Annotated in this window: 56 protein-coding genes and 1 tRNA gene (1 of these 57 running past the window's edge); 36 read left to right on the top strand and 21 right to left on the bottom strand. The window is 39.7% G+C overall.

The genetic code is table 11. The features are described 5' to 3' along the window. A protein-coding gene (gene dnaB, locus C7Y70_RS03155; RefSeq protein ID WP_099296201.1) for a replicative DNA helicase crosses the window boundary here: on the top strand, positions 1-389 show its final stretch. The gene continues 991 nt to the left of window position 1, outside the view; the window shows 389 of its 1,380 coding nt (coding positions 992-1,380); its start codon lies beyond the left edge, outside the window; it ends in the stop codon at positions 387-389. Then, positions 389-1,468: an alanine racemase gene (gene alr / locus C7Y70_RS03150; RefSeq protein ID WP_099296202.1), complete on the top strand. Its 1,080-nt coding sequence runs from the start codon at positions 389-391 to the stop codon at positions 1,466-1,468. Before dnaB ends, alr begins: the two co-directional genes overlap by 1 nt. Before the next feature lie 2 nt (positions 1,469-1,470). On the opposite strand, the gene C7Y70_RS03145 is transcribed toward alr, so the two are convergent. Continuing rightward, positions 1,471-1,710 (bottom strand): DUF2960 domain-containing protein, encoded by a 240-nt coding sequence (locus C7Y70_RS03145; RefSeq protein ID WP_099296203.1) that lies wholly within the window; start codon positions 1,708-1,710, stop codon positions 1,471-1,473. A gap of 129 nt (positions 1,711-1,839) precedes the next feature. Here C7Y70_RS03145 and C7Y70_RS03140 point away from each other — a divergent pair, with 129 nt between their 5' ends. Genes C7Y70_RS03140 through C7Y70_RS03130 form a run of 3 tightly spaced genes read left to right on the top strand, consistent with a single transcriptional unit; the run spans position 1,840 to position 3,527 of the window. Then, positions 1,840-2,091: a hypothetical protein gene (locus tag C7Y70_RS03140; protein WP_058560330.1), complete on the top strand. Its 252-nt coding sequence runs from the start codon at positions 1,840-1,842 to the stop codon at positions 2,089-2,091. A 12-nt stretch (positions 2,092-2,103) separates the two neighbouring features. Beyond that, positions 2,104-2,727, top strand: a complete 624-nt coding sequence (gene pnuC, locus C7Y70_RS03135) for a nicotinamide riboside transporter PnuC (protein ID WP_099296204.1) — start codon at positions 2,104-2,106, stop codon at positions 2,725-2,727. After that, positions 2,727-3,527 (top strand): phosphotransferase, encoded by an 801-nt coding sequence (locus C7Y70_RS03130; RefSeq protein ID WP_348631083.1) that lies wholly within the window; start codon positions 2,727-2,729, stop codon positions 3,525-3,527. Before pnuC ends, C7Y70_RS03130 begins: the two co-directional genes overlap by 1 nt. A gap of 19 nt (positions 3,528-3,546) precedes the next feature. On the opposite strand, the gene C7Y70_RS03125 is transcribed toward C7Y70_RS03130, so the two are convergent. After that, positions 3,547-3,729: a hypothetical protein gene (locus C7Y70_RS03125; RefSeq protein ID WP_058560327.1), complete on the bottom strand. Its 183-nt coding sequence runs from the start codon at positions 3,727-3,729 to the stop codon at positions 3,547-3,549. Positions 3,730-3,978: 249 nt separating this feature from the next. Here C7Y70_RS03125 and C7Y70_RS03120 point away from each other — a divergent pair. Together C7Y70_RS03120 and C7Y70_RS03115 are read left to right on the top strand one after the other, a co-directional pair. Then, positions 3,979-4,053 (top strand) — tRNA-Arg (locus tag C7Y70_RS03120). Positions 4,054-4,122: 69 nt separating this feature from the next. Next, positions 4,123-4,347 carry a Rho-binding antiterminator gene (locus tag C7Y70_RS03115; RefSeq protein ID WP_135473344.1) on the top strand — a complete coding sequence of 75 codons (225 nt, stop codon included), beginning with the start codon at positions 4,123-4,125 and terminating at the stop codon, positions 4,345-4,347. Here the strand turns inward: C7Y70_RS03115 and zntB are convergent. Continuing rightward, positions 4,325-5,296, bottom strand: a complete 972-nt coding sequence (gene zntB, locus C7Y70_RS03110) for a zinc transporter ZntB (RefSeq protein WP_099296206.1) — start codon at positions 5,294-5,296, stop codon at positions 4,325-4,327. The two genes, C7Y70_RS03115 and zntB, sit on opposite strands and share 23 nt — an antisense overlap. A gap of 149 nt (positions 5,297-5,445) precedes the next feature. Here zntB and C7Y70_RS03105 point away from each other — a divergent pair, with 149 nt between their 5' ends. Genes C7Y70_RS03105 through C7Y70_RS03095 form a run of 3 tightly spaced genes read left to right on the top strand, consistent with a single transcriptional unit; the run spans position 5,446 to position 7,835 of the window. Continuing rightward, entirely contained in the window at positions 5,446-5,874 is a 429-nt protein-coding gene (locus tag C7Y70_RS03105; protein WP_099296207.1) for an ATP-dependent zinc protease, read from the top strand. Between the two features lie 10 nt (positions 5,875-5,884). Next, on the top strand, positions 5,885-6,790 hold the full coding sequence (rimK, locus tag C7Y70_RS03100) for a 30S ribosomal protein S6--L-glutamate ligase (RefSeq protein ID WP_099296208.1): 906 nt from the start codon (positions 5,885-5,887) through the stop codon (positions 6,788-6,790). Next, complete coding sequence (locus C7Y70_RS03095; protein ID WP_099296209.1) at positions 6,777-7,835, top strand: succinylglutamate desuccinylase/aspartoacylase family protein; 1,059 nt, start codon at positions 6,777-6,779, stop codon at positions 7,833-7,835. The genes rimK and C7Y70_RS03095 overlap by 14 nt, the downstream gene beginning before the upstream one ends. A gap of 57 nt (positions 7,836-7,892) precedes the next feature. On the opposite strand, the gene C7Y70_RS03090 is transcribed toward C7Y70_RS03095, so the two are convergent. The 4 genes from C7Y70_RS03090 to recQ all read right to left on the bottom strand — a co-directional run bounded on the left by C7Y70_RS03090 (position 7,893) and on the right by recQ (position 12,407). Next, entirely contained in the window at positions 7,893-8,432 is a 540-nt protein-coding gene (locus C7Y70_RS03090) for a mechanosensitive ion channel domain-containing protein (protein WP_099296259.1), read from the bottom strand. 77 nt (positions 8,433-8,509) lie between these two features. After that, complete coding sequence (locus C7Y70_RS03085; RefSeq protein WP_135473343.1) at positions 8,510-10,213, bottom strand: BamA/TamA family outer membrane protein; 1,704 nt, start codon at positions 10,211-10,213, stop codon at positions 8,510-8,512. A gap of 59 nt (positions 10,214-10,272) precedes the next feature. Beyond that, positions 10,273-10,569 (bottom strand): DUF3630 family protein, encoded by a 297-nt coding sequence (locus C7Y70_RS03080; RefSeq protein ID WP_135473342.1) that lies wholly within the window; start codon positions 10,567-10,569, stop codon positions 10,273-10,275. Between the two features lie 14 nt (positions 10,570-10,583). Then, the gene (gene recQ, locus C7Y70_RS03075; protein ID WP_135473341.1) at positions 10,584-12,407 is read right to left on the bottom strand and encodes a DNA helicase RecQ; all 1,824 of its coding nucleotides are present in this window, start codon (positions 12,405-12,407) and stop codon (positions 10,584-10,586) included. Positions 12,408-12,517: 110 nt separating this feature from the next. On the opposite strand from recQ, the gene C7Y70_RS03070 reads away from it, so the two are divergent. Next, on the top strand, positions 12,518-12,973 hold the full coding sequence (locus C7Y70_RS03070; protein WP_210114653.1) for a thioesterase family protein: 456 nt from the start codon (positions 12,518-12,520) through the stop codon (positions 12,971-12,973). A gap of 52 nt (positions 12,974-13,025) precedes the next feature. Beyond that, entirely contained in the window at positions 13,026-13,949 is a 924-nt protein-coding gene (rarD, locus tag C7Y70_RS03065; RefSeq protein WP_099296213.1) for an EamA family transporter RarD, read from the top strand. Here rarD and C7Y70_RS03060 read toward each other — a convergent pair. Both C7Y70_RS03060 and C7Y70_RS03055 read right to left on the bottom strand, forming a co-directional pair. Continuing rightward, complete coding sequence (locus C7Y70_RS03060; protein ID WP_135473340.1) at positions 13,946-15,181, bottom strand: response regulator; 1,236 nt, start codon at positions 15,179-15,181, stop codon at positions 13,946-13,948. The genes rarD and C7Y70_RS03060 overlap by 4 nt on opposite strands. A gap of 112 nt (positions 15,182-15,293) precedes the next feature. After that, positions 15,294-15,668 carry a DUF413 domain-containing protein gene (locus C7Y70_RS03055; protein WP_099296215.1) on the bottom strand — a complete coding sequence of 125 codons (375 nt, stop codon included), beginning with the start codon at positions 15,666-15,668 and terminating at the stop codon, positions 15,294-15,296. Positions 15,669-15,759: 91 nt separating this feature from the next. Between C7Y70_RS03055 and C7Y70_RS03050 the strand changes: the two genes are divergently transcribed. Both C7Y70_RS03050 and C7Y70_RS03045 read left to right on the top strand, forming a co-directional pair. Beyond that, complete coding sequence (locus tag C7Y70_RS03050; RefSeq protein WP_135473339.1) at positions 15,760-16,620, top strand: LysR family transcriptional regulator; 861 nt, start codon at positions 15,760-15,762, stop codon at positions 16,618-16,620. A 156-nt stretch (positions 16,621-16,776) separates the two neighbouring features. After that, entirely contained in the window at positions 16,777-17,706 is a 930-nt protein-coding gene (locus tag C7Y70_RS03045) for a porin (RefSeq protein WP_099296217.1), read from the top strand. 71 nt (positions 17,707-17,777) lie between these two features. Here the strand turns inward: C7Y70_RS03045 and recG are convergent, their stop codons facing one another. The 3 genes from recG to asnC form a co-directional block, all read right to left on the bottom strand. Continuing rightward, the gene (gene recG, locus C7Y70_RS03040; RefSeq protein ID WP_135473338.1) at positions 17,778-19,859 is read right to left on the bottom strand and encodes an ATP-dependent DNA helicase RecG; all 2,082 of its coding nucleotides are present in this window, start codon (positions 19,857-19,859) and stop codon (positions 17,778-17,780) included. A 61-nt stretch (positions 19,860-19,920) separates the two neighbouring features. Beyond that, complete coding sequence (trmH, locus tag C7Y70_RS03035) at positions 19,921-20,607, bottom strand: tRNA (guanosine(18)-2'-O)-methyltransferase TrmH (RefSeq protein ID WP_135473384.1); 687 nt, start codon at positions 20,605-20,607, stop codon at positions 19,921-19,923. A gap of 54 nt (positions 20,608-20,661) precedes the next feature. Then, positions 20,662-21,120 carry a transcriptional regulator AsnC gene (asnC, locus tag C7Y70_RS03030; protein ID WP_099296220.1) on the bottom strand — a complete coding sequence of 153 codons (459 nt, stop codon included), beginning with the start codon at positions 21,118-21,120 and terminating at the stop codon, positions 20,662-20,664. Between the two features lie 188 nt (positions 21,121-21,308). Between asnC and asnA the strand changes: the two genes are divergently transcribed. Continuing rightward, positions 21,309-22,304, top strand: coding sequence for an aspartate--ammonia ligase (gene asnA / locus C7Y70_RS03025; protein WP_135473337.1), 996 nt, complete (start codon positions 21,309-21,311; stop codon positions 22,302-22,304). A 110-nt stretch (positions 22,305-22,414) separates the two neighbouring features. On the opposite strand, the gene C7Y70_RS03020 is transcribed toward asnA, so the two are convergent. The 5 genes from C7Y70_RS03020 to gmk all read right to left on the bottom strand — a co-directional run bounded on the left by C7Y70_RS03020 (position 22,415) and on the right by gmk (position 27,831). Next, positions 22,415-24,019, bottom strand: coding sequence for a FapA family protein (locus C7Y70_RS03020; protein WP_135473336.1), 1,605 nt, complete (start codon positions 24,017-24,019; stop codon positions 22,415-22,417). Between the two features lie 173 nt (positions 24,020-24,192). Then, positions 24,193-24,585: a RidA family protein gene (locus C7Y70_RS03015; RefSeq protein ID WP_099296223.1), complete on the bottom strand. Its 393-nt coding sequence runs from the start codon at positions 24,583-24,585 to the stop codon at positions 24,193-24,195. An 11-nt stretch (positions 24,586-24,596) separates the two neighbouring features. Further along, entirely contained in the window at positions 24,597-26,702 is a 2,106-nt protein-coding gene (spoT, locus tag C7Y70_RS03010) for a bifunctional GTP diphosphokinase/guanosine-3',5'-bis pyrophosphate 3'-pyrophosphohydrolase (RefSeq protein WP_099296224.1), read from the bottom strand. A 128-nt stretch (positions 26,703-26,830) separates the two neighbouring features. Continuing rightward, on the bottom strand, positions 26,831-27,106 hold the full coding sequence (rpoZ, locus tag C7Y70_RS03005) for a DNA-directed RNA polymerase subunit omega (RefSeq protein ID WP_058560306.1): 276 nt from the start codon (positions 27,104-27,106) through the stop codon (positions 26,831-26,833). Between the two features lie 104 nt (positions 27,107-27,210). Continuing rightward, positions 27,211-27,831 (bottom strand): guanylate kinase, encoded by a 621-nt coding sequence (gene gmk / locus C7Y70_RS03000; RefSeq protein ID WP_135473335.1) that lies wholly within the window; start codon positions 27,829-27,831, stop codon positions 27,211-27,213. Positions 27,832-28,100: 269 nt separating this feature from the next. On the opposite strand from gmk, the gene C7Y70_RS02995 reads away from it, so the two are divergent. The 3 genes from C7Y70_RS02995 (at position 28,101) to C7Y70_RS02985 (ending at position 31,826) form a co-directional block, all read left to right on the top strand. Beyond that, on the top strand, positions 28,101-30,293 hold the full coding sequence (locus C7Y70_RS02995; RefSeq protein WP_135473334.1) for an LruC domain-containing protein: 2,193 nt from the start codon (positions 28,101-28,103) through the stop codon (positions 30,291-30,293). After that, positions 30,293-30,787 (top strand): hypothetical protein, encoded by a 495-nt coding sequence (locus tag C7Y70_RS02990; RefSeq protein WP_135473333.1) that lies wholly within the window; start codon positions 30,293-30,295, stop codon positions 30,785-30,787. The genes C7Y70_RS02995 and C7Y70_RS02990 overlap by 1 nt, the downstream gene beginning before the upstream one ends. 76 nt (positions 30,788-30,863) lie before the next feature. Further along, on the top strand, positions 30,864-31,826 hold the full coding sequence (locus tag C7Y70_RS02985; RefSeq protein ID WP_135473332.1) for an endonuclease/exonuclease/phosphatase family protein: 963 nt from the start codon (positions 30,864-30,866) through the stop codon (positions 31,824-31,826). Between the two features lie 65 nt (positions 31,827-31,891). On the opposite strand, the gene C7Y70_RS02980 is transcribed toward C7Y70_RS02985, so the two are convergent. After that, the gene (locus tag C7Y70_RS02980) at positions 31,892-32,812 is read right to left on the bottom strand and encodes a glycosyltransferase (RefSeq protein ID WP_135473331.1); all 921 of its coding nucleotides are present in this window, start codon (positions 32,810-32,812) and stop codon (positions 31,892-31,894) included. Positions 32,813-33,025: 213 nt separating this feature from the next. Here C7Y70_RS02980 and C7Y70_RS02975 point away from each other — a divergent pair, with 213 nt between their 5' ends. From C7Y70_RS02975 to C7Y70_RS02910, 14 genes are all read left to right on the top strand, one after another. After that, on the top strand, positions 33,026-34,183 hold the full coding sequence (locus tag C7Y70_RS02975) for a glycosyltransferase (protein WP_135473330.1): 1,158 nt from the start codon (positions 33,026-33,028) through the stop codon (positions 34,181-34,183). 3 nt (positions 34,184-34,186) lie between these two features. Next, positions 34,187-35,599, top strand: coding sequence for an oligosaccharide flippase family protein (locus C7Y70_RS02970; protein ID WP_135473329.1), 1,413 nt, complete (start codon positions 34,187-34,189; stop codon positions 35,597-35,599). After that, a complete protein-coding gene (locus tag C7Y70_RS02965) occupies positions 35,592-36,944 on the top strand; it encodes an O-antigen ligase family protein (RefSeq protein WP_135473328.1) in 1,353 nt (450 codons plus the stop codon). The genes C7Y70_RS02970 and C7Y70_RS02965 overlap by 8 nt, the downstream gene beginning before the upstream one ends. A gap of 4 nt (positions 36,945-36,948) precedes the next feature. Beyond that, positions 36,949-37,659: an acyltransferase gene (locus tag C7Y70_RS02960; protein ID WP_135473327.1), complete on the top strand. Its 711-nt coding sequence runs from the start codon at positions 36,949-36,951 to the stop codon at positions 37,657-37,659. Beyond that, complete coding sequence (locus tag C7Y70_RS02955; protein ID WP_135473326.1) at positions 37,656-38,786, top strand: glycosyltransferase; 1,131 nt, start codon at positions 37,656-37,658, stop codon at positions 38,784-38,786. Before C7Y70_RS02960 ends, C7Y70_RS02955 begins: the two co-directional genes overlap by 4 nt. Before the next feature lie 137 nt (positions 38,787-38,923). Then, on the top strand, positions 38,924-40,417 hold the full coding sequence (locus C7Y70_RS02950) for a GNVR domain-containing protein (protein WP_135473325.1): 1,494 nt from the start codon (positions 38,924-38,926) through the stop codon (positions 40,415-40,417). 1 nt (position 40,418) lies between these two features. Next, a complete protein-coding gene (locus C7Y70_RS02945) occupies positions 40,419-41,495 on the top strand; it encodes a glycosyltransferase (RefSeq protein WP_135473324.1) in 1,077 nt (358 codons plus the stop codon). Between the two features lie 10 nt (positions 41,496-41,505). Next, entirely contained in the window at positions 41,506-43,305 is a 1,800-nt protein-coding gene (locus C7Y70_RS02940) for a sugar transferase (protein WP_135473323.1), read from the top strand. Positions 43,306-43,469: 164 nt separating this feature from the next. Beyond that, entirely contained in the window at positions 43,470-43,778 is a 309-nt protein-coding gene (locus tag C7Y70_RS02935) for an STAS domain-containing protein (protein WP_099296238.1), read from the top strand. Between the two features lie 19 nt (positions 43,779-43,797). Beyond that, positions 43,798-44,655, top strand: a complete 858-nt coding sequence (locus C7Y70_RS02930) for an OmpA family protein (protein WP_135473322.1) — start codon at positions 43,798-43,800, stop codon at positions 44,653-44,655. A 4-nt stretch (positions 44,656-44,659) separates the two neighbouring features. After that, positions 44,660-46,741 carry an SLBB domain-containing protein gene (locus tag C7Y70_RS02925; RefSeq protein WP_135473321.1) on the top strand — a complete coding sequence of 694 codons (2,082 nt, stop codon included), beginning with the start codon at positions 44,660-44,662 and terminating at the stop codon, positions 46,739-46,741. Beyond that, on the top strand, positions 46,738-47,442 hold the full coding sequence (locus tag C7Y70_RS02920; RefSeq protein WP_099296241.1) for an AAA family ATPase: 705 nt from the start codon (positions 46,738-46,740) through the stop codon (positions 47,440-47,442). The genes C7Y70_RS02925 and C7Y70_RS02920 overlap by 4 nt, the downstream gene beginning before the upstream one ends. A gap of 7 nt (positions 47,443-47,449) precedes the next feature. Continuing rightward, positions 47,450-48,910, top strand: coding sequence for a SpoIIE family protein phosphatase (locus C7Y70_RS02915; RefSeq protein WP_135473320.1), 1,461 nt, complete (start codon positions 47,450-47,452; stop codon positions 48,908-48,910). A gap of 93 nt (positions 48,911-49,003) precedes the next feature. After that, positions 49,004-50,410, top strand: a complete 1,407-nt coding sequence (locus C7Y70_RS02910; RefSeq protein WP_135473319.1) for a sigma-54 dependent transcriptional regulator — start codon at positions 49,004-49,006, stop codon at positions 50,408-50,410. On the opposite strand, the gene C7Y70_RS02905 is transcribed toward C7Y70_RS02910, so the two are convergent. Continuing rightward, positions 50,407-51,417 (bottom strand): glycosyltransferase family 4 protein, encoded by a 1,011-nt coding sequence (locus C7Y70_RS02905; RefSeq protein WP_135473318.1) that lies wholly within the window; start codon positions 51,415-51,417, stop codon positions 50,407-50,409. The genes C7Y70_RS02910 and C7Y70_RS02905 overlap by 4 nt on opposite strands. A 21-nt stretch (positions 51,418-51,438) precedes the next feature. On the opposite strand from C7Y70_RS02905, the gene C7Y70_RS02900 reads away from it, so the two are divergent. After that, the gene (locus tag C7Y70_RS02900; RefSeq protein ID WP_099296245.1) at positions 51,439-51,771 is read left to right on the top strand and encodes an Hpt domain-containing protein; all 333 of its coding nucleotides are present in this window, start codon (positions 51,439-51,441) and stop codon (positions 51,769-51,771) included. On the opposite strand, the gene yvcK is transcribed toward C7Y70_RS02900, so the two are convergent. Beyond that, on the bottom strand, positions 51,768-52,640 hold the full coding sequence (gene yvcK / locus C7Y70_RS02895; protein WP_135473317.1) for a uridine diphosphate-N-acetylglucosamine-binding protein YvcK: 873 nt from the start codon (positions 52,638-52,640) through the stop codon (positions 51,768-51,770). The genes C7Y70_RS02900 and yvcK overlap by 4 nt on opposite strands. Before the next feature lie 168 nt (positions 52,641-52,808). On the opposite strand from yvcK, the gene C7Y70_RS02890 reads away from it, so the two are divergent. Further along, the gene (locus C7Y70_RS02890; protein ID WP_135473316.1) at positions 52,809-54,806 is read left to right on the top strand and encodes a response regulator; all 1,998 of its coding nucleotides are present in this window, start codon (positions 52,809-52,811) and stop codon (positions 54,804-54,806) included. Between the two features lie 74 nt (positions 54,807-54,880). Here the strand turns inward: C7Y70_RS02890 and C7Y70_RS02885 are convergent, their stop codons facing one another. After that, a complete protein-coding gene (locus tag C7Y70_RS02885; protein ID WP_099296248.1) occupies positions 54,881-55,741 on the bottom strand; it encodes a YicC/YloC family endoribonuclease in 861 nt (286 codons plus the stop codon). Positions 55,742-55,906: 165 nt separating this feature from the next. Here C7Y70_RS02885 and rph point away from each other — a divergent pair, with 165 nt between their 5' ends. Together rph and pyrE are read left to right on the top strand one after the other, a co-directional pair. Beyond that, on the top strand, positions 55,907-56,620 hold the full coding sequence (gene rph / locus C7Y70_RS02880) for a ribonuclease PH (RefSeq protein WP_099296249.1): 714 nt from the start codon (positions 55,907-55,909) through the stop codon (positions 56,618-56,620). A gap of 22 nt (positions 56,621-56,642) precedes the next feature. Beyond that, positions 56,643-57,287, top strand: a complete 645-nt coding sequence (pyrE, locus tag C7Y70_RS02875; RefSeq protein WP_135473315.1) for an orotate phosphoribosyltransferase — start codon at positions 56,643-56,645, stop codon at positions 57,285-57,287. Positions 57,288-57,671: the final 384 nt, after the last annotated feature.

Here is a 57,671-nt window from a genome sequence, read left to right as displayed (position 1 = left end):
ACTTGCAGTTGATGCGAGTACCGAGCTTGTCAGATAATCGTACCCTAGAGATTGCAGAAATATCACGCTCACTTAAGTCATTGGCTAAAGAGCTAAAATGCCCCGTTGTAGCTCTTTCTCAGCTTAACCGTACTCTAGAGCAACGTGCTGATAAACGACCGATCAACTCGGATTTACGTGAATCAGGCTCTATCGAGCAGGATGCCGATTTAATCATGTTTATTTATCGTGATGAGGTCTACAACGAAGACAGTACAGAAAAAGGCATCGCTGAAATCATTATCGGTAAACAGCGTAACGGTCCTATCGGTAAAGTACGTTTGACCTTCCAAGGCCAGTTCTCGCGTTTTGATAATTACGCGGGTCCAGCAGTTGATGACGAGTATTAATGCGTTTAGCGGTAGCACAAATTAATTTATCGAACCTTGCGCACAATCTTGCGCAGGTAAAACGATTTGCCCCTAATAGCAAGGTGATGGCTGTTTTAAAAGCGAATGCTTATGGCCATGGCTTAGTTAAAATAGCGCAGCACTTAAATAATGCCGATGCATTTGCCGTAGCACGAATTGATGAGGCTCTTGCGCTTCGTGCAGGTGGGCTGACAAAACCTATTGTGCTTCTTGAAGGTGTTTTTCACCCCGAAGATTTAGCTATCCTGCTGGCGAACAATTTTCAAACCATCATCCATGATGAGAATCAATTAATTGCGCTTGAAGAGGCGCAATTAGAGGCGCCTATAAACTGTTGGCTGAAAATAAATACTGGTATGCACCGTTTAGGTATTGCGCCATCGCAATTAAATAATTTTTACCAGCGCTTAAGTGCGACTAAAAATGCTAACAGTACTATTAATTTAATGACGCACTTTTCGTGTGCAGATGATGTGAGCGATGCAAAAACAGCTGAGCAAATCGCGTTGTTCGACTCCCTCGTCGCAGGTAAGCAACAAGCGCATTGCCTAGCCAATTCTGCGGGGATTATTGCATGGCCTGCGGGGCATGGGGATTGGGTGCGACCAGGGCTTATGATGTATGGTGTATCGCCTATGTTGGGAGCTTTAGGCCATCAACATAATTTAAAACCAGTTATGCGCTTAACGACCCGAGTCATTGCTATTCGTGAGGTCGATGCAATGCAATGTGTTGGCTACGGTGGAAGTTGGCACTCTCAAAGCGCAACTAAGTTAGCAGTGGTTGCTATGGGCTATGGCGATGGTTATCCACGTCATGCGAAGCACGGTACGCCTGTTGTGATAGGTAATAAGCGCTATGGTATTGCCGGCAATGTTTCAATGGATATGATAAGCGTAGACATTGGTAACAACAGCGAAAACATTAAAGTGGGTGACGAGGTCGTAATGTGGGGCCCTGAATTACCAGTTGAAGAGATCGCGCAATGTGCAACTACGATCCCTTATGAATTACTATGTAATATTACCCCACGAGTGAGCTACGAGTATCTCGATTAAGGCTATTCTTTAATAAAGTAGATATCAGCGAAGCCCATTCGAGCAAACTCTTGATCGCGAAAATTACGTACCGCGGCAGATCCTTTCGATGTCATTTCAATTTGTCGTACCATATTTAAATAGTTGGTTAAATCGACACCTTCAGCCGCAGCTATCGCCTGATACATATCTTGGTATTTATCTTTAGCGAAGTTAATTTCACGAGGCTGATTTTTGAAGGTGTAGGTAATACGTCTGGCCATGGGATACTCATAATTAAAACTAATAATGCTAATTTTACACCTTCTTCGCCGTCGCCTCTACCATTGAATGACTTGTAAGCAATAGCGGGTTACAATAAGGTAATTATTTTAATAATGAGTGCGTTAGTAATGAAATTATCTGTTGAGATCAGTAAATACCCACTACACCAAGACTATATCCCATTTATTAAAGGATTTATTGATCGTTTAAATACCTACGATGATTTAAAAGTAATAACAAATACGCTGTCTACGCAAATATTTGGCGACTATGATTTGGTCATGTCTGTTCTTAATACTGAAATTAAGCGCTCGTATGAAGAGTTTGGTAAAGCCATTTTTGTGTGTAAGTTTCTATCTGGTGATCTTTCGCCTGAATAATGTGAGTCAATAATGGACTTTATTACGCAAACTCTTGCAGGGTTTACTGCAATGTCGCACTGGGAATATATTGCAGTCGCTTTGTCTATGGCCTATCTATTATTGGCTATAAAAGAAAACCTATGGTGCTGGCCGGCAGCATTCTTTAGCACGCTAATTTATACCATAATGTACTGGAATGGTGCTTTGTTAATGGAGTCATTACTGCATTTTTATTATATGTACATGGCTGTTTATGGTTGGATGGTATGGCGAAAGGGGGGGGCAAATAAACAAGAGCTGGCCATTACCTCATGGGGTATTAATCATCACATAGCTATCATTATAGGTACTTCGTTAGTTGCAACCGTATTAGGTTATATAATGACTAATTATACCCATGCAGATTTCGCGTATCTAGATAGTTTTACAACCTGTTTTGCTGTGGTAACCACGTATTTAGTGGCTAAAAAGGTACTTGAAAATTGGCTTTATTGGATAGTTATAGATGCCGCATCAATGTATTTATACTATGAAAAAGGCTATTACCCAACGCTCGCGTTATTTGTATTTTATACGCTGATGGCTGCATGGGGGTTTAAAACTTGGTACGAAGAGTACGAACAAGATCAAGCTAAACCTTTAGCACAATTGTAATGATGAGTTTTGATAAAATTAGTGCAATATTTAGTGCTTTTAATCCTCAGTTAGCAATTACTCATACTGAACGCTTACATAGTGGCTTAAGCAACGATAATTTTCTTGTTCGTACATCAAACCATGGTTATTTACTTAAGTGCTATCGTGAACACTGGCCTGTAGTGGGTTTAGCAGCTCAAAAAAAATTTGCTGCGCTGAGCGTATGTTCAACGCCTTTATGGACTGATCAGGCACAACAAATAGCGATATTCGAATACATAGAGGGTTCAACGGCGCAAAGTGAATTGAATCATCAGCTAATTAGTAAGCTAGTGCAGCTTCATCAGCACTCAGTGTTGACTGAACCCATGGATATTAAATACGAACTTGATTATTACCAAAGTACAACACTGTATGAATACTATCAGGGGGTAATCGAGCACGCATTAGCGAGAATATATACTTTTAAAAAGGATCTTGGTTTTTGCCATAATGACTTGGTCAAAGAAAATATTATAGAAAATGACACTGGTGTGTATTTAATTGATTTTGAATACGCCAAAAGTAATGACGTGTACTTTGATCTGGCAGCATTGGTTGTGAGCTTTAAATTAAATCAAAAACAAAAAATTGACTTACTCAATGTTTATCAAAAAAAACGCTCACATATCGTTGATTTTCATCCCTCTGTGGACAAGCTAATATGCTATGAAGTCGTTTTTTTAGTGTTGTGTATATGTTGGTACAGCGCACGCAATGTTGATGATAAAGTAACGACTTTACGTGCGCAATTGGATGACTTAATAAGTAAAATGTAAGTGCCGTCTTTGTTGTGAATTAAAGGCCACCAAATCGAGCAGCTAACTCTTTGTATTTGGCAACTTCTTCAGCATCAAACTGTGGCTCTCCATTGGCATCTTCAGACTTTGCGATTAATAGACTCTCTCTGGCTAAGCGTTTAACGCGCTCAACTTTAACCCCTAAAAACTCGGCGACTTGTTCTGTCGACATTAAACTCATAACTCTACTTCCTCGTGGTTAACTATTTCGAAAAGCGGTTTTGAACCGTACAGATGTTACAAAATAGTTATTAATTTTTATTAAGTATAATTTAATAGCTGTTTTTTGTCTTCTTGTGAAGTAAATTATTATAATTAGTGTATTAAATGAGCATATAAGCAACAGATGCTAGCATTTAGCCCAAGATGTCTTTATTATTGCCCGTGCTAAAGCATCGATATCGCGAGTTGGTGTGGCGGCAACAAATGTGCTCTCGTGGTGAAATGGATATCACGTGGCTCTCCGGAAGCTAAGTTGCAGGTTCGATTCCTGCCGAGAGCGCCATTTGCTTTTCTTATATACCAAATCCCGCTTACTTTGTTACACTTCAATTTTATCCTTTTGAGATCAGTTATGCATTATCGGCCTATTAAGTGTGGTGATTACGATCAACTTGAGCTGTTCTGTATGCAGCAAGCGAAGGTTACAATTATCACCACTGACGATGAAACTTTAATTGGTAAAGCGATTAACCTTGAAAACCATAAAGGTCAGGGGGAGTTTTTGCTGATTTGTTGTGAAGAACAAGGCGAGCATAAAGTCCGCCTTGATAAAATTAAAGCCATTTCTTACTTTTAAAATAAACGCCTATACCGCCTGTTAGCACAATTAAAAATAGCACAAATGCGCTAAACGCGTACGGGCTATCAGTGCCTGGGATCCCTCCAACGTTAACGCCGAGTAGGCCAGTTAAAAAGCCTAGCGGTAAGAATAATGCCGCAACAACAGACATTACATACATGCGTTGATTAAGCTGCTCAGACACATGGTTAGTGATTGTTTGCTGTATAACCTGGGCACGCTCAATCGCACTGTCTAATTCCTCAAGGTATCTTATCAGCAAGTTAGTCGTTTCATTTAGCTTGGCTTTATCCGTTTCTTCTAACCATGTGAAACGGTTACTAGCAAGTGAGCTTAAAGCTTCCTTTTGTGGCCGTAAATACCTTTTTAAAGCAATAGTTTGCCTGCGTAGCTGTGATAGGCCTTGATTATCAAAGCGCTTTGTCGGTTCGTCAATCTCGCCTTCAAAAATATCTAAAGTATCGTCGAGTTCATCAATCACAGCTTGCATTCGAGAGGTTAAATTTTGTGTTAAATGACACACTAGTTCAGAAATATTGCATGGGCCATCACTTTGCATCAATGAATCTAATACATTCTGTACTGATAGCAGGCGACGCCTACGAGTCGTAATCACAATATCGTCATTAATAAATAGGCGTAATGACACCATATCTTCAGGGCTTTGCGCCGGATTAAGGTTTACACCGCGTAAAAAGAGCATTGAGCCTTTGGCTGCTTTGCTTAGTCGGGGCCTAGTTTCATCAGCTATAAAAGACTCTAATTCATAGTCACTCAACAGCTCGCTGTTTTTTAGCCAGTTAACAGCTTGATCTTGTGAGTAATCTAAATGCAGCCATAGTTTTCCTTGTTTAGGTTGCCAATTAGCAAGAGTGCTACTAGTGTCTAGTGTGCACGCACCGCCTTTGCCATCGAGTAGCACCGCATGAAGTAAGCCATCGAACATAAGTTTGTCTCTACTTTTAATAAGGGCGCTATAGTTGTCTAATCTTTAATCTAGGTCAATTAAAGTTTCTTATCGATAAGAGTAATTTATTTCGTTGGTGTTTATTTGGTAATCGCGTATAAGTCATTTTTTTATTAAAGGGCGCATTTATGACGGCAAAAATTACAGTTGGTTGGCGTGAGTGGTTAAGCTTACCTGAGCTTGGCATAAATAAAATAAAAGCAAAGGTGGATACTGGCGCCCGTACGTCATGCATACATGCTATTAATATTGAAGAATTTAAACGTGATGAGCAGCAGTGGGTTCGTTTTATTGCTCAGCCTATACAGGGTAATGAACACACTCAAATAGAGTGTGAAGCAAAAGTAAAAAAGATGAAATACGTGACCAGCTCCAGTGGAGAGCGCCAGTTACGTTATTTTATTGAGACCATGCTCCACGCAGGAGGCGAGAGCTGGCCTATTGAAGTGACATTAACTCGTCGCTCAAGTATGAAGTTTAGAATGTTGTTAGGGCGTACCGCCATGGAAAATCGCATAGTCGTTGATCCGGCTTTATCTCATTTATTAGGTAGTTAAGGTTTTAACTATGAAAATTGGTATTTTATCTCGCAATAAAAATTTGTATTCAACACGTCGTTTAATTGAGGCCGCTACAGAGCGAGGCCATGAAGTTAAAGTGATTGATGCACTGCGCTGCTATATGAACATTAACTCAGAGCAACCTGAAATTCATTATCGCGGTGAAAACTTAAAAGACTTTGATGCGATTGTGCCGCGTATTGGTGCATCTGTTACGTTTTATGGTTGTGCTGTTTTACGTCAGTTTGAAATGATGAATGTATTCCCAGTTAATGAATCTGTGGCAATTTCTCGTTCACGTGACAAGTTACGTTCATTACAACTTTTATCTCGTAAAGGTGTAGGTATGCCTGTTACAGGCTTTGCGAGTAAGCCTGATGACGTAAAAGACTTATTAGAGATGGTTGGTGGCGCACCAGTTGTTATTAAGTTACTAGAAGGTACTCAGGGGATTGGTGTGGTTTTAGCTGAAACGCGTAAAGCGGCTGAAAGTGTTATTGAAGCATTTATGGGCTTAAAAGCGAATATTATGGTTCAAGAGTACATAAAAGAGGCGGGTGGTGCAGATATTCGTTGTTTTGTTTTAGGTGATAAAGTTATTGCTGCTATGAAGCGCCAAGCACAAGAGGGTGAGTTTAGATCAAACCTTCACCGCGGTGGTAGCGCAACATTAGTACGTATCACCCCTGAAGAACGTAAAACAGCGGTGGCTGCTGCTAAAGCAATGGGCTTGAATGTAGCCGGTGTTGACTTACTGCGCTCATCTCGCGGACCATTAGTGATGGAAGTGAATTCATCACCTGGTCTTGAAGGCATTGAAGTGGCAACGGGTAAAGATATTGCAGGTATGGTGATCGATTTTATTGAGAAAGCCGCTGCGACTAAAGGAACAGCAACACGTGGCAAAGGTTAAAATTAATAGCGCCTTTTCTTTATTAGGCGAAACGGTCGGAGTAGGAGAGCGCAAGACGCTGGCATTAGAGGCTGCGAAGCTTTATACCCACTCGCCGTTGAATATCCCAATCGAAGTGGTTAATGGGGTGCAAGAAGGCCCTGTGTTGATGGTCTGTGCTGCGATTCATGGTGATGAACTCAATGGTGTGGAAGTAGTGCGACAGCTACTTGCTAAAATTGATGCCAGTCAGTTGCGCGGAACACTTATTGCGGTGCCAATCGTGAATGTATTTGGCTTTATTCATAAGTCACGATATTTACCTGATCGACGAGACATGAACCGCAGCTTTCCGGGTTCTATTCGCGGCTCGTTAGCAGGGCGCATGGCACATATGTTCTTCTCACAGGTTGCTGTTCATTGCACGCATATTATTGATTTGCATACAGGGGCAATACATCGTACCAATTTGCCACAGATCAGGGCTAACCTTAGTGATGAGGCGACAGCTGAAATGGCCAAAGCATTTGGTACACCCGCTGTGATTGATGCATCGCTTCGTAATGGATCATTACGCAGTGAAGCGGCTAATTTAGGTATTCCGGTTATTACTTATGAGGCTGGTGAAGCGCTTAGGTTTGATCCCATTGCCATTGCAGCTGGTATGCAAGGGGTCGATTATGTAATGCGTCACTTGAAAATGATTCGGGGAAAACGCGCTAAAAAGTTACCAGAGCCTATTATCGCAAGTTCTACCAGTTGGGTGCGTGCTGAGGTTGACGGTATTGTACGTGCGCAAGTTTCACTGGGTGAGCGAGTTGTTAAAGGCCAGATTTTGGCCTATATCAGCAGCCCGCTAGGTGATTCTGAATTAGAGTTACTAGCACCTCGCAGTGGAATTATTATTGGTCAGCAAACAATGCCATTGGTAAATGAAGGGGATGCGGTGTTTCATATAGCTTATTTTGCCCATGCAAATAGTTTAGTTGAACAGCAGCTAGAGACCTTTATTGATGGTATTAATGATTTAGATGACGAATTAAAAACAGCCGATTTAAATAATTAATTTTTTAATTTGCTATAAAAAGGCGTTTGTTGGGTGACTGACAAGCGCCTTTTAAGTTTAGGGCTTTTTAGGGCCTAAGATTCTTTTTATTGCGGCGGGCTTCGTCGGTTTGGGCTCTTTGTTTAAAACCATGACAGGGCGCGTTACAAATAGGTTATTAGGATAAATAACACGATGGCCATCGATGTGTTCTAGCACAACATTCATTAGGCCCATTTCAATAATGCGGCCTTCTACAAAATTAGCGCCGTCAATCACTCTTATCCAGTAACCAACACGGCAGTCGTTTTGTATAAACATCAATAAAAACGAGGTTAAATTACTTAGCAATGACCAAGCTGCAAATAAAGCGACGCCAAGCATTGCAAACAATGAAGAACCTAGTACTAACAAGCCCCTTAGTTCAATGCCCCAAAATACCAATACTAAACAAATCATCACAATCGCTAAGATTATTTTCAGTAGTAGCTCTGCACGGTATTTACGGTGTACATCGACTTTACCTTTTATGGTTTTTTCGAGTAGTTTTTTGGTGAACTTTAATAGCAAAGGGAAGGCTAATAAGGCAACTAGGGTTACCACCCATTTATATTGCATGCTAAGAATATCAAGTAATTCCACGGCCAATCCATGTCTGCTTTATTTAAAGTGTATTTTAGCCATTTTAGCCGCCTTTAAAAGGTATTTTTAACAGTAACCAACCACTGAATTGAATCTACGTCATTACTTTTATCAAGAGGGGCGGCTATGTCTAAGTGGATCACTGTGCCTGCATTAGCTCGACTCGGTGCTAGCCTAAGACCCACGCCAGCATTTTTTAAAACCTGACCGTTGGCGCCGTTATTTTTATCGTCAAACCAAGCGCGGCCAATGTCAAAAAAGGCAGCACCCCCGACCTTAAATAATTGCAGTAAGTCGTATTCCCAGTAATAGCGCTTTTCAAGATTGATTAAAAAACTACGATCGCCTTGTTGATAGTTAAGTGGGTAACCACGAAGGCCATTATCTCCGCCTAAATTAAGCTGTTTATCGTGTGTCAGGTTTTTTGCGTAATCGAGACGTACTTTAGCGTACCAAGATTGTTCTAAACTAGTGTTTAAGTAATATTGTATTTGGCTGGTGGCAAACAAGTTTTCGACTTTGCTTTGTTGTTCGTTCCAGTAACCGTCTAGGCTAGCATAAAATCGCCATAAGGTATTGTCACCACTAAAGTGAGCCTTTTTAGCATTAAATGAATAAACGGCGCGGCTATCATCGTCACTTATTTCTTCGCTAGAGTAACCAATTAGGCCTTTCACATTCCAGCCCAGATTTAAATCTTCAGTACGATAAATACTGTCAAAATTGCGTACTTTAATGAAGTGATCTTCAAACCAGTGACCGCTGACATAGGGGTAGCTTAAGTCGCGATTTTGGGCAAGTGGTGTATGAGTAGCAGGTATATTGTTAAATGAGTGCTCTTCGAATATGTAGCCAACACTTAAACGTTGGGTCCAACTATTACCTAATTGCTTGGAATGACCAAAGTGCAATTGGTTGTAATCCGTTTTTTGTTCAAACTCACTGAATACTTCACCACGTTTATAGAGAGACTCAATACGTTGGTCTGAATAGCTGACAAGACCATAGCTATAAGGTGTATCAATTGAATAAAAGGGGTAGGTCAACTCTAATAGATGACGCTTGCCATCGTCGTTATCCGAATACTCTACACGACCGCGGTAGCGGCTAGAAAAAATATTAGGATCGTCATACACAAATAAATAGCCATCGCGATCAGCGTCACTGGTGCGAGAGACTGACAGGCGCTTACCCCAACCAAATAAATTAGACTCTCGAAAACCTATACTGGATTTATTCTCCCCGCCACTGCGACTGAAGCTTATTTCTGGCAGTAAGGTCCATAAGTCACGGGTAGCAACGTTGACATTTATGTTGCCATCACAGTCAATCTCAGCACTAATATCAGCATCGTATAGGTAATTTTGCTTGCGTAAAAGGCGTTCGGATTCTGAGAGCTTTCTAGGAAGGTATTCATCACCAGGTTTAAATAACAATAAATTAGTAATGACATCAGGCTCAGTGGTTATATGAACGCGATTGGCAAATCTAAAAATAGCGTTATTTTCTTCTTCTAAGTCGGTATTAAATACATTGAGTTGATTTAGAGTAACTTTACCTATTTTTGAACCGGTGGTTTTTTTTGGAAGTTGTTCCTCACCACTAAGTTGACGTCTTAGGTTTTGTTCAGAAGGGGTGATGGTGCGTTGATTGCTACAACTGCCATTATCTATAGTTTCAGCCTTAATCGTTGGGCTCAATAAGATAATACTACAGCAACTAAGCAGTAATGTTTTGCGATAACTATTTACGACCATTCAATCCCCTTATTTAGTATTACCTACTAAACACCATGTGGTCGTTAATGTCTAGCTGATTATTGCAATTGCGTTATTAAATAGTGGGTAAGGGCAGCAAGTAAATGCTCAGCTTCAGCGCCTTCACCATTGATCCAAACACTATTACTATAATGTTCAAAATTCAAATTAAAATTGTGTTGCTCATAATTGAAACGTAGTTGGTGGCGGTCAGCACCCGCTTCAAATTCTGTAATAGTAATAAGTGGAAAGTGTAGAAATAAGTTAGCCCAAAGCTCAAAGTCTTCGTCGTTTGGCATTTCTGTTGGTGAAATGATAATGGCGTTATGTTTATTATCAAATTGAAAATCTATCATGGTGTTACCGTCATTTAGGGGGTAGCTAGATAATTACGTATCGCAGTTAAAAATGGGCTGCCGTATTTATTAAGCTTAGTAAAACCAACTCCCGAGACCTTTAAAAATTCGCTGTCGTTGGTTGGCATAAGCTGAGCCATTTCTGCCAGCGTTTTATCATTAAAGACGACATAGGGAGGCACATCATCATCATCAGCAAGCTGTTTACGTAAGGCACGCAACTTAGCAAATAACTTTTTGTCATAATTAAATTGCGCCAGTTTGTCTTGGTATACGTGCTTTGCTTGTAGTCGCGGTTCGGCCATTTGTAGGGTGTATTCACTTTTTAATACAGCGCGCGCACCTTCAGTTAAGCGTAACGTTGAACCTTGCGTTATGTCTTGGCTTAGTAAGCCTTGATGAATCAGTTGGCGTAAAATACTAAGCCAAAATTCACTGCTGTGATCTTTACCAATGCCATAGGTGCTTAAGTGGTGGTGGTTATTGTCCCGAATGCGACTAGTGTTAGCGCCACGCAACAGTTCTACTATGTAACCTAAGCCAAAACGTTGCTCAGCACGATAAACGCATGAGAGTGCTTGCTGGGCTACTAACGTGCCGTCAAAGCTTTTTGGCGGATTTAAGCAAATATCACAGTTACCACAGGGTTCGCGCTGATATTCACTGAAATAGTTGAGTAGAATTTGTCTGCGACACGTTTGTGCTTCGGCAAAGCTTGCCATGGCATTAAAGCGTTGCTCTTCAACGCGACGTCGTTGCTCATCTTCAATATCTTCAAAAAAGCGCCTGACGCGGCCTATATCCGCCGGGTCAAAGTACATGATTGCTTCTGCTGCAAGCCCGTCACGTCCAGCTCTTCCTGTTTCTTGATAATATGCTTCGATACTTTTGGGTATGTCATAATGCAGTACAAAGCGCACATTGGGTTTGTTAATCCCCATGCCAAATGCCACAGTCGCAACTACAATTTGTATATCATCGCGGGCAAAACCTGTTTGCACGAATTGGCGTTGCTCGTTACTCATACCAGCATGATAGGCGGCAGCATTTAAACCAGCATCAGCAAGCTTTTCAGCAATATCATCAACGCGTTTACGGCTCGTGCAGTAGATAATGCCACTTTGATTTTGTTGTTCTTTTAAGTAGCGTAACAGTTGCGCCAGTGGTTTAAATTTTTCTTCAATGGTGTAGCGAATATTAGGCCTATCAAAACTGCCTGTGTGGATGTAAGGTGTTTGTAGCCCAAGCTGCTGCACAATATCGAATCGAGTTGCTTTGTCTGCTGTCGCAGTTAAGGCCATCATTGGTACATTAGCAAAGTGCTGTTTTAGTTCACTTAAGCGGCAATAATGGGGTCTAAAGTCATGCCCCCAATGCGACACACAGTGTGCTTCATCAATAGCAAATAAGCTGATATTTAAGTGGCTCAACCGCTCCAGGAACTCTCTTTGCAACACTTTCTCAGGGGCAACATACAGTAATTTTATTTGGCCACTATGTAATTGTTGATATATCTGTTGTTGCTCTTCACGATTAAGACTGTTGTTTATATACGCAGCTTTTACTCCGAGTGCTTGTAATTGAGCTACTTGATCTTGCATAAGAGAGATTAAAGGTGAGATCACTACCGTGAGACCACTCAAAGCCAACGCAGGTACTTGATAGCAGACTGACTTACCTCCGCCAGTTGGAAGCAGTACAAGCGAGTCCTTGCCATCAAGTGCAGCATTAATCACGGCTTCTTGGCCGTCTCGGAATTCGCTATAACCAAATACTTGCTTTAGTATGGCTGCGGGAGTGCGCACTACGGCGCTTGGAGTGGGGGCTAGTGTATTCATCGCGGTTATTTTAGAGCTTTTAAGCGACCTTGCATAGGAGCTTTTTATCGCACTTTCCTTTTAGTTGTGCTTTACTCATCTTACCAGTTGAGAATAATGAAAAAATAATAATGAATAAAACGATGCTGATTAACCAAGTTGCTAATATTTTTGTAGAGCAAATGCCCTTCAATCAATTCTTGCAAATTAGCGTTAAGTCACTTGATGCCGAACAAGCACAAATTACTTTTCCTTGGCAGGATGTATTTATTGGTAACCCTTCGCAAAAAATTCTGCATGGTGGTGTTATCTCAGCCGTGCTTGACAATGTTGGCGGCATGCTTGCAGCGGCCTCTATCATTGATAAGCTTGAAGAGATTGATATGCTCAGTATTCAAAAGAAGCTATCAACACTCGGGACTATTGATTTAAGAACCGATTACTTACGCCCAGGCAAAGGGGATGAATTTACTGCCAGTGCAAAGCTGATCCGTTCGGGAAATAAAGTGTGTGTTTGCCGAATGGAGTTACACAATGAGTTAGGTGTGCAAATTGCCTTTGGCACAGGTACTTATTTAGTTGGATAAAACACTGCTCGAAGAGTAAACTAGCCGCCTTTTCCATGTTTAGAATAAATTTATGCCAACTAATCCTGAACAACGTAAGGGCGTTATATTAGCCTGTATGGCCTTTTTTATGTGGGGTTTGGCTCCCATTTACTTTAAGTTATTACAGCATATTTCGGCATTTGAAATACTAATGCACCGCGTTGTATGGTCTGTATTGTTTATTGTCATCATTGTATCGGTGATGCAGCAATGGCGTAAAATAAAACATGTGATTGTACAACCTAAGCTGCTCCTCATGTTAGTGCTTACTGCGACCTTACTGGGTTTTAACTGGGGGTTATTTATATGGGCAGTGAATAATGATCATATGCTTGATGCAAGCTTAGGCTACTATATTAACCCGTTGCTCAATGTATTGCTTGGCATGGTGTTTTTAGGTGAAAAATTACGAAAGTGGCAAGGTATTGCTGTGGCGTTGGCGTTCAGTGGCGTAGTTATTCAGCTGGTAAGCTTTGGCTCCTTTCCTGTAGTGGCATTTTCACTTGCTGGCTCGTTTGCAATTTACGGATTACTACGTAAAAAATTACCCATTGAGTCTTTACCAGGGTTGTTGTTGGAAGCGGTTATATTAGTGCCGATTGCATTGCTTTATTGGTGGTTGATGGCACCGTCTTCAAGTTCAAATCTCATGTTAAATGAATGGTATACTAACCTATTGTTGATCAGTGCAGGCGTTATTACTACTCTACCTTTATTGTGCTTCACTGGTGCTGCAAAGCGCTTGCAGTACACGACGCTGGGCTTTTTTCAGTATATAGGGCCAAGTCTAATGTTTATTCTTGCTGTGATGTTTTATGGTGAAGTGTTTAGTAATGAACGCATGGTGACGTTTGCCTGTATTTGGAGTGCTTTAGCTATTTTTAGTTGGGATTCATATCGTCAATCACAAAAGCGCAAGCGTGCAGCGGTGCTTGCGCCTGTTAAGCCTGTTTAGGCGATAACTCTATTACGCCCAGATTCTTTTGCCTTGTAAAGGTTAATATCGGCCTGTTTTAATAGTTCATCAATCTTGTAAACAGGCCCTTGGTTGTAACCTACCGAAATCGTAAACTTAATCTTTTCCGCGCTAAATTTAGGGCTGTTTAACTCAATGAATTGTCTAAACTTCTCAAGTAGTTCGATTGCTTCTGACTTGGCAGTGTCGGCAAAGTAAACGGCAAATTCCTCCCCGCCTAAACGCGCGACGAGGTGTTTGCTAAAGTGTTTCGCAAAACAAACTGATAAACCTTTAAGTACCTCATCGCCAGCATCGTGACCATAGGTGTCGTTAATTGATTTAAAGTGGTCAATATCTATCATGGCAAGTGAGGTTACTTCTTCTTGCTTTTTTAGGTGTTTTAACGACTTATTTGCTTCTTCAAAAAAGTAACGGCGATTAGGGAGCTTAGTTAAATAGTCTGAGTTAGCTTGTAGACGAATGGTTGCTATGTTTTCCAGCATGTCGACGTTTTGGCTTAACCGACAATAAAACTCTTCATTGTTAAATGGTTTTCGTAAATAGTCATTCGCCCCGCTTTTTAAAAAACGCGCCGACAAGTGTTCAGCATCTGAACCAGAAATTCCAATGATAGCTTTTTCATCATTGCTATAAAGCCGACGAATTTCACTGCATAGTTCATCACCATTCATATTTGGCATTTCATTATCAGTAATAATCACATCAATATCGGGTGTTTGAGAAAGCACTTGTAATGCTTGCTCACCACTGTCTGCTTGCAGTACTTGGTATTTGTGCCGTTTAAGCAAACTCAATATATGGCGCCTTGTTGATGATGAATCATCAACGACCAATACTTTTATATTTTCGTTTCTAGGTAAACGTAACAGTTGCTTTGAAAGGTATTGGTACGCTTGCTTATTTTCTTTAGTGATGTAATCAATGATTGGGTACTTTTCGACGGTATCTCGTGTGGCAGAATCTAAACTGCCAGTCATAACAATCGTGGGGATTTCTGCTCCAACGGTACATGGCACAGCTTCACCATTTTGGGCATCAGGTAAGATAAAATCTACTACAGCACAAAAGTAGTTGTTGTTTTCAATGTAGTCTTTTGCTTGTGCAAGTGAGCCAGCAATATCAACATCATAGCCTGCTTTAATTGCAATATGCTTTTGCACCATTGCAATCGTTGGCGTGTCTTCAATAATTAAAATTTTTCGTGTCACGTATCACCTTGATACTAGTTTCTTGAGCAATTATTGCTGCTAGTACAAGTTTTAACTGTTAAAACACAAAAAAGCAAATGCCATTACATTATTATTTGTAATTAGACGGGGTTTATACCCCGTCAGAATCGAAATGGTATGTTGAGCTTTGTGGCAATACAGCGGCTATTTTTGAACGACCAAACAAGGTATGAAACTTGGTTTTACAGGTTGTTAATTTTAAGTATTTTAGCCATGCTCTTTCAATGGAATTGCTAACAGCAGACTCGCCATTGATGACCTTTAAAAATTGTTCTTGAATTTCATTTTGCGGTGCAAGAGATTTGTTGTATAACCCATTAAGAATAATTCCATGTTGCTCTAGGATGCTTGCCTCAAGTAATGTGAAATTACCACTGCGACTAAATCCGCGAGGGAAGTTTTTGTCATCAAAGAACTGACGTTGACTTACAAATGCTTGGCGAAGTACTGAAATATCATTGCTCATGGCTGTTTCCTCATGCCCTAATTTCATGCTGGAGTATGGAACAAGTTGAGTGATTTTTTAAGCGAGAAATTTTTATCGTGAGGATAAATAATTGGATATCGATTTATTAAAAACGTTTGTAGAAGTTGTACGGACAAGGCATTTTGGCAAAGCTGCCGAAAATTTATATATAACACAGTCAGCAGTCAGTTTTCGAATACGTCAGCTTGAGCAAGGGTTGGGTGTAAATTTATTTATTCGTCAGCGCAACAATATTCAGCTAACGGCTCCAGGTGAGCGATTATTACCCCATGCGCAAATGATTATTACTGGTATGCAGCGCGCGAAAGTGGACGTTGCATTAGCTGATAATATGCATAAACAAGTAAGCTTAGCTGGAACCCCTAATATTTGGGATGCTTTTTTACAGTTTGGTATTACCAATATAGTTTCAGCTATGCCCGGTGTTTCACTTGTTGCTGAAGTAAAAGCGCAACAAGAAAGTACGCGGCTATTACTTGAACGGACACTGGATTTAGCTATTTTGTTTGATCCGCCAAAAGTAGATGAGCTGGTGGTGGAGCGTATTTGCGAGCTTCCTATTATTCCGGTTAGTGCTTATGAATCGGCTGTTAATGAAAACTTCTTTGACAACAAATATGTTTATGTTGACTGGGGAACTACATTTTCACTGTGGCATGCTCGCCAGTTTAATGGCCGTACACCACCTTTCTTTAGAACAAGTACAGGAAGAATTGCGTTAGATTTAATTTTGCAATGTGGCGGAAGTGCGTTTATACCTGATGTATTGGTAAAAAACTACATCGAAGCGGGTGATTTATTTGAAGTGCCTGATGTTGAACATACTTCAAGGGATATTTTTGTTGCTTACCATAAAGATAATGAACAAAAACAATTGCTTGAAAAGCTAGTGAATTTGCTAATTGAGTTAGGGCCAAAGCTAGGTCAGTAGCTTAACGAGTAACTATGACAGTTACATGTCGCTAATTGTTCTTTTTTATTAAACAAATGAGGCAGAAATATTTCCGTTGTAATAATTCTGTCATTAAATGCGGGCAAACTGCAGCTGTTTTGAAAATTAGTTTGTTGCGATTATGAGGTTGTTAATATGAAATTTGTAAATTCTAGTCTGTTGCTAACAGTATTGGGTGCTTTATCTTTTTCTGCATCAGCAGATGTCGACGTTTATGGTAAAGCGAACGTTACTGTACAATCATCAGATGATGGTGAAGGTTCATTTACTGAAATTAAAAGTAATAGCTCTCGTTTTGGCCTTAAAGGATCTGAAAGCTTAACAGACGGCCTTGAAGCTGTTTATAAATTTGAGTTTGGTGTAGATGTATCTGATGCCGATTCAAAAGGTGATAAAGATAACATCACTTCTCGCAACCAGTATGTGGGTATCAAAGGTGGTTTTGGTCAAGTGGTTATTGGCCGAAATGACACTGCCACGAAGCAGTCTCAGGGCAAAATCGATTTATTTAACGACCTAGAAGCTGACCTTAAAAATTTATTTAAAGGCGAAAACCGTGTTGGCGATAGCATCTCTTACGCGTCAAATGACCTCAATGGATTTAAAGTGCTTGCCTCTTATATCGCAGAAGATTCTACTGATGGTGATAATGGTTACTCAGTAGCCTTAACCTACGGCGATGTAGGCCTTAAGAAAAGCGATGTTTATGCATCAGTTGCCGCAGACAGCGAAGTGAAAGGCTACGATGTTGTTCGTGCTACTGTTCAAGGTAAGTTGGGCGACTTTAAATTAGGTGCGATGTACCAAACACAAGAAAAGGTTGATGGCAGCAGTGAAGCTGATGGCTACTTGGTAAATGCAGCATACAAGCTAAACAGTAATACTTTCAAAGTACAGTATCAAGTTATCGACTTTGACCAAGGTGATACTAAAACAGCTATTTCAGCAGGTGTTGACCATAAACTAACTAAAAACACCAAAGTATTCGGTTTCTACTCTAACTTCGATATGGATAGTTTAGTAGACCAAGATTACATGGGTGTTGGTATTGAATACAAATTCTAAACTATTGTAATCTTAAATAGTTGATAATAAACCCAGCAGAGGTGCTGGGTTTTTTGTATTTGAAAGTGCCATTAAGCTAGTGCGTAATCTGATTTTCCTGCCAACCAGCGGTAAATTAATTTATCCACTAGGTTAGGGTGTGCTCTAAGCAATTCTGAGGCGATCGGTCTTACTTGGTTTAAGATATGTTTATCACGGCTTAAATCTGCAATTTTAAACTCAGCTAACCCTGTTTGCTTGGTACCGAGCACTTCACCGGGGCCCCTTATCTCTAGATCGCGTTCAGCAATAACAAAACCGTCGTTACTATCTCGTAGCACGGCTAACCGTTTTTGCGCGGTTGCCGAAAGTGGAGCATGGTATAGCAGTACACAGTGAGAAGCGATGGCTCCACGGCCAACACGGCCACGTAATTGATGTAGCTGTGCAAGCCCCAAGCGCTCTGGGTTTTCAATGATTATTAGGCTGGCATTGGGTACATCTACACCAACCTCTATCACAGTTGTTGCAACTAACACATGGATATTACCAGCTTTAAAGTCGCTCATGATGGCTTGTTTTTCAGCTGGCTTCATTCTGCCATGAACAAGGCCCACAGTGAGTTCAGGCAGTGCTTGGGTAAGCTGTAAGGCTGAGTCTTCAGCCGCTTGACATTGAAGTACCTCAGATTCATCTATTAAGGTGCATACCCAGTAGACTTGTCGTCCCTGTTCTGTGCAGGCAGTTTTTACCCTTTCAATAACTTCTTCACGTCTTAAATCAGGCAAAGCAACAGTCGTAATAGGGGTTCTGCCGGGGGGAAGTTCATCAATAATTGACGTTTCTAAATCAGCGTAGGCCGTCATGGCTAAAGTTCTAGGTATTGGGGTGGCTGTCATGACCAACTGGTGTGGGTAGCAATCACCAAAGCGACCTTTTTCCCTTAGCGATAATCGTTGGTGAACACCAAAGCGGTGCTGCTCATCAATGATAATAAGTACCAGATTATTAAAAACGACTTGTTCTTGAAACAAAGCGTGAGTACCTACAATCATCTGAGCTTCACCCGAGGCTATTTGCTCAAGTGTAGTGGTACGTTCTTTACCTTTGGTTTTTCCACCGAGCCATGCGGTTTTTATTCCCAGTGCACAAAACCACTGTGAAAATGTGATGCCATGTTGCTCAGACAGTATTTCTGTTGGTGCCATTAGCGCGACTTGGTAGCCCTGTGCTATTGCTGTTAAAGCACTTAGTGCGGCAACTAAGGTTTTTCCTGAGCCAACATCACCCTGTACTAAACGCATCATTGGATAAGGGTGCTGTAAATCATGCTTAATTTCGTTTACCACTCGGCTTTGAGCATTAGTGGGTGTAAACGGTAGCTTTGATAAGAACTCTTGCTCTAGCGCGTTCGAGGGGGTTAATTCGACTGCTTTAACTTGCTGACCTTGCTGGCGTAATTTTAATAAACTTAGGTTTTGTGCAACCAATTCTTCAAAAATAAGTCTTTGTTGCGCAGGGTGTGAGCCAAGCTCTAACGCGGCGACATCGACATCATTGCTAGGTCGGTGAAGTATATGCAAGGCTTGGGTTAGCCCCATACCACCATGTTGAAATTGTGAGGGCAATAACTCTTCAACCTGATATTTATCTAATAGCGCAATGGCTTGATCGCTTAAGGCACGAATAGAAAGCTGTTTTAAGCCTTCGGTGGTTGAATACACGGGTGTTAATGTTGTTGCTGTCGGTTGTTCAGAGGAGGTGTCACTAATACTGTACTCTGGATGAGTCATTTCAAAGCCAACACGACCGCGGCGCACTTCACCAAAACATCGAATGACTTTTCCTGCATCCATGGCATTTTTTTGTGCCGCGCTAAAGTTAAAAAACCTAAGTGTAAGCCTGCCTGTCCCATCGTTGACCTGGCACACGAGCATACGACGTTTGCCAAATGTGATTTGGCTAGTCTCTATTGTGGCCTCGATACTCACATGGCTGTGGGCTTGCAATTCATTTATCGCATATATTCGCGTGCGGTCTTCATAGCGAAGAGGCAAGTGAAAGAGCATATCTTGTACAGTGGAAATGCCTAACTTTTTTAGGCGTTCAGCCATTTTTGGCCCAACACCTTTTAGTTCGGTTATCGGAAATCGACTTAAATCGGGCTTTGACAAAATAGGCTCAACACTTTAATTTTTAGATTGTTTTTGAGTTTACGTGCGAATAAGCAAGGCATCAAGTGTGTTTTAATGTGTGCCAAAAAATCTCATCAGCCACAATTTCTCCGTTTTCATCAAGTGCAGGGTATGGCAGTGCTTTTTCTTTACATTTTTGCGCAATGATGGGGTGGCAACCTTCAAATAGCATGGTGTGTTTTATGCGTTCATCTAGCATATTTCGATCATATAGCCCGGCTTTTAAACGCTGATGCTGAGCTTCGAATAAAATTAACGCTGCTGCAACCGATACATTCAGTGATTGCGCCATTCCCTGCATTGGAATAATGATATTTTTATCTGCATGAGCCAGCGCTTTAGATGAGATCCCTGTTTTTTCCTGCCCCACGATAATAGCTGTTGGTTTTGTATAATCAATATCGCGGTAATCTACGGCATTTGGAGAGAGGTTTGTGGCAAGGATTTGGACATCAGGATTATGCTTATGCATTGTTGCTACCGCACTATCAATATCTTTATGTAGATGCGTTTCAATCCAGTTTTTACTGCCGCCAGAAGTGTTGTTGGTAAGCCATTTTTGATTTTCAGGCCATACAGCATGAACATGATGGCAGCCAACGGCGTCAGCGCTACGTACAATCGCTGATAAATTATGATGCTTGTGCACATCCTCTAAACACACGGTTAAATCTGTTTGGCGACGGTCCAGTACATTTTTAACTCGGTGAAAGCGTGTGTTTTCCATCATTTACCTTTTCTATAATCTTTAAAGTAGCGTGATTATACGCCAATTAGGTCTTCAAGGCATTACGCTGCGGCTAATCGGGTTTTGTAGTGATATAAGGGTTTCCGTTGATTGAATTGCTTCAATTGCTTGAATCTTATTAATCAGTACATCTTGTAAGTGTTCAATTGAGCGGGTCATTACTTTGATAAAAATACTGTAGTTACCTGTGGTGTAATAGGCCTCGACTACCTCTTCAAGCTCTTTTAACAGCAGCAAGGTTTGCGGGTAATCGCGGGCATTATTTAGGTTAATACCAATAAAGCAGCAAACGTCATAACCCAGTTGTTTGGCATCAATGGTTACTTGTGTGCCGGTGATAATACCTGCTTGCTTCATTTTCTCTACACGCACGTGAATAGTGCCAGCACTGACTGCAAAGCGTTTGGCTAATTCGGCATAAGCTGTGCGTGCATTATCCATTAACGCGTGAAGTATCTTTTTATCGAGATTATCGATTTGATAATTTTCCATATAAATAACCACTGATAATTATTGAATGTTCGGTTTTTATAGCATTATTTTATTGGTATTTATATATTAAAGCTATTTTCATTATGGGTTATTGAATTTAATTGCTAAATGATTGAGGATTGGTTTATTGGATTTTGCCAAAGGGCAAAATAATTACATGACAATAACTGGGAATGAGGCCAATTATTATGAGTTCACACTATGTGCAGCAACAGCAGCAAATAAGTAAAGTTAAACAATTTTTTTCACAGCAACTGGAAAAACAGCTTGGATTAGTTGAAGTTCAGGCACCAATTTTGGCAAAAGTAGGCGATGGGATCCAAGATAACTTAAGCGGTACTGAAAATGCGGTTAGTGTGAGTGTTAAAGCGATTCCTGGCAGTCAGTTTGAAGTAGTACACTCACTAGCAAAATGGAAACGAAAAACGTTGGCTCAATATGGTTTCGCTGTTGGAGAGGGGTTGTATACCCACATGAAGGCACTGCGCCCTGATGAGGAATCTTTGAGTCCAATTCATTCTGTATATGTTGATCAATGGGATTGGGAAAAAGTGATTTGTGCAAGTTCAGAGCGCTCCCTAGATAAGTTAAAACAGACAGTTAAATCACTGTATCAAGGCTTAAAAGCCACGGAGAAGTTTGTTGCTGATGAATTTGGCATTAGCGGATTTTTACCAGCAGACATTACCTTCATTCACTCTGAGCAACTACGCCAAATGTACCCTGATTTCACCGCAAAGCAGCGAGAAAAAGCCATAGCTAAAGAGTATGGGGCGGTCTTTTTAATTGGTATTGGTGGTCAGCTTGGTGATGCAAAAATACATGATGTGCGAGCACCAGATTACGATGATTGGTCTAGCGCGACATGTGAGCAATACAGCGGCTTAAATGGTGATATTATCGTATGGAACCCTGTGCTTGAAGATGCGTTTGAGATTTCATCAATGGGTATTCGCGTTGATGCCGAGGCTCTTGTAAAACAACTTGAAATTACCGCAGATCAAGCAAGATTAGAATTTGATTGGCATAAGCAGCTTTTGGCAAATGAATTTCCGCAAACAATTGGGGGTGGAATCGGTCAGTCACGTTTAGCAATGCTGCTTTTACAAAAACCACATATAGGCCAAGTTCAAGTGGGTGTTTGGAATGAGCAACTAAAACACGAAGTCGCTGACATTCTATAGCGCATAAATAATTCAACCTGAACTCTGGTTGAGAGATGTACAAATGTATTTATCTACCTTCAGAATTCAGGTTAATTTATGAGATACAGCAACATCGCCACTGAGTCCCATTAGCTGGTTTTGAATTCGACTTCAATTTTACCTTCTTGCAATTTTACATTGCATGGAGGGTAATTACGGTTAGTTTTTAACACTTTATCAAAAATATGAATTTCCACACCGGGATGAAGCACTTTATTAACTGCTAAGTTAGCGTTATTAAGTATGTCATGTAAGTGTTTTTCTAATTTCGATAATCGCTTTTCAAGTTGTTCAGCTTCTTGGCAATAGTGCTGCTGCGTTGCACCAATTTTAGCGAGAAGTTGTTTTTTCTTTTCTAGATCTTTTACTAAATCTGCTTTCTCAATTGCTGATTGTAAGGTATCAAGTTGGCTATCTGTTTTGGCTAGTTCCTTAAAGCAACCATCTGTTTCTTCTGTTACTTCTCTTCCTGAAGCAGCTAAGTTTATCTGCATTTTAGCGCCAGATTCATTACCTATTTCGCCCGCGATTATCATTCCTGCATCAAGTATTTCACCGCCAAAAATTTTTCCTTGCGGGTTATCTTTTTGACCAACTTGTAATAAGTGAGTTGCTTTCATCACGCAATGACTTGATTGACGTTCGATAAAAATATTTTCACCACTTAGGTAACTATATTGTGCATGTGATAGGTAAATACTACCTTGACTGATTATTTTGCAAGAGAGTGACTTATCGTCAAGTTGGTGGCCAATAACACCTTGCTTGATGGTAATACTGCCTTGTGCAGTTAGCTCTCCTGACTCAACAGTACCCATCACTGTAATGTCGCCTTTGGCAGTAACCTTCATTCCAGGCTCTATATTTTGTGTAACGATAACGCTGCCATCAAAATTAATATGGCCGCTTTTTACATTGACGTCTTTCACTGTGTAAATATCATCAACACGCATGCCATTAGCTATCTCTATAGGCACACCCGAAATAGTAGAGACTAGCTCCAACGGATTGGTTTTTGATATTTCTGTGCCATCACCAGCGACCAATGAGAAGCTTTCACCTGGTTTGGCTTGGAGTGAATCACCTGTAACTGTAAAACCCTCTTTACCTGGCGTTGCCGGTAATTGTTGTAATAGCAATGTACCAGGTTCAACACTGGCAAGCTTACCGAAATCACGCATGTCTACTGTTCCGTCTTCACGTAGTTTTGGCGATTTTAAGCGTTCTTTGAGAGTTTCTACGTGAGGAATCAGTCGCGATGATTGTCCATCAACTGGAAGCCGACCTTTAGCAAGGACGCCTTTGGCAGTTTGCCCTGCTGCCATTTCAAACTGTTGTTGTAATAAGTGTTCTAAAAATGCTTGTTTATAACCACGGGAAACGCCTGACTTTACTAATAGTTGTTTAGCCGTGTCGAGGTCGAGTATATCCCCACCTTCGGCTAAGGTTAACTCACCTGTAGCAAGCATCTTTTCACTATCAATGGTTACGACGAGCTTAGCGTCATGTTTACTAGCAACAACCAGGGTGCGTTCGTTATTTGGTGCATCGAAATAGGCTTTTATAGAGTCGTGCTCTACTCGGTACTCGCAAAACTGCGAGCGCTCAAGAGCCTCGGTTACGAAGGCCGCACTAGGAGGTGAATGCTCTACAACATCCAGTAATACATTTCCGTTATGGGCAAGCTTAAACACACATTATCCTTTTACACTACTAAAGTTAAAGGTTATCAAAATTTATAACCATAGAGTGCTAGAGAATTTAGAAACTGTCAAGGTATTAGGAAAGCAGAGCAAGTAGGTTGAAATTGTTAGCAAACACTTGTTTAGTCATAACATACTTAAACAAGTGCTTGGCTTATATAAGGTTAGTTTGTTGATGGCAGTTCCATGATGCCATCAATTTCAATTTGTACGTTCTTTGGTAGTGCGCGAACACCGATTGCTGCGCGTGCAGGGTAGGGCGCTTTAAAGTACTGGCTCATTACCTCATTAACTGTGGCAAAGTTTGATAAGTCAGTAAGATAAATGTTCACTTTTACTAAGTCTTGAATTGTACCACCTGCTTCAGCACAGACTGCGCTGATATTTTTAAATACTTGGTGTGTTTGCTCTGCGAAGTCTTCTGATATTACTTGCATGCTTGCAGGAACAAGTGGGATTTGACCAGATAAGTACACTGCGGTGCCCACTTTTACTGCTTGGCTATAAGTACCGATTGCAGCAGGTGCATCATCGGTAGAAATAAATGCTTTATTCATGATTGTCCTATTTATTTTTTTCGATAGACTTTTTGCACATCAGGCATAACCCTGATTCGGCGCATAATATTGGCAACGTGAACACGGTTTTTCACTGTTATACCAAGGTCTATCACATAGAGGTTACTTTCTTTTTCGTCGGTGGCTATTTCTACAATGTTTGCTTGTGTAGTCGCAACAACATTGGTCAATTTAGCCAGTGCACCTTGATGGTTAATTATTTCAACACGCAGTGCAGCTATATATTCTTTTTCAGGGTTGTCATCCCATTTCACTACGAGGTATTTAGAGCGCTCAGACTCCCAGCCACGAATGTTTTTACACTCTTGGCGATGTACAGTAACGCCTTTACCTTGACTGATATGTGCGGTAATGGCATCTCCGGGTACTGGGCGACAACATTTAGAGTAGTTAACCAACATTCCTTCAGTGCCAATTATGGTTGCTTTGGCATTTTTGGCTATGTCACTTAAATCTTCATCATCATTTTGTAATAAGCGTCGGGCAATAAGCATACTCATTAAATTACCAGCGCCAATTTCGACTAACAGTTCTAGTACGGTATTTAAGTTATGTTCGTTCAGTACACGAGTTATATTTTCATCAGGTAAATCGTTTAAATTTGATTCGCCCAATGCTGAGTCGAGTAAACGACGACCCAGTTGTAACGCTTCTTCCTGATGTTGATTTTTTAAATAGTTACGAATACCTAATCGGGCTTTACCAGTCACAATAAAGTTAAGCCATGTTGCATTTGGGTGCGCGCCAGAGCTGGTGATAACCTCTACAGTTTGGCCAGTATCTAATGCTTTACTTAACGGATGAGGCTTACGATTAACCCGAGCTCCAACACAGGTGTTGCCTACGTCAGTATGAACCGCATATGCAAAATCAACAGCTGTTGCGCCCATTGGTAATTCAACTATGCGGCCATCGGGTGTAAATACATATATCTCTTCAGGGAAAAGTTCTGTTTTAACGTTTTCAACAAACTCAAATGAAGATCCAGCACTTTGCTGAAGTTCCAGTAGGCTTTGCATCCACTGGCGTGCTCGTTGTTGTGCTGTATGGCCGGCACCATCACCTGATTTTTTATACATCCAGTGCGCCGCAACCCCTTTATCAGCCATGTGATCCATGTCGTGAGTTCGAATTTGTATTTCGACAGGGATACCGTGAGGTCCAACTAAGGAAGTATGCAGCGATTGATAACCATTCGTTTTAGGCACCGCTATGTAATCTTTAAAACGTGTTTCAATGGGTTTGTAAAGATTGTGCGCAACACCGAGTACTCGATAACAAGTGTCCATGGAGTCAACAGCGATTCTAAAGGCGTATATATCCATAACTTCATTGAAAAGCAGTTCTTTGTTTAGCATTTTTTTATAAATACTATATAAATGCTTCTCACGACCTGAAACACCTGCTTTTATGCCCGCTTCTTCAAGGCGTGCTGTAATTTCAGTTTGAATATTGGAAATAACTTCTTTGCGATTACCACGTGCTTTTGCCACTTCGGATTTAAGTGCGCGATGACGCATAGGGTAGAGTGCTTGAAAGCCAAGATCTTCTAACTCGTTTTTAATGTCATGAATACCTAAACGGTTAGCGATTGGCGCGTAAATCTCAAGCGTTTCACGTGCTATGCGACGACGTTTATCAGGACGAAGAGCCCCTAAGGTGCGCATGTTATGTGTACGGTCGGCAAGTTTGATTAAAATAACGCGAATATCCTGCGTCATGGCCATAATCATTTTACGATAGTTTTCAGCTTGAAATTCTTTTTTATCCTTGAAGCTGAGTTTATCGAGTTTACTAACACCTTCAACTAACTCCGCGACGGTGTCACCAAATATATCGGCTAAGTCTTGTTGACTAAAGTCGGTGTCTTCAATGACGTCATGCATTAATGCAGCCATGAGCGTTTCATGGTCTAAATGCATGCCAGCAAGGATGTGAGTTACTTCAACTGGGTGAGTAATATAGGGTTCGCCGCTTGAGCGAGTTTGCCCCTCGTGCGCTTCGCGAGCGACAACATAGGCTTTTTGCACCAGTTCTACATCTGCCGATGGCAAATATTCTGATATTTTCTTTTTTAGACCTTCAAAAAGATACATTCACACTCCAATGTTCTCGTGAAGCAAATAGGTAACGGTATGTTAAGAATATACGATGAAAAGAAGGGATTGCCAACGGCTAGAGTAGAAATACTAAGCCGTTGACGAAATCAGACCGGGAAGTCGGATTATTGGTTGCCACCTACAATAGCAGCAACGGCAGCCATTTCAGCCGCTTCTTGGTGTTGTTGCTCTTCACGATCAATAACATCCATTGATGAGCTATCAACTAAACCAAGTTCAATTTCACGTAAAGCAACCACTGTTGGTTTATCGTTTTCAGGGTCAACTAGTGGGTTTTTACCGCCCACAGCAATTTGGCGGGCACGACGAGCCGCAACTAAAATTAAGTCAAAACGATTACCAATTGCATCTACTGCATCTTCAACAGTTACGCGAGCCATCTTCAGCACTCCAAATAAATTTTTAAGCAAAGACGTAGTTTACTGCACCCAGTAAGATTCGCCAATAGCTAGTGGTTAATTTTTATCTATAAATATATAAACAGCTATTTTATTAAGTCAGTAATAAGGCTTTGATGGCGAACAGACTGGCACTTTAAAGATAAACGCTTAGCAAGCACTATTGTTTCTATCTGTGTTAATGCCGTGTCGAAATCGTCATTAATTACAACGTAATCATACTCGTCGTAATGAGAGCTTTCTGACTGTGCTTGTGCCATGCGCCCAGCAATAACCTCTGCTGAATCTTGACCACGATTGTTTAAACGAGTTTCTAGTTCTTCTTTTGACGGGGGGAGAATAAAGATCGTTTCAATATCATCAACTAGCTTGCGCATTTGTTGTGCGCCTTGCCAATCAATATCTAAAAATACATCAATCCCCGCAGCGAGTTGCTCTTCGATAGCTTGTTTAGATGTGCCGTAATAATTATCAAATACTTTAGCCCATTCAAAGAAGTCATTTTTATCAATGAGCGACTTAAATTCATCAACGGATACAAAATGGTAATGCACACCATTATCTTCACCAGGTCGAGGTGAGCGAGTTGTGTGAGATACAGATACTTTCATATCTGCATGTTTTGCTAATAACGCATTTATTAAGCTTGATTTACCTGCTCCCGAAGGGGCTGATAGAATAAATAGATTTCCGCGATTTTGTGCCATGCTTGTTACCTAAAATAAACAGGCTTAGCGTTAATGGAGCTAAGCCTTAATTACATTATTGTACTGTATTTATCTCACCTGACTCAACTATCAACCAAATTGAGCGTAGTGAATCCTGTTGCTCGCCTATTTTCAAAAAAGACTCGCATAATGCAAAAAACCAAGTTGCAAGATGCATTGTTGAATATGTTTAGTGTTAATTTTCAATAGGTTAAATTTTGGAATGAAGCCTGCATTGGTATACGCACTTAACTTATGAGGGGTATCTAATGAAATTAACCTATTTAGCAAAAGCATGTATATTGCTACTCCCATGCACCGCGTATAGTCAGTCATTTGATACGTGTCCAAGCCAAGCATTCTTAATGCAAGACGCAAATGCGCAGCTCTACGGAATAGACTTGGTCTCTGCAAAGCCCACCGTTTTAGCTTCTCAATTAACCTTTTCTACAGAAGCAAACAACGAAAGCGTCAATGCAATTGGTTTTAATTATAAAGATCAGTATTTATATGGCTTCAGCCGCCAAGCACCTAAAAGTGTGGTGCAGATCGGCAGTGGTTACGAGATGACCCGCCTTGATATCTCAGGCCTTCCAGACACTAATTTTTATGTTGGTGATGTTCGTGTCACTGGTGAAGAAGCGGCACAAAGTGCTGCATATTATGTTTATTCGCCTAACTTTGGGCTGTACGAAATTGATTTGGATGGTGACTTAAACGCACCTATCACCGCTAACCTAATGCCTGGTACTGTTAATTGGAAACTAGGGATTTATGACTTTGCATTTCACCCCCAAAGTAACTTGCTTTATGCGGTTGAATCAAATGGCGATTTACATGAAATAGATGTCGATGCGAACACCAGTAAGTTTATAACGCAGCTAGACATTGGCACAGATACAGGGGCTTTCGGGGCAGCCTACTTTGATATTAATGGCCAATTTTATTTTAGTAATAATAGAAGCGGTAAAATTCATAAAGTGGATTTAAGTACCAGCCCTGTTGTGGATTACACGCCGGTGGCCAATGTATTTACGTCTGGGCCTAAATCAAGTCAAAATGATGGTGCTCGTTGTGCTATCGCTGAAGTTAAGGTAACTGACAGTTCAATTGATTTTGGTGATGCACCTTTGCCATACCGCACAAGTCTAGCGCAAAGTGGTGCAAGACACTTATTCGACCCAAATAGCGATAATACTAATCTAATTTATTTAGGCGCAACGGTTGATGGTGAAAACATCAACACTGACAGTGAGCTTGCTTCTAACCCAGTTGACGCATCAGATGATGGAGTTAGCTTTGTTACTGCGTTTTCTGCAGGGCAATCAAGTCAAATTATCGTGAATGCTTCAGCGAGCAGCTATTTATATGCCTGGTTTGATTGGGATCAAAATGGTGTTTTTAGTGAAACTGAGCGAATGGTGACTAAGACTGTTCTTAATAAAGGCGACAACAGCATTTTAGTTGATGTACCTAACAACACAAAGTCAGGCCAAACTTGGGCACGTTTTAGAGTTACAGATGGTACAGAGGCATCGTTAATCACTGCTACTGGTGGAGTATTGGGTGGTGAAGTCGAAGATTATGAAATTACCACATTTGCCAGCGCTGTTTACCCTGGTGAAAGTGATTGGGTTACCCTTGCCTATGAGGACAAGTGGCCATTTGCAGGAGACTATGACTTCAATGATGTTGTTTTAAATTATCGCACCACGCAATTAATTGAAGGTAGTAATGTTGTTGGTTACAGAATTGAAGGTCAACTAATAGGAATAGGCGCAACTTACCATAATGGGTTTGCAGTTAGCTTAAAGGAAACGGTTGGCAGCAACACATTGACTGTTTTACGCAGCGAAGTGGATGAGGAAAACATTACTTATCTCGTTGATGGGCAATTGCAGAACAAGCAAGTGCTAGAAACAGGACGTGAGAATGCTATTTTAATCTTTATGCAGGACACCTGGGAACATGTAACCACTCAAACAGGGTGTAGCTACTTTAGAACACAAAAAGATTGTGATGTGAATACTAAAGTGTCGTTTTCAATGACGATTCCTCTAAAGGCGCCTAAAGCCAAATCCGTTTCTCCAGGCACATTGTTAGACCCGTTTATTTTTGCAAGCGAGGGGTTTTACCATGGTGATTTTTTAGTTGGCAAAGAGGCGCGTAGTTGGGAGGTTCATATGAAAAACCAGCAGCCGACAGCGGCCTTTGACACTGCTTTATTTAAATACGCACAAAGCGACGATGTAAGTGAGCCTACCAGCAACCTATATTTTCAAACTGAAAATGGTCTGCCGTGGGCAATTGAAGTTGGAACACAATGGTTACATCCTCTTGAAGGGGTTGATATTACAACTGCCTATGATCGTTTCGCTGGTTTTGCAGAATCTTCAGGGCAACAAAATTCACAATGGTTTAAAAATTACAATGTAGGCAATGTTGTAAAAGGGGAGCAATAATGAACAAATTAACGATTACCTTATGTTTTTCAGTATGCTTAGTTGGGTGTGGTGGAGGCGGTGGTGATGACAAAGCAACATCATCAGTACAATCGGTAGCAGCAACGACAACGACTAGCGCGGCATCAACAACGGATACCACAACAACTACTACAGACTCTGATTTAACAGGAATGCAAGGGTTAACCATCGCGAATGACTTCAATTTATCGACTAAGTTTGAGCTGGATATAGACGTAAACCTTAATGCGGGTGATCAACGGGCTTATCTAAATGTGTGCTACAAAAAAGATCAATCAGATCGCGCAGATTACAATAACTGCGTTGTTAGGTCTCCTTTAACTCAAGGCATGATAGACACAACGGTAGTGATGAGTCGTCAAGACATTGAGTTAGTAGCTGAAATTTGGTTTTATGACTCTAGCACTCAGCCATTATCATATTCATGGCAGTACGACACACAGCAACAGCAGCAGTTATTCGAGATTCGCTAGTACTGAGTAATGGTTAAAAATATGAAAGAATATATTTAGGTATATTCTTTTTTCTATGCGTAAAGGTGTATAGAAAATGGTTGATTATATTGAGCAAAAAAAGTCCATAAAGGGCTGGCAAAAAAGCCTATTAAAGTGGCTGGGAATCGTTGTTTGCATTGTGTGTATTGCCTGCGCATACATTCCCTTTGAGAGTTACTATGGCGATCTTCTTATTTCGTTGAGAATGCCTTTATTAAGCTTCACAGTAGTGTGTAGTTTATTATTGATGCTAACAAAATCAAAAGGGGTTGCCTTGCTCATGCTGTTGGCAAGTGCTGTGGGGCTGGGTACTTTGATCCCTTTGCCGTCATCATCAAAATTAAGTAGCCAAGATACTATTAACATTAAGCAAATTAATCTTAGCTATACCAATCCTTTTATTGCTGAGCATTTAACTGCCCTTAAAGAGCAAACATGGGATATATTAATTCTACAAGAATTCAGTGATTTGAATCGCCATTTAGTTCGCCCATTTTTAACGCAGGCTGATTTATTTGGTTATCGAGAAGTTGAAGGGATACCTTATGGGATCGTGGTTATTTCACGTTTACCTATCGTTTATAGGCAGCAAATAAAGCTCGACGGTGATTGGCTAGGTTATATAAAGCTGCGTGTGCTATTTAAAAACAGGATGATTACAACTTATGTAGCTCACCCACCGTCACCCAGAACGCAACAACATTGGCACAATAGAAACCGTTTATTGGCCTCAATTAACGCATCTGTACTCAGTGAAAAAACACTTTGGTTAGTTGCTGGCGATTTGAATACCGTGCCTTGGTCATACTATTTTAATTTTGCACAAGCAAACAGCTGTTATAGCCAAGCGAACGCTTATACTAGCTTTACCCCTTTTGACTTTATTGATTCGGTGTTTACTGGATTACCCATTGATCATTGTTTATTTAGTCGTGAACTGTCGCTTGAAAATTTGTCTGTGACTCCTTTTAAAGGCAGCGATCACAAAATGCTCAGTTACGCCCTCGGTGTAAATTAATATCTGAATAGCAATAAAAAACGTGCCCATAATTAGCACGTTTTTTTAATTAGATTGGCAGGATTTTAACTTGTTGATATCGAGCTCTTTAAGTCATGTAATAAATGGCGAAGATTTCGTTTATGTGGAAATAGAGTAAAAGCAGCCGCGGCCGTTGATAACGCTTTAAATTTATTCCCTATTTCACGATAATATTCACCGTAACACTCTAAAATACGCGCTTGCGCTTTTACTTGTGCAAGTAAGCCAGCATCATCTTTACAACGTGATACAATTTCTTTCATTGCATTAAGCCTATTAGTTCTATTTGCTGTGATTGAGCCTGCTCGCATTAAGTAGTCCATCGATACATTAGGCGAAAAAGCAACATCACCAATTCGAGCTAGTTTTAACCAACAATCCCAGTCACTTGCGCTGTTTAATGCATTGTCAAACCGGCCAATATAGTTAATGGTAGAGCGTTTTACCATAACAGAGGATGTGCCTATAACATTGGCGTAAATGAGCAAATCCATCGGTGATTTTAAGTTTTGATAGCCAAGATCATTATGATCTATGTGTTTTGCAAATTCAGGCCAAAATGAAAAGCAATCTACAATGGGTTCATACGCTTCATTTACGTGCATATAATTGGTAAAACTGAGTACGCAATCCTTATGCTGTTGCATATAGCTTAGCTGTTCAAACAGCTTGTCATCTGTCCAGTAATCATCGGCATCTAAAAATGCAATATACTCCGCTTTTGCTGCACCAATGGCTCTGTTTCTGACGTTGACGACGCCTGTATTCTCTTGTTCTAAAATCACCAGTTGTGGAAAAGTTTGTTGTGCTTCTTTTAGCCACTCAAGGCTGCCATCAGTTGAGCCGTCATCAACAATAATAATCTCTACATCTACTTTAGATTGTCTAATAACACTGCTAATCGCTTTGGCTAAATACTGTTTACAGTTGTAGTTTGGAATAATAACACTGATATCTACGCTCATAATGTTTACCTTGTGAGGTTCAAATTAACTTACAAGGGTATACGCAATTTAGGCGCCAACTATTTTAATGGCTTAGCGCGGCGTTTTTTGTCTAATGCTTTGCATATTGCAATATATGTTCGCAAATTGGGTTTTTAGTCGCTATTTTATGGGAAATAACGTGGGCATGGTTCTTGCGAAATAACAAGTTAGTTATTATTAGGAGCATTCACCATGAAACATATCGGCATTGTAGTCCCTGCATTTCACGTACCTTCAGAAACATTTGTGGTAACCGAAATTAACGCGCTTGTTAGAGCTGGGCATAAAGTAAGTGTTATTACATTTGAAAACTCTGATGAGTCTAGCAATATCGATAAAAGCGTTAACGTTATTGTTGTAAAAAGGTCGCTACCTGAAGCCGTGAAGTTTGCATCAGCGCACCCAGGCAAATTTATAAATACAGCATTAATCGCAACTAAATTTAAATCAATTTCAACACAGTCATTATTGGGTTTTGGTGCAAATATAGCTGCTATTATAAAACAGCATAAAATTTCGCACATACACTGTCACTTTATGCATGCACCACTGGCCTACGCAATTGCGGGTAGCAAAATGGCGGGTATCAGCGTTTCTTCTATCGGCCATGGCCATGATGTGTATGTTAATTATTCAGATTTAAAGCTTAAACTTTCTCTTTGTGATTTTTCAGTGGCAGTTTGCCAAGACATGGTTGAGAAGCTGAATGAATACAAAGCAGGTAAAGTTGAGTTACTTCATTGCGGTATCGATTTTAGTTTATTCAATTCTTCGCCAAACCGCTTAAGCGAGTCAGTAAAGTTACTTTTTGTAGGTCGACTAGTTGAAAAGAAAGGATTGCAGTTTCTATTTCCTGCAATCAAAAAATTAAGTACTAAGTACCCCATTTCTTTAGATATCGTAGGAGATGGTCCATTATTAAATGATCTTAAATTTTTATGTGAAAAGCTCGGTATAGAGAATAACGTGCGGTTTCTAGGTCGCAAAACACCGTTTTGGTTGTCAAAGAACGCCTGTAATTATTCTGCTCTTGTTGCACCTTTTTGCGTGTCGCGTAACGGTGATAGAGACACAGGCCCTGTAGTTTTAAAAGAAGCGATGGCCAGTGGTATACCTGTGTTAACCACTGAATTGATGGGAACGAAAGAGATAGTTAATGATGCGGTAGGTTATAAGTGTGAGCCGTCTAGTATTTCTGGCCTAGAAAAAATACTCAGGGAGTTTTGTGAATTAAGCCCATACCAGAGATATGCAAAAGGGGTAAATGCAAAACGTTTAGCCGCGAGTAAGTTCAATGCGAATGCACAAGCTAAAAAATTATCGCAATGGGTGCAAAAAGCACAGGGGTAGAGTATGAAAGGAATAAAGCAAATTGCCTACTTTGGACTATCAACCTTACTTCTCAAAGGGTTAGGCTTTGTTTTATTGCCTATTTCAACACGGTTATTAAACCAAACACAATTTGGTGAGTTGAATTTTTTAGTCTCTATTTCAGCTGTGATGTCGTTGCTTTTATGTTTAGGTTTACCAGAACTTTTATTTAAACAACAAATGCAAAGTGAAGTCCATAAGCGTGCATTATTTAGAGATGCATTACTACTGTGTAGTGTACTAAGTTTATTGTTTGTTTTAATTCTCTGGTTTTTTATTCAGCCTATAAGTGAACTATTACCTATTTCTTTGTCATTAATTGACTTGCAGTTACTCGCCTTAAACTTAGCTTTTTCGTCACTTTTATCACTCGTTTTTTGCTTTTTCAGGTATTACGAAATGGCGAAGCAATTTTGTTTTCTGGCGGTTTTGCAAGGGGTGGGTCAAACACTCTTAACCATAGTTTTACTCTACCTAGGTTTTGGGGTAACAGGGGTAATGGCCTCAGGTGCGATTGCAAGCTGCGTTGTTTTAATCATTTCACTTGGTATTATTTTTTCAAGGATTAACATTGATTTTAAACAAGTACCATGGAGCATTTCACGCAAAAATGGTTTGTTTCTATTGAGTATTCTAGTGTCATCGTTATTTGTTTATGCCAATAACGGGGCCGAAAACTGGTTTATTGCAGCCAATATAGGGAAGGAGGCGTTAGCACAATATTATGTTGCTTTGCAATTTGCAGTGATGACCTCCTTCGCTTTTGAGCCCGTAAGAATGTGGTGGTTCTCCCGCCGATTTGATGAACTATCTTCGAGCCCTTCACGTTATGTGTACTTATGTGAACTTAGCCTTGAGATAGGGATTGCACTGTGTGCATTAATGCTAATTGTTACGCCACACCTGTTTATTTTTGTGCTACCTCAAAGCTACTTACTCAATGCTTGGTTGTTACCTTGCCTTATTTTTATTGTAGTACTTCGTCATCATAGTGACTTATTAAATATTGGCTGCTATATCCATTCTAATGGCCTATTTGTTTCGGTAATTAATGGCATCAGTGCTGTATGTGTTCTTATTCTACTTACTTATTTAGTACCTGCATGGGGTGTGGTTGGTGCCGTTGTCTCGTTGGTTTTGGCGCAAACACTCAAAACTATTTTATTTTTTGTGGTGAGCCAAAAGCTAGAAACTTTGTCATTTAATTTTTATCGAATAGTACCCAGCTGGGTGTGCTTTTTAAGTATTTTTGCGTTTGCTGTGATTGACGTAAGCTATGCTGTGAGTATCCAGTGCCTTATTTTTACTTGTTTACTTATTATTTTGGCTAACAAGTATAAATCTCTAGTAACCAATACCTTTGAGCAATTAACTAAAAGGAATGCACATGGTTAATTGGTATAAGCAACATAATTTATTAATCAATGGGCTTTTGGTCACTATTTTAGTTTCGGTGCTGTATTTCTTATTTGGCCCAATCGCTGCTTTTGCGCTTTTACTGTTGCCCTTTGCAGGCTTTTTAGCTGTTCGTTTAAGTACTGTATTTGTCATTCTGTTTATCCTCTTTAGTTATTTTAGAATCCACGAAGCATTTGTGGTGCTTATGCCGCTAAAAATCCCCAAATTGTTGGCAATTGCTTCATTATTGGCAATTGCATGGCATTTGTTTATTTCTAAAACATTAAAGCCTCACTGGAGTTCTACTCACCTGATTTTTGCGATCTGGTTTGCATGGCTAACGGTGTGTGTGTTTTCAGCGTCGAACAGAGGTGTGGCAATTGAATATTGGTCAGGGGTTTTAGTGAAAGTGTTTATTATGGTGTTTGCTATTAGCTGGTGGTTAACCCGTTTCTCTCACTTTAGCTTTGTGAGGCTGGGAATTATGATCTCAGGAGTCACGATTTCTTTAGTCGCACTTAATAACAAGATGAATGGAGTAGGGCTTGTTGAAGGTACTCGAGTAACTATTTCACGAGAATACCGTTCGCAACTAGGAGACCCAAACGATCTATCTTTGGTGCTTATGTTCCCTGTGTCTTTTTTAGCGGCGGAGTTGTTTGATACACATGCGAATAAGTATCGACGCATCTTTGCCGGAGTTGGATTAATTTTAGCTATTTCAGGTGTTATCGCAACGCAAAGTCGAGGCGGGCTTTTAGGTATTGCTGCTATTTTAAGTTTCTTCTTATATCAAAAAGTAAAAAACCCTGTGGTTGTGGCTGCATTTGGTGCCGTTGGCATGTTAGCCATGATGGTGTTCGCTGGCATTTCAGATCGACAAAGTGGAGGCGCTGCTGAATCTGGTGTTGATGAATCAGCTATGGGGAGAATATATGCTTGGCAAGCGGCCATAAATATGGCGATAGCGAATCCATTTACAGGTGTCGGTGTAAATAACTTTTTTGTTAATTATTATTTTTATAGTCCGCATTGGGATGGCAAGAATCATGCAGTACATAGCACATGGTTTCAAGTTCTAGGTGAAACAGGGTTTGTAGGAATGTGTATATTTGTGTTGGTGATTGCTGCTATTTACCGCAGTTTATCTAGAGTGCTGTGCATGAATAAGCTGAAGTTTAGTCCTGATGTAGCTGTTAATGCCAATGCATTAAAAGCAGGTTTACTAGGTTTTATGGTAGCTGGCACGTTTTTAACACAAGCTTTTACATGGCCACTTTACATTATCTTGTCTCTAACGATTGCACTTGAAAAGCTAACAGTTCAAAACAATAAGGAATAACCGCATGTTGACACAATTAAAGCATTGGCTAAAAAATAGTGAACATCCGCTGGCATCCCCATTTTTTCGTTTTGCAAAAGCGCTTCGCAATCCGCAAATGATAGTGATACCAGTGTTTCACTCTGGATTATTCCACTTCCATCATTTGATTAAGCAGCTAAGCCATGAGCTACTGCGTGTTTTATATTTTACGCCACTTTTTAAAAGCCAAATTGCAGGCTCAAAGAAGCGCTTGTATGTGTATTCGGGTATGCCGCAAATTCTCGGTAAGCTTGAAATTGAGTGTGGCGATGACGTTAGAGTCTCTGGAATAAGTACCTTATGCGGCCGCTCTTGCGGTAATACAAAGGCTAAATTAATCGTTGGCAGTAATGTTGATATTGGTTGGCAAAATGCGTTTTCTGTTGGTCGTACTATTATACTTGAGGATGATGTGCGATTAGCTGGCAGAGTTTTTCTTGCAGGCTTTCCTGGGCACCCTGTTGACTGTGAACGTCGCGCTGCGGGGGAAAGTGATGATGAGTCTCAGGTTGGCGATATCATAATAAAACAAGGTGCGTGGCTTGGAACCGGAGTAACTGTACTTGGTGGTGTGACAATTGGTAAAGGAGCCATTATAGGTGCTGGCAGTGTCGTTACTAAAGATGTACCAGCATTTTGTATTGCAGCTGGTAACCCTGCAAAAGTAGTAAAGGAAATAGAGGATGACGCATGAAATTTATCGTTTTCGCAGAAGATTGGGGCAGTCACCCAAGCAGCACTCAGCATTTATTTCATGAGCTTGCGCAACAGCACGAGATCCACTGGGTGAACTCTATTGGAATGCGTAAACCACGTTTGAGGCTTCATGATATAAAGCGTGTTTTTGATAAAGTGCTACAAGTATTCAAACCTACCAAAACACAGTCACTTACAACGCCTAAAAATATGGTTGTATATAAACTGCCTATTTTACCTTGGCATGATAACCGCTTTATTCGCTCTATAAATAAACGTATTTACGCTCACTTTTTCAAAGAACATGCAGACCCTGCTCCTGTGGTTTACTGGTTAAGTGTGCCAACTGCGCATTATCTTGTAAAAAAACAGCCACAAGATAAGGTGATTTATTATTGCGGGGATGACTTCTCAGCATTAGCAGGGGTAGATGCACAGCTTGTTGCTCCTTTTGAAAAGCAATTAATAGCAACCGCAGATTTAATTTATGTCATAAGTGATTTTTTAATGGCAAAAATGCCCGCGAATAAAGCTAAAATGTTAAGCCACGGCGTGAGCGTTGAGTTATTTAGTGAAAGTACAACCAAGGCCGACGAAATCAAAGCATTCAATGCGCCAGTGATTGGCTTTTACGGCAGTATAAATGCATGGCTTGATATTGACCTGCTTGAGGCGCTTGCAGCAGCAAGACCCGATTACCAATTAGTATTAATGGGTCATATTGTTACTAACATAGAACGGTTATTAAGTTTTAAAAATGTGACGCATATTCCAGCCGTCAGTCATGAGCGATTAGCATCTTTTTCTGCACATTGGAGTGTATCGATTTTACCTTTTGTTATTAACGATCAAATACGTGCATGCGATCCCCTAAAGCTAAAAGAATACCTAGCCGCAGGCAAACCTATTGTTACAACAAACTTCCCCGCTGTAGAGCGTTATGCTTCCCACCTTTTTATAGCTGATACTACACAGCAATTTATTAGCCACCTTGATAACGCACTGAACCTTAGTAAAGCGCAATTAATGTGCTTAGAAAAGACACAGCAAAACATTGCACTCCAACACAGTTGGCAATCTAAGGCGAATACAGTAATCAATGATACCGTGCGGCTAAATCGCTAATTTTTTTAGCGCAAACGTTATATTGGCGCGCCCTGTGCAACTACCTAGTAAAGCCGGTTATTAGCAGTAAATCATTTTTATTTTGCAAATAATCGCTCATTTATGCATAGCAAAATGCAAATATATAGGTAGGGATTATGTTAGTTAGAGAGCAAATAAAACGGTTACTTTATTTAGCTTTGTATGCACTGTATACACGGGCTAAGCTTTTTGTGCTGCCATTAGCGATTGTCCCTGTTGTGGTTATATTATTGGCAGTAACGGCACAAAAAAAATACACTAACCACGCTACAATTCTTATTGAAGAGTCAGCGTTACTTAATCCTTATTTAGATGATTTATCTTTTTCTTTTGACTTAACTAACCGTATGGCAGCCCTAAGAACCTTGGTTATTAGCCGTAAGGTACTTATCGCTGTCGCACGCGAAACCAATTTAGTGCCTAAAAATGCAAGCCCAGCTGCCATTGAAAAGGTACACCAAGAGTTGTCTCAGTCACTTTCACTTTCATTAGTCGGTGATGAACTTGTGCGTGTTAATTTTATTTGGCATGAGCCATCACAAATGAAGCCTGTGTTGGAAAAAATTGTTGAAAAGTTCATTGAGAGTTTATTGGCCCCAACAAAAGCCTCGTTGGATACCTCAGAGCAGTTTTTTTACCAACAGCTTGTTAGCCTTCGCCAAGAGCTTGAGATATCAGAAGAGGAATTAGCTGCATTCAAAGCTAAAAATACTAATACGCTGCCCACTGTACTTCATAGTAACAGACAGACATTTGATAAGTTATTGAGTGACTTGCAGCAAAAATCAATTGTGCTGTCTGGCGCCAAAGCCAAGCTGGAAGCGTTAACCTCAAAAATGGGTCAAGCAAACCCTATTTTAGGACGCATTGAGGAACGAATCATTACTGCTGAGTCCGAATTAAGCTTTTTAAAAACGCGTTACACAGACAAGCACAGTAAAGTGATTTCAAAACAACGGGAGCTGATAAACATCAGAGCTCGTCAGCAAACGTTAATCGAAAACGGCAAGAATCTAGATGCTAAAAATATTGAACAACTATGGCAAATGGCTAATACATTACCCGCTAACACGGATAATGAAAGTAATGTGCTTGTGTCACAAATATTGGCGTTGGAAGAAGCTAAAAACCAAGTTTATCAGCATCAACAGGAATTTGAGCTGCTTGATCAACAAGTCAATGAGCTAAGCCAACGTTTACTTGTCACCAGTGATGTTGAAAAACAATTACGAAAATTAGAGCGTGATTACGATGTTAAACAGTCTTTGTACAAAGACATGTTAGGGCGATACGAAATGGCTAAAGTCACAGGTAAGTTAGTCAAATATGAAGGCCCAGATAAGGTTAAAACAATCGAGCGCGCTTACAGCCCAACTCAACCAATTAACACTTCAATGATGGTCGCTGTGATTGTAGGTATTTTGTTAGGTGTCTTTACAAGTGGAACATGTGTTTTCGTTGCTACGTTATTCGATAGCCACTTAAAAGATATTCAAACTATTGAGAAGTTAGCAGCCGTTGAGGTGATAACTGTCTTACCCATCGTAAGTAAAGAGGAGATCTATACGAACTCACACTCAACGATGAACTTATTAAAAAAGGGGTATTAATATGAATGTTTTACACTTGGTTCAGCATTTTAAAATTGGCGGTTTAGAAAAAATGGCTGTAACACTGATGCAAAAAAGCCAATTTGCTCATAACAGCTTGATTGTTTCCCTTGAAGGTAAAGAACAAGATGCATTAAAAGAGTGGCCTGCGCTTGCACAGTTTGGGCATCAAATGGTGAGCTTAAATAAAGCGCCCAAATTTGATTTTTCCTTACTAAAAAAACTAAACCGATTAATCATAGAGCACAATATAGATGTGATACATAGCCACCACATAGGGCCTATGCTTTATGCCAGTCTTGTATGTTTGACAAACAAGAATGTGCGCCATGTTTCAACAATCCACGATGCGTGGTATTTAAATAATTTTAAGCAACGCTTAATAACGAAAGTATTAAATAGCCTTACCAAAATTAATTGGGTTGCCGATGCTCAAGTAGTGGCAAATGATTTTTACCAACATACATCTATCAAGGCTGATAAAACTATTCTTAATGGAATTGATTTTCATCAGTTTACCGATATCGATGAGGCCAATGCACGTAATCTACTCGGGTTACCCTTAGATAAAAAACTCATAGGGTGTTCTGCTCGTTTGGAGCCAGGAAAAGGTCATTTGGACTTAATAAAGCTACTCCCTGAATTAGATAGCGATATTGAGTTAGTGTTTGCAGGAAATGGCAGCTTAATGTTGTCGCTTCAAAACGCAGCTTCAGTGCTTGGTGTGTTTGAGCGAGTGCATTTTTTAGGAAATGTACAGCATATGCAGCAGTTTTACTCGGCAATTAATGTGATGTGCCTTTATTCGCAAAGAGAGGGATTACCGCTGTCTATATTGGAGTCCATGGCGTGTGGAAAAGTCATTGTGGCCAGTGATGTTGGCGGCATTAGTGAGGTTGTTACGCAAGAGCAAGGAGTACTTGTTGGGTTAAATGATCTAGTTGGTTTAAAAGTTGCTCTATTAAAAGCGTTAAACATGAAGCAAGGGCAATGTATTAGAGAGCATATCTTCTCAATTGCCGATGCAGATCAAATGAGCAAAGCATACGATCATTTTTATAATGGTTTGGCTTTATAGGGGAAACATTATGTCGGTCTTATTTACTATATGGGTAATTTTAATTGTATTGGTTTTGTACCATCACGTGGGGTATTTAGTTGTTTTAAAACTCTTTAGCAATGAACAGCGTAAGGAAGATAAGCCCACTGTAACTCCCACCACACGCTTTGGAATTTTAATGTGTGCTTACAATGAGCAAGCTCATATTAAAGAGAAGTTATATAACTTAGGGTCGATGCTTTACGATACTCAGTATTATGCAATTCATGTTTACCTTGACGGTTGCACAGATAAAACATATCAAGAAGCCATGATTGCTCAATCGCATCTTGCAAAGCAAAATGTTAATTGTCATTTGCATTTTAGCAAAGAGAATAAAGGTAAGGCATTTGGCATCAATGAATTGCTCAAACTCACCAAGCCAACTTACGATGCATTATTATTTACCGATGTGAGCGCCTTATTAAGCATAGATGTATTAAATAAAATCGATACAGATTTTAAAAACCCAAAGGTGAATGTAATCACCGGGGTGTATGTGCTTGATGAACTCGCTTCTGCACAGCAAAAGCAGTATTGGCATTATCAGAACAAAGTAAAAAGCATGGAATCATCGCTTGGGGCTGTTATTGGGATGCCAGGGGCTATGTTTGCTATACGCTCTGAGGCTGCTGAGCTTTTAGAGGGTGGCACCATCAATGATGATTTTATTCTTTCGATGAAGGCTCTTCAAAAAGGTGGTAAATCGCAGGTTAATAGTGACATCAATATTTTAGAAAGAGAGTGTGACAAACAAAGCCATGATAATGCAAGAAGAGTGCGAATTGGTGCTGGAAACTGGCAACAAATAAAAGCATTGTTTACTTTATTAAACCCCAAGTTGGGTTGGGTAAGTTTTAACTTTTTTTCACATAAGGTGTTACGTGGACTAATGCCAATTATATTATTGAGTGTTTATGTATCGACGTTTACCCTAGCATTTTTGTCCAGCTCAGTATTACCTTCATTATTAAGTATTTTGATACTTGCGGTTCATGGGGTTGGCGTAATTAAACGCCTATTTAATATTAAAGCTAAATTGCCAATTGTAGACAGTGTTAATTACCTAATTAGTGCTTATGCGCTGGCGCTTTGGGGAATTGTTAAATTTGAGCGCGGAGACTACAAAACTCATTGGCATCGTGTTCATCATTTAAATAAACAAAACAATGCGCCGATCAAAACTATCAAGCGTGGAATTGATATTATCGGCTCCGCAACCGGATTAATTCTGTTATTGCCTGTTATGCTTGGGGTGGCGCTAAGCATAAAAATGACCTCTAAAGGACCTGTATTGTTTAAGCAACAAAGAGTGGGTGAGAGTAATGATGACTTTGTCGCCTTGTTTGATGTGCTTAAGTTCCGTTCTATGGTGGTTGACGCTGAAAGTAAAAGCGGTGCCGTTTGGGCGAGTAAAAATGACCCTAGAATCACGCCTATAGGTCGTTTTATTCGCAAAACTAGGTTAGATGAGTTACCGCAACTTTGGAATGTACTGATCGGTGATATGTCATTAATAGGCCCTCGTCCAGAGCGACCGGTATTTTATTCAAAGCTGGAAAAAGACATTCCTTATTTTTGCCAAAGAACATACGGTATAAAACCAGGTATATCAGGCTTAGCGCAAGTAATGAATGGATATGATGAAAGTATTGATGATGCGCGAAATAAAATCGGTTGGGATTATGCTTATATGCTAAGTACGTCATCAGCGCGTAGTTGGTGTTATATGGAGTGCAGTATTTTGTATAAAACCTTTGTTGTTATCTTTACAGGAAAAGGTCAGTAATTTTTTTCGCATAATGCAAAAGCACACTTAAAAAGCGATTGCATTATGCGTATCAAGCCTGCTTACACCAAGCACTAAAATAAAAATCATTAAAATTCAACTGTTTATATTTGGCATTCTTCTTGAATTACTTTAAGAGTCTTTAAACTTAAAAGGTAACAAGCATGATTAATTTAGCCAGCGATACAGAGCAAAAAGTTTTAACACTTCCTACAGACTTCTCAGGTTTTGCAGTTGATGAACTAAAAGATAAGTTTGAATATTTTGTAGAACAGGATGCGAGTTCGGTTATTCTTGATTTCTCAAACACGGAATTTATCGACTCTTCTGGAATTGGTGCTATTGTTTTTCTATACAAAAGAATTGAAAAACAAGGTAATTCATTATCTTTACTAAATGTGACGGGTCAGCCGTTTAAGCTAATGAATCTGTTGAGAGTCGATAAAACAATTCCGTTTATAGACTCAATCTAAATGGACTAAGGAGAGTATAATGAGATCTTATGTCATCATTGCCATTATTTTGTTTGTAGGTGGGTGTTCTTCTTGGCCGGAGCACGGTAAAGGGGGGCTAGCTGAAAAATATCAAAACTATCCACAGGAAGATGAATTATATGATTCTAATTATACGCAACCTGAAGATGTGGTAACCAGTGAGTTTGAGCATTTAGTACTTAAACTTGAATTACTTAAATCACAAGACATCAAGGCGTGCATGCCTGCGCAGCTACTCAAGGCGCAAATATACGAAAACCGTATTCGTCGATTAATTGCAGCTCAAATGTGGCAAGATGCTGAGCACGACTTACTACTTCATTATCATGCGCTAAATCAGCTAACTAATCATTTTGATACTGTTCGTAAACTCACCGATTGCGCACCAGAAACGGCGACCAAGCCTGCGCTTGTGAATGTTAAAAAACAATTATCAGAATTACTTAATAGTGACAACCAATTTGCATTTAATGCGTTTGAAATAACGCCTAAGTATGCCGTGAGAGTGGCCCAAGCAGCGGATTTAATTAAACAGTTAGAAAGTATCAACATTTTATTGGTAGGTCATACTGATAAATTAGGTACAACGAATAGTAACTATGAGCTTGCTCTCAAACGTGCAGAAACAGTAAAGCAATGGTTGGTAATATATGGGGTGCCTAAAGCGAGTATTACCACACTGACTCAAGGGAGCTTAAAACCGTATAGTGACAATGCAATTCAAAATGAAAGTGCTCGTCACTCAGATCGCAGAGTTGAAGCAATAATACTCGATGCAAATAACACCAATCCACAAGATCAAAAAGAAAAAGCATTGGTTAAATGGACAAAAATTATTGCAAGTAAAAAGGAGTAGTGCCATGAAAACTATTTTTACTATGCTGATATTACTATTTTTGGTGACCCCTGGTGCTGCAAGCACAGCTGCTGACGAACTTGAAGTGCAAGTAGGTAACAAACTGTTTTTGTATATACCGGGTGAGGTTGAATTTGATGGCTTATTTGAGGTAGATAAAAATGGCCAAATCAATATCCCTGAAATTGGAAAATTTAACGTAGCTAATAAAACGACTGCACAAATAGAATCTGAATTAAAGCCGCTGTTAACAGAGCTATATGTTGCAATTGATGATTTTTATGTGGAGGTGCGTAGCCGCGATATTTTTATTAACGTGTTAGGTTATGTCATTAACCCATCTCAAGTCAGTATTCCAGATGATGGCAACATTCAAATGGTTATTGCAAAAGCCGATGGCTTAAAGCCGGGTGCTCAGCTTGATAGGCTACAGATAAGACGTGGCGATGAGGTTATTGAATTTAACTACAAGGCCTACCTAGACACAGGCAATATTAGCCTATTACCCCCACTTAAAAGTGAAGATACCGTGTTTGTGCCTGTCTCTCCTTTGTTAGGTAATGTACAAATAGATTTTGATGCACAAACGCTTAGCGCCACTGGGGATGCCAGCGACAAAAGCGCCATCACTATTTTAGGTGAAGTACACAACCCAGGTAGTTTTTCATTCAAAGAAAAAATGACAATTTTAGATGCGCTAATGCGTGCAGAAGGGGTGACGCGTTACGCTGACGTGACCAAAATAAGGGTCATTTTAAATGAAACCCCTGTCATATTTGATTTAAAAGCTTATCTTGATAAACCAGTTAATAGTATGCCTGAACTAGAAGCAGGGTCGACTATTTACGTCCCCATTATGGTGGATGATGTCAATACTACCTCGCGTACAGTTTATATTATGGGAGAGGTGCAAAAACCTGGTGCCTATGAAGCGGCAGACAGTACTAATTTTTTAGATATTTTAGCTAATGCTGGCGGGCCTACACGGTTTGCTGAAACACGTTTAATTAAAATATTGACCCCTCAAGGCGAGAGTATTTTATTTGATTTACAAAGTTACAGTGAAGGCACACAAACAGTTAAGGTGCCTGATCTTAATCCAGGTGATGTCATATTTGTGCCTGAGAAAACAGACGTTAATGAAAAAAGCTGGTTAAAAATCCCCACTAAACGAGCAATAAAAATCATTGGTGCTATTCAATCGCCAGGACGTTATGAGTGGAGCAATGAGATGGACTTTACCGATTTACTTGCGCATGCTGGTGGGCCAACCAAAGGGGCGAACATCAATGATATTAAAATAATTCGAGATGGTGAAGAAACCCAGCGTTTTGATTTAGAAAAATACACCATTACTGACGGGCAAACTTCTTTACCTGATTTGCATGCAGGCGACACCATTATTGTGGAAGAATTACCCGTTGATCCAGCTGATAATAAATCGCAATGGATACGCCAAGAGTCGAGTAAGTCAATCTACATTATGGGACAAGTGGGCTCTCCTGGGCGCTATGCGTTTAATGGTAATATGCACTTCATTGATATTCTGTCAGCTGCTGATGGGCCAAATGCAAATGCAGACATTAGAAATATCCGCGTAACACATCGCAATAGTAATCGTGCACGGGTAAGCAAGTTAGATTTAGCGCTTTATTTTGAAACAGGTGATGAAACATTATTTCCGCACGTGCAGCCTGGCGATACTATTTTTATCCCAGAAAAAAATAAAGACTGGTTGCGCACACCTAAGGAACGGGTTGTACGCATTATGGGCGCGGTACAAAAGCCAGGCCGGTATAACTTTGACGATACCATGTCTATTCTTGATGTATTAGCAGAAGCTGGTGGGCCACTGAATTCAGCGTTAATTGATAAAATTGTTGTCGTTAATCATTCATGTTGTAAAGAGCAGTCGAGAGTTTTTGATTTAGAGGCGTTTATTAAGTCACCTAATTCAGCAAACATTCCTGTATTGCGAGCCGGCGACACGCTTTATGTGCCAGATAAAGGACAAGATTTACTCAGTCAATTTAAAGACAATTTCCTCGACTTTATTACTATTATTGCGCTAGTGGTGGGCTTATGAAAATTATACCAGAGCAGTACCATGAGTTAGAAACAATCTGTAATACTATTAAAGATAGTGATGCACGGTGTGTCACGTTTATTTCATTACATGGTGCAGAAGGGTCATCTAGTGCCTGTATAAGCGTTGCAAGGCGTTTACAAAGCCAAAATCAATCAGTGTTAATTATTGACCTTAATCCAATAAGCTCATTTAACATTGATGAGCATTTACCAAACTTAACGAATGAGTGGCGATTTGATGATATTTCATGCCAGCTCAGTGTATTACCTTACAAAGAAGTTAATATACTAACGATAAAAAACTTATCGGCTATTGAATCAGCAAAAAATAAGCATGTTTTGAATGAGGCAATTATCCGTTTAAAGCAAGAATATGATTATATCTTGTTAGATATGTCACCGGCTTTAAAGCTTAATCGTAACAATGTTCCCTTACACTCACTAAGTTTGTGTAGCGATTTAACGTTGGTTACTGTTGGGTTGGGTATTAACGATGAAGAGTCATTGTGTGAAGGTGTTCGGGAATTAAAACAGGCAGGACATAGCAATATAAAAATGTTAGTTAGCCAACATGATTTTGCCCCCTTAGGTGAAAGAGTCTTGCTCTTTTTAGAGAGTAAAGCTCAGAAGTGGCCGAAAGTGTGTCGGCTATTAAGTAACAAAATACATAAACAGAAATGGCTGTTTAAGCATTACTGAGGGCTGCATGGATATTTTATTTGAACGACGTTTTGAATTACTTTGGCCAACATTAACTGAAATTCGCCAAGTACTTAAACATGTACTAGGGGCGTTGTCTGTTAAGCGTGATGAGGCTGATGCAGCCGGATTGGTTGCAACGGAATATTTAACTAATCTTATTCGCCATAATGAGGGAAGTGAGCAGTTGATCACTGTGCGCATAAGTCAAATAAGCAGTGATTCGTATCACTTAACTTTTATCGATGAACTAAAACCCTATAACCTATTTGAAAAAAATAACTCCACTTGGAAAATAGACTCTGAAGAGCTGGTGGAGGGAGGAATGGGGGTTGAATTGATTCGCCACTATTTCGCTGACGCCTCATATGAAACAATCGAGTTAAAAAACTTTTTTACATTTCCTTTAACTCAGATTGATAAGCGACCTTGCGTTATCTATGTTGATGACGATGTAACTCAGCTTGCACTGATGAAAGCCTATTTAAAAGACAAGTTTCAAGTTATTACATGTGAAAATATCGAGGCCGGTTGGCAAGCTATTCTAACGTCGGATGCAAGTATTCTGTTATTGGATCATAAGCTCAAAAATGGCACTTGTGAGCCGCTATTGGCGAAGCTAAATCGTTCGAACCTTAAGTCCCAATTATCTGTTGTTATGCTTACGGGTGATGACAGTGAAGAGGTGATCAGTAAAATTAACCGTTTAGGTGTTGATGATTACTTAATTAAACCTGTAAAGAAAAACAAACTATTACAAAGTATAGAGCGTGTTACACATCGATTTGCCTACTTGTCATACCAAAGCACGTTTGGTCAGGCTCCAGCAAAGGTCCACCTTGCAAATAAAAAAACTGCGCATATTTTTGGCTCAATTAGCGTTGGCAATGGCGGCGATTTTTTTATGCCAATCAATGATGAAGGCAGCGCGTTTATACTCGGTGACATGATGGGGCACGGGTTACAAGCTTTGAAAGAAAGCTTTGCAATTAAAGGTTTTATAAGTGGGTTTTTAGCAACAGGACTCGCTTACCAAGATATGCTGAGTGCATTAAATGATGCACTTTACAAGCAACAACTATGTAAATCGAGCCTAGTGACCTTGGTTATTTGCTTCTTGAAAGACAACAAACTGTATTGGTTAAATGCAGGTCATCCAGCTCCAGTGGTAATTTATAAAGATGGCACTGTTTTACAGCTTACAGGTACGGGTCCGTTACTCGGTCTTTCAAAAGAGCATACTTATACACTTTATGAAGCTGAGTTAGAAAATGTAGAGCACCTTTTGGTGTATACCGATGGTTGGACCGAGAATCGATGTGCTGATATGAATGAAATTGCTGAACTAAAAAAAATAATTCCCCCTCACCAGGACTCTGCTGAGGAGTTTGCTCATTTATTATGGAAAAATTCACAAGTAATCCTTTCTAAAGAAGTAGATGATGCATCGTTGGTGATCATTAATTGAATTTGATTTAATGTGTTTTATATAGTTAACTTAAATTGCGCTAGGCGAATAATAATTAAAGTAATTTTAGTGGATAGCTAAGGGGAAAGGATAATGCCACCAACAATTTTAATTGTAGAAGATACCCAGTCGTTAGCTATGATGTACCAAGCCTATTTACTCCCTACAGGTGTCAACACCTTGCTTGCTAATGACGGGGCAACTGCTTTAGAAATCATAGATCGCGTCAAGCCTGACTTAATCGTGCTAGATGTTATGCTTCCTGATATGAATGGTTTGGATATACTCGCTCAATTAGAACCCGAAAACTCTCCACAAGTGGTTGTTTTAACTGGCCACGCCACTAAAGAAATGGCAATCCAAGCAATAAAATTGGGAGCGAGTGACTTTTTAGAAAAGCCTGTTGAAGCAGATCGCTTTAGAATAACAATAAATAATGCTCTCAAAATTAAAGACCTAAAACAAAAAGTTACCACATACAAAAACACATATGAAAATGGTCGTTATTTTGATTTGATTGGTAGCTCAAAACAAATGCAGTCTGTTTATCAAATCATCAGCTCTGCATCTGTGAGTAAAGCGACGGTGTTTATTACTGGCGAAAGCGGCACAGGGAAAGAGTTGTGCGCACGTGCTGTCCATCAAGCATCTAGCAGAGCTAGTAAGCCATTTGTGGCATTAAATTGTGCCGCAATACCTAAAGATTTGATAGAAAGCGAAATATTTGGTCATCTAAAGGGGGCATTCACAGGAGCTATTGCAAATCGTGCTGGTGCTGCAGGTCAAGCTGATGGTGGAACACTCTTTTTAGATGAGTTGTGTGAAATGGACATCAATCTGCAAAGCAAGTTGCTGCGTTTTATCCAAACGGGAACCTATCAGTTAGTGGGTAGCGAAAAAGAGGTTAAAGTTGACGTGCGTTTTGTGTGTGCGACAAATCGAGATCCTTTAGCTGAAGTTGAGGCGGGACGATTTAGGGAAGATTTGTATTATCGATTACATGTGATCCCTATCGAACTTCCGCCTTTACGCGAGCGTGAAGGCGATATTATTGAAATAGCTGAGGCCTTGTTTGTAAAAATAGCGAAAGAAGAGAACCACCCATTTAAGTCTATGACAATGGATGTAAAACACGCTTTTAGCCAATATGATTGGCCGGGTAATGTTAGACAGTTAGAGAACGTAATTCGAAATATATTAGTACTCAATCCACAAGAAATAATTGATGTAAATATGCTTCCAGTTCTTCCAAATAGCAACATTAAAACACCGTTGCCAATTGAGAAAAAAGAACCTGAAAACCGTGTTTCTGTAGAAGATTTAACGGCATTACCTTCAGATGAAGCTGGGGTGAAGGCGCTTTGGCTGGCTGAGAAAGAATACATAGAAAGAGTAATCGATATTTGTGCCAGTAATATTCCTAAAGCCGCGGCACTATTAGATGTGAGCCCCTCTACTCTTTACAGAAAAATTAAAGGGTGGGAGGAAAGTGCTACTTAGTTAGGCGCATTGTAAGCATCAAGCAATATTGAAAATTGTTGTTTGCCGGAAAACCTTTGCGTAAGGACTGAGTAAGCATTTTGTATCATTATTTTTTTACTTTCAGGATGCAGCGTTAGCAGTGTTTCAATGCATTGTTGGCATTCTTTTTCATCTCCTTTATTCATTAATAGTCCGTTAGTTTTATTGATAATACTTGGTATTTCGCCAACGGGGCTGCTAATAACTAGTTTATTCTTGGACATTGCTTCAAGTAGTGTCATTGGCAAGCCTTCCTCTCGAGAGCAGATGAGTAACACATCTATGTTATGCCAAATGTCATCTCGTTTAGCTAATCCGTAATACTGTAAGTTACTTATTTTTGGAATATCTTTTTTCATTGGGCCATCACCAAAAAGATGAAAGCTCACATTAGGGTTGTTCTTCATATTGTTTGCTAGTGAAAAGAAAATATCAGGTGCTTTTTCGTAAGATAGTCGCCCCACAAACCCGACTCTAATATGACTATGAGTTTCGATAGGGGGAACCTCTTTAGGCATATCTATAAAATTTTCAAGTAATGTTGCATTATGAATTGTTTTTTTAATTTTACGTGAAACTGCGAAATTAGTAGAAAGTATTGATAGCCAAACGTCTAGCTTGTTATAAAACCACATTTTTCCTTTGCCAGCCTCGCCAGCATGATAGGTGCTAATACAACGTCGCCCCATTATTTTGCAAGCTATACGGCCTAAAATACCCGCTTTATAGCCATGCGTATGGATGACCGTATGTTTATCATACTGAGTGAATTGATTTATCAAGCTACTGAGTGTACCTTGAATGAAGGAATACTCTACGCTCTCTTTATCAAGCAGTGTATAAAATTCATGATTGTGATGATTTTTATAAAATAATACAGAGCAGCTAACATGATTATTTTTTAGTAGCTTAAATAGTTCTACTATATGGGTTTCAATGCCGCCGATCATGGATGAGTCGACAAATAAAACAACCTGACATTTCATACTTAACTCCTAAAGAACAATATGATTGATAATTCCATAATAGAACAACTTAAATCTGATGTGGGTGAAATTTTAGCCATCGAACTAATCCACGTTTTTGTTGATGAATCGCAAAAGTTAGTCGCAGAGATGGTTCACTCATCTGATGCTAAAACAATAGAAATAAACGCGCACAGTTTAAAGAGTAGTTGCAACAGCTTTGGTGCTACCCAATTAGCGCAAACGTGTTTGCAAATTGAAAAAACTGTTAACCAAGAGGGTGTAAGCTCCCAGTTACAACAACTTTTAAAAGTAGCGGAGTCCCAAAGCGAGCTCACCTTTAAGCAACTTGCATTGGTAATAAAAAATCCTTAAACAAGAGGGCTTTCATCTATTGAGCTTTTTAAAAAAGTACAAAATATATGATTTAGCTCGCTAATATCGTGCAAGTGGTTTGAGTGATTTTTAAAATGTGAATTACTAGCTAAAATTTCAGAAATAGCCGAAGGTGAGATACTTAAATCGTATATTTTGCTACCGAGTTGCTCTTGCAGCCAATCAATTCCAGCACTTTGAATATGCTTCATAACACTGTTTTCTTCAGCTGTGTTTTCAATAAAGACCCGGCACGCAGATGTTTTTTCAACGGCTCGAAGTATATCGTCGATTAACAATGCGGGCATCACGCTAGATATAATACTTCCGGGCCCAATAATAACTAAATCAGCATTTAAAATAGCATCAACACATCCAGGCGATGCAGCCACTTTATTAGATAAATAGATTTTATCGGGAAGCGAATTTAACGCATCAATGGCGCATTCACCAAAAACCTCTTCACCATTGCTTAAAATAGCGACGAGGTCTGTTGGTGATTCAGTCATCGGTAATACTGTCTCAGAGTTACCTAAAAGCTTATTGAATTTTGCAATTGCTGCTGTTGCAGAATGTGATGCTTGTAGCATGTTTAGCAGGACTAAATTGCCTAAGCAGTGCCCTTTTAAATCACCAGTGGTAAATCTATGCTCATAAATTTTCCTCGTAACGACTGAGTCATCAGCAAGTTGAACACTGCAGCGCCTTATATCTCCAAGAGCAATACAGTTATGTAATTGCCTAATTTTTCCCGTGCTACCACCATTGTCGGTAGTCGCAACAATAGCTGTTAATTGATTACACACTGGCTTTATTGCACTTAAAACTTGTGCGAGTCCGTGACCACCACCAATACATACTATATTCATGCACTTGCCCCTTCGCTTACTTATACTGTTAGTAAGCAGTAATCGTTCCACCTTAAAAAGTTTATTAACTCAATGATTTATATTGAATTTTGTTCTATATTTAATTGGGATGGAATCGACGGTTGCAAATATTTGCATAACGCGATGCATTTTAAACGGAGAGCATTCATGCAACACAATGATGTCATTACGGTTAATGAGCTACAACTACATCTTGCTAAGCTATCTCAATGTGAAGATGAGATAGGTATATTCACAGCAATGAATAAAATGCTTCAACCTTTAATGAAGTACCAAGACTGCATTCTTTTGAAAAAAGAGAATGCTCAATGCACATTATTTGCAGCAAGCAACCATAATTTTCATATTGATAAATGGCCACATTGTGCACTGTTCTCACAGGCGCAAGAAAGGGGCTTTAGCCTTTGCCAAAATTCAACTGAGGAGTTGGAGTTTACTTATTTAGATGAGCTAACAAAGCGCAATATGCAGACTTGTTTAATCATAAGTACTGAGCTTGAAATGGGCCGTTTTTTATATATTTTCACGAACATTAATTTAATAGAACACTCTGGGGTAGTGCAATCTGAAATAATAAAGCTTTATTTACAACAAGTGGTTTTAGCCTTTATAAACTTAAACCGGGTTGTTGAGCAATCAAGTAAATCGGTTAGATTACTCGATGACCTTACTCAGTTGTCGACCTTGTTTAAAGAGCTTGCAAGCGAATGGTTTTGGCGAACAGATTCGGACATGAAATTCGTTAGTGTGAATAATATCGAGAGTGAAAATAAAATATATACCCAGTTATTTTTAAAAAAGAAAATTATGTCCTTACTCACGCATAATGAAAAACAAAATACACAGAAGTGGCAAGGTTTCTCAAAGCTGATAGAAGAGCATGAAGATTTTAGTAATTTTGAGTTTGAAGTGAATGCGTCGCAACGCTTATGGGTGTCATTAAATGGTAAGTCACAGTTTGATGAGTTGGGCCAATTTATAGGGTATTTAGGAATAGCTAAGGATATTACATTTTCTAAACAGCGAGAGGTCGCTTTAGAAAGTGCTAAATTAAAAGCGGAAGAGGCAAGTAATACTAAATCTAAATTTTTAACTGTTATGTCACACGAAATCCGCACTCCTATGAATGCAATTATGGGGGTTATTGAGTTACTTCTTGATACTGAATTAACTCAAGAGCAACGCCAGTGGCTTGATTATGCTAATTCAAGTGCCGATATACTTTATGGTTTAATCACTGATGTATTGGATTTTTCAAAAATAGAATCGGGCACAATTTTACTGGTAAATAAACCACTCAATGTAAAGCTATTGATCGAAAATATAGTGGGTCAATTACACATAATAGAAGACAGTGATGATATTATTTTTTCAATCAATATTGATGAGAAAGTGCCTACTTTTATAATGGGGGATGAATTTCGATTAGGGCAAATTCTATTTAATATTATTGGTAACGCGTTTAAATATACGCGTTCTGGCAGTATTTCTTTGCGAGTGAATGTCGAAAATGCCCTGCTTAATTTTGAAGTCAAAGATTCTGGAGTAGGGATCGCCAAAAAAGATTTAGCACTAATCTTTCAGCCTTTTAGACAAGTGAATGATGGCATTAATAGAGAAAGTGAAGGTGTGGGTTTAGGGTTAAGTATTTCTAAGAACTTAATTGAATTAATGGATGGCTCAATAGATGTTCATACTCAACTTGGTTTAGGGAGTACGTTTAGTATATCAATTCCATTGAATACGGCGCTAGAAAGTGAGGTAGAGAAAGTTTCATTACAAAATCGTTCAACACTCAACATACTTGTTGCTGAAGATAATAAAACCAATCAATTATTGATTAAAGCATTCCTAGAAAAGTTAAATCATAAAGTAACGGTTGCTAACGATGGCGCAGAAGCGATTGAATTTATGCAGCTTAAAAGTTTTGATCTAATACTGATGGATATCATGATGCCAACTATGGATGGGTTAACTGCTACACAACATATTCGCAATGAGCTTCTAAGCGATATTCCTATTTACGCCCTTACCGCCAATGCTGCCACAGACGACAAAGCCTCTTGTTTCAAAGTAGGTATGAACAAAGTGCTTACAAAACCGATTAAATTTGAGACATTGAAGGCGTCATTAAATGCATTGTAAGAATTGCTAACTGAGGGTTACGATACTAGGCCTTTAATAAAAGGCTTAGTATCGTAATTAAAAGCTTTTGTAGCTTATTCTATGTTCTGAATTTGCTCTCTCATTTGCTCAATCAACACTTTTAGCTCTACCGCTGCATTAGTGATGTCACTATTAATTGATTTAGAGGCGAGGGTGTTTGCTTCGCGGTTAAACTCTTGCATCATAAAATCTAAACGGCGGCCACATGCACCGCCTTTTTTCAGAATTTTTTTAGTTTCTTTCACATGTGACTTTAAACGGTCGAGTTCTTCGGCTACATCTTGCTTTTGCGCAAGGTAGATTAGTTCTTGCTCTAGGCGAGATTCGTCAATATCGGTTTTTAAATCTTCTAACTTTTGAGCTAGTTTTTCACGTTGCCACTTAGCAATCTCTGGCATATGAGTTTCTACAACAGCAACTTGCTCTAAAATAGCATCAAGACGTGTGGCTATCATTTCTTCAAGGTTTGCTCCCTCATCGCCACGTGCAGATTTGAAATCTTCAACGACTTGATCAAAACCAGAAATGAGCGCGGTGTTAATACTATCCATATCAAGCTCTTGCGCCTCCATTACACCTGGCCAACGAAGGATATCAACTGGATTTATGTCACCATTACTTTGTTGTTGCACCCATTTAGCGCTATTAATGAGTTGTGTCGCAAGGGATTCATTTATTGAAAGTTCACCTACATGTGCAGGGTTAGCAACAAACTTTAAAAATACCTCAACTTTACCGCGCTGTAAGTGTTTACGTAGGCGTTCACGAATAACCGGCTCCATGCCACGAAATTGCTCAGGTGCGCGAATAAAGGTTTCAAGGTAACGTTGGTTAACTGAACGAACTTCCCACGTGCCAGTGCCCCAATCGCCTTTAATCTCGCGACGGGCGTAAGCAGTCATACTGTGGATCATGAATGATTTCCTAGTTTTGTTTATGCAATATAAAATTGATTATACCGTAACACTACGTAACCTCTAGAGGAATTTTTTTTACAGTCGGCTTTTATTTAAATCAGCATGGCATCTGTACTCACATACACTTATAATATGGCAAATTATGAATTAAGGGGATCGTTAATGCGTCCAAGCGAAAGAACACCTAACCAAATAAGACCGGTTTCATTTACACGTAATTATACATTACACGCTGAAGGTTCAGTGTTGGTTGAATTTGGAAACACTAAAGTACTTTGTACAGCGACTGTTGAATCAGGTGTACCGCGCTTTATGAAAGGCCAAGGTAAAGGATGGATCACTGCTGAGTACGGTATGTTACCTCGCTCTACCCATACTCGAAATGGCCGTGAAGCGGCGCGTGGCAAGCAAAGCGGTCGTACCATGGAGATTCAACGTTTAATCGCACGCTCGCTTCGTGCTGCGGTTGATTTAAAAGCATTAGGTGAGAATACGATTACTATCGATTGTGATGTTATTCAAGCCGATGGCGGTACACGCACAGCATCTATCAGCGGTGCTTGTGTTGCCTTAGTTGATGCATTAACACATATGCGTAGTAAAGGTATGATTAACTCTAACCCGCTTAAATTTATGATTGCCGCAATTTCTGTAGGTGTTTATAAAGGCCAAGCGATTAGTGATTTAGAATACCTAGAAGACTCTGAAGCTGAAACAGACATGAATGTTATTCTTACTGAAACAGGTAAGATCATTGAAGTACAAGGTACCGCTGAAGGTGAACCGTTCTCGTTTGACGAACTTGATGAGCTGCTAACTTTAGCTAAACATTCAATTCGCGAAATTATTGACGTTCAAAAGCAAGCGCTCGCTTAATAAAGTAATAGGTTTAATAGTAATGAAAGATTATCAAATAGAGTTTATTGAATTTGCCCTTGAAAAGCAGGTGCTTAAATTTGGCGAGTTTACTTTAAAATCAGGCCGTACTAGTCCTTACTTCTTTAATGCTGGTTTGTTTAATACTGGTCGTGACCTTGCACGCTTAGGTCGTTTTTATGCTGCAGCCCTTGAAGACGCGGGTATTGACTACGATGTTTTATTTGGTCCTGCTTATAAAGGTATTCCAATTGCAACAACGACTGCTGTAGCGTTAGCTGATCATCACGATAAAGATGTGCCTTATTGCTTTAATCGTAAAGAGAAAAAAGCGCATGGTGAAGGTGGTACATTAGTGGGTTCTGAGCTTAATGGTAAAATCATGTTAGTTGATGATGTGATTACTGCCGGTACTGCTATTCGTGAATCAATGGAAATCATCGCGCAAAACGGTGCTGACTTAAGCGGCGTGCTAATCGCCCTTGACCGTCAAGAGAAAGGTAAAGCTGACCTTTCTGCGATTCAAGAAGTAGAGCGTGACTTTGGTACTAAAGTTATTTCTATTGTGAAATTAGCTGATCTTATTAGTTACCTCGAAAGCAAAGGTACAATGGATGAACATCTAGAAGCCGTTAAAGCTTACCGCGAGCAATACGGTATTGCTTAATTACGCCTTGTGTAGGTGCTATCTAATCATTACTTAGTAAAAGCCCAGTGATTTTCACTGGGCTTTTTACATTAAATCATTTAATAAAGTTATTAAATCGTAAATTAAGTATAGGTTTTGTAGTGTTTGGCGTGAATAGTGAGCGAACAGTACTTTATTTTAAGTTTTCTTTAAAAAACGCTTGCGTAAAAATTGGTTCTCCCTATAATGCGACCCCACTGAGACGGCAGAGCAGGCAACGCTTAGCGAGGCAAGCAGCTAATCAGTAAGTCGAGTAAAACTTAAGTTTAGATTTTTTAAAAAGTTTAAAATTAAGTGTTGACAAAAAAATAGGAAAGCGTAACATGCGCAGCCCTGGCGACGTAAAGCAACGCGCTTTAATCG

Source organism: Pseudoalteromonas sp. KS88 (assembly GCF_004766475.1).
GTDB lineage: Bacteria > Pseudomonadota > Gammaproteobacteria > Enterobacterales > Alteromonadaceae > Pseudoalteromonas.
Note: the sequence above shows the minus strand (reverse complement) of the source record. Positions and strands in the feature narration are given on the sequence as shown.

Coding starts and splice junctions, on each gene's coding strand:
- C7Y70_RS02945 (WP_135473324.1), top strand. CDS start 40,419: ATGAATGTTTTACACTTGGTTCAGCATTTTAAAATTGGCGGTTTAGAA.
- C7Y70_RS03125 (WP_058560327.1), bottom strand. CDS start 3,729: ATGAGTTTAATGTCGACAGAACAAGTCGCCGAGTTTTTAGGGGTTAAA.
- C7Y70_RS02900 (WP_099296245.1), top strand. CDS start 51,439: ATGATTGATAATTCCATAATAGAACAACTTAAATCTGATGTGGGTGAA.
- alr (WP_099296202.1), top strand. CDS start 389: ATGCGTTTAGCGGTAGCACAAATTAATTTATCGAACCTTGCGCACAAT.
- pyrE (WP_135473315.1), top strand. CDS start 56,643: ATGAAAGATTATCAAATAGAGTTTATTGAATTTGCCCTTGAAAAGCAG.
- C7Y70_RS03015 (WP_099296223.1), bottom strand. CDS start 24,585: ATGAATAAAGCATTTATTTCTACCGATGATGCACCTGCTGCAATCGGT.
- C7Y70_RS03085 (WP_135473343.1), bottom strand. CDS start 10,213: ATGGTCGTAAATAGTTATCGCAAAACATTACTGCTTAGTTGCTGTAGT.
- gmk (WP_135473335.1), bottom strand. CDS start 27,831: ATGGCACAAAATCGCGGAAATCTATTTATTCTATCAGCCCCTTCGGGA.
- C7Y70_RS02965 (WP_135473328.1), top strand. CDS start 35,592: ATGGTTAATTGGTATAAGCAACATAATTTATTAATCAATGGGCTTTTG.
- rph (WP_099296249.1), top strand. CDS start 55,907: ATGCGTCCAAGCGAAAGAACACCTAACCAAATAAGACCGGTTTCATTT.
- C7Y70_RS02975 (WP_135473330.1), top strand. CDS start 33,026: ATGAAACATATCGGCATTGTAGTCCCTGCATTTCACGTACCTTCAGAA.
- C7Y70_RS03070 (WP_210114653.1), top strand. CDS start 12,518: ATGAATAAAACGATGCTGATTAACCAAGTTGCTAATATTTTTGTAGAG.
- C7Y70_RS02970 (WP_135473329.1), top strand. CDS start 34,187: ATGAAAGGAATAAAGCAAATTGCCTACTTTGGACTATCAACCTTACTT.
- C7Y70_RS03090 (WP_099296259.1), bottom strand. CDS start 8,432: ATGCAATATAAATGGGTGGTAACCCTAGTTGCCTTATTAGCCTTCCCT.
- C7Y70_RS02910 (WP_135473319.1), top strand. CDS start 49,004: ATGCCACCAACAATTTTAATTGTAGAAGATACCCAGTCGTTAGCTATG.
- C7Y70_RS03045 (WP_099296217.1), top strand. CDS start 16,777: ATGAAATTTGTAAATTCTAGTCTGTTGCTAACAGTATTGGGTGCTTTA.
- C7Y70_RS03105 (WP_099296207.1), top strand. CDS start 5,446: ATGACGGCAAAAATTACAGTTGGTTGGCGTGAGTGGTTAAGCTTACCT.
- C7Y70_RS02955 (WP_135473326.1), top strand. CDS start 37,656: ATGAAATTTATCGTTTTCGCAGAAGATTGGGGCAGTCACCCAAGCAGC.
- asnA (WP_135473337.1), top strand. CDS start 21,309: ATGAGTTCACACTATGTGCAGCAACAGCAGCAAATAAGTAAAGTTAAA.
- C7Y70_RS02885 (WP_099296248.1), bottom strand. CDS start 55,741: ATGATCCACAGTATGACTGCTTACGCCCGTCGCGAGATTAAAGGCGAT.
- C7Y70_RS02925 (WP_135473321.1), top strand. CDS start 44,660: ATGAAAACTATTTTTACTATGCTGATATTACTATTTTTGGTGACCCCT.
- C7Y70_RS02935 (WP_099296238.1), top strand. CDS start 43,470: ATGATTAATTTAGCCAGCGATACAGAGCAAAAAGTTTTAACACTTCCT.
- C7Y70_RS02990 (WP_135473333.1), top strand. CDS start 30,293: ATGAACAAATTAACGATTACCTTATGTTTTTCAGTATGCTTAGTTGGG.
- C7Y70_RS02980 (WP_135473331.1), bottom strand. CDS start 32,812: ATGAGCGTAGATATCAGTGTTATTATTCCAAACTACAACTGTAAACAG.
- pnuC (WP_099296204.1), top strand. CDS start 2,104: ATGGACTTTATTACGCAAACTCTTGCAGGGTTTACTGCAATGTCGCAC.
- C7Y70_RS03080 (WP_135473342.1), bottom strand. CDS start 10,569: ATGATAGATTTTCAATTTGATAATAAACATAACGCCATTATCATTTCA.
- C7Y70_RS02950 (WP_135473325.1), top strand. CDS start 38,924: ATGTTAGTTAGAGAGCAAATAAAACGGTTACTTTATTTAGCTTTGTAT.
- yvcK (WP_135473317.1), bottom strand. CDS start 52,640: ATGAATATAGTATGTATTGGTGGTGGTCACGGACTCGCACAAGTTTTA.
- asnC (WP_099296220.1), bottom strand. CDS start 21,120: ATGGAAAATTATCAAATCGATAATCTCGATAAAAAGATACTTCACGCG.
- C7Y70_RS02890 (WP_135473316.1), top strand. CDS start 52,809: ATGCAACACAATGATGTCATTACGGTTAATGAGCTACAACTACATCTT.
- C7Y70_RS02930 (WP_135473322.1), top strand. CDS start 43,798: ATGAGATCTTATGTCATCATTGCCATTATTTTGTTTGTAGGTGGGTGT.
- rimK (WP_099296208.1), top strand. CDS start 5,885: ATGAAAATTGGTATTTTATCTCGCAATAAAAATTTGTATTCAACACGT.
- zntB (WP_099296206.1), bottom strand. CDS start 5,296: ATGTTCGATGGCTTACTTCATGCGGTGCTACTCGATGGCAAAGGCGGT.
- C7Y70_RS03145 (WP_099296203.1), bottom strand. CDS start 1,710: ATGGCCAGACGTATTACCTACACCTTCAAAAATCAGCCTCGTGAAATT.
- trmH (WP_135473384.1), bottom strand. CDS start 20,607: ATGGAAAACACACGCTTTCACCGAGTTAAAAATGTACTGGACCGTCGC.
- C7Y70_RS02915 (WP_135473320.1), top strand. CDS start 47,450: ATGGATATTTTATTTGAACGACGTTTTGAATTACTTTGGCCAACATTA.
- C7Y70_RS02995 (WP_135473334.1), top strand. CDS start 28,101: ATGAAATTAACCTATTTAGCAAAAGCATGTATATTGCTACTCCCATGC.
- rarD (WP_099296213.1), top strand. CDS start 13,026: ATGCCAACTAATCCTGAACAACGTAAGGGCGTTATATTAGCCTGTATG.
- C7Y70_RS02920 (WP_099296241.1), top strand. CDS start 46,738: ATGAAAATTATACCAGAGCAGTACCATGAGTTAGAAACAATCTGTAAT.
- C7Y70_RS02960 (WP_135473327.1), top strand. CDS start 36,949: ATGTTGACACAATTAAAGCATTGGCTAAAAAATAGTGAACATCCGCTG.
- recQ (WP_135473341.1), bottom strand. CDS start 12,407: ATGAATACACTAGCCCCCACTCCAAGCGCCGTAGTGCGCACTCCCGCA.
- C7Y70_RS03130 (WP_348631083.1), top strand. CDS start 2,727: ATGATGAGTTTTGATAAAATTAGTGCAATATTTAGTGCTTTTAATCCT.
- C7Y70_RS03115 (WP_135473344.1), top strand. CDS start 4,123: ATGCATTATCGGCCTATTAAGTGTGGTGATTACGATCAACTTGAGCTG.
- spoT (WP_099296224.1), bottom strand. CDS start 26,702: ATGTATCTTTTTGAAGGTCTAAAAAAGAAAATATCAGAATATTTGCCA.
- C7Y70_RS03055 (WP_099296215.1), bottom strand. CDS start 15,668: ATGAGCAATGATATTTCAGTACTTCGCCAAGCATTTGTAAGTCAACGT.
- rpoZ (WP_058560306.1), bottom strand. CDS start 27,106: ATGGCTCGCGTAACTGTTGAAGATGCAGTAGATGCAATTGGTAATCGT.
- C7Y70_RS03140 (WP_058560330.1), top strand. CDS start 1,840: ATGAAATTATCTGTTGAGATCAGTAAATACCCACTACACCAAGACTAT.
- C7Y70_RS02985 (WP_135473332.1), top strand. CDS start 30,864: ATGGTTGATTATATTGAGCAAAAAAAGTCCATAAAGGGCTGGCAAAAA.
- C7Y70_RS02940 (WP_135473323.1), top strand. CDS start 41,506: ATGTCGGTCTTATTTACTATATGGGTAATTTTAATTGTATTGGTTTTG.
- C7Y70_RS02905 (WP_135473318.1), bottom strand. CDS start 51,417: ATGAAATGTCAGGTTGTTTTATTTGTCGACTCATCCATGATCGGCGGC.